This window comes from Amycolatopsis sp. NPDC102522 (genome assembly GCF_055584485.1).
In genome coordinates, this window is record NZ_JBVJLY010000026.1 from 57,672 (window position 1) to 115,342 (window position 57,671).

General features: G+C 68.1%; 46 protein-coding genes and 1 tRNA gene (1 of these 47 only partly in view). 19 read left to right on the forward strand and 28 right to left on the reverse strand.

The window, feature by feature from the left end; translation table 11 throughout:
• The 4 genes from ACZ6YV_RS38085 to ACZ6YV_RS38100 all read left to right on the forward strand — a co-directional run.
• A protein-coding gene (locus ACZ6YV_RS38085) for a sugar ABC transporter ATP-binding protein (protein WP_465514239.1) crosses the window boundary here: on the forward strand, nt 1-1,290 show its 3' portion. Its footprint begins 243 nt before the window's first position; the window shows 1,290 of its 1,533 coding nt (coding positions 244-1,533); its start codon lies beyond the left edge, outside the window; the stop codon is at nt 1,288-1,290.
• Nucleotides 1,287-2,330, forward strand: coding sequence for an ABC transporter permease (locus ACZ6YV_RS38090; protein ID WP_465514240.1), 1,044 nt, complete (start codon nt 1,287-1,289; stop codon nt 2,328-2,330). The genes ACZ6YV_RS38085 and ACZ6YV_RS38090 overlap by 4 nt, the downstream gene beginning before the upstream one ends.
• The gene (locus ACZ6YV_RS38095) at nt 2,327-2,974 is read left to right on the forward strand and encodes a FadR/GntR family transcriptional regulator (RefSeq protein WP_465514241.1); all 648 of its coding nucleotides are present in this window, start codon (nt 2,327-2,329) and stop codon (nt 2,972-2,974) included. The genes ACZ6YV_RS38090 and ACZ6YV_RS38095 overlap by 4 nt, the downstream gene beginning before the upstream one ends.
• A gap of 88 nt (nt 2,975-3,062) precedes the next feature.
• On the forward strand, nt 3,063-4,130 hold the full coding sequence (locus ACZ6YV_RS38100; protein WP_465514242.1) for a glycoside hydrolase family 88 protein: 1,068 nt from the start codon (nt 3,063-3,065) through the stop codon (nt 4,128-4,130).
• An 81-nt stretch (nt 4,131-4,211) separates the two neighbouring features.
• On the opposite strand, the gene ACZ6YV_RS38105 is transcribed toward ACZ6YV_RS38100, so the two are convergent.
• The 6 genes from ACZ6YV_RS38105 to ACZ6YV_RS38130 form a co-directional block, all read right to left on the reverse strand.
• Nucleotides 4,212-5,528 (reverse strand): DNA polymerase IV, encoded by a 1,317-nt coding sequence (locus ACZ6YV_RS38105; RefSeq protein WP_465514243.1) that lies wholly within the window; start codon nt 5,526-5,528, stop codon nt 4,212-4,214.
• A complete protein-coding gene (locus tag ACZ6YV_RS38110; protein WP_465514244.1) occupies nt 5,515-5,838 on the reverse strand; it encodes a transcriptional regulator in 324 nt (107 codons plus the stop codon). The genes ACZ6YV_RS38105 and ACZ6YV_RS38110 overlap by 14 nt, the downstream gene beginning before the upstream one ends.
• Nucleotides 5,835-6,464 (reverse strand): hypothetical protein, encoded by a 630-nt coding sequence (locus ACZ6YV_RS38115; protein ID WP_465514245.1) that lies wholly within the window; start codon nt 6,462-6,464, stop codon nt 5,835-5,837. The genes ACZ6YV_RS38110 and ACZ6YV_RS38115 overlap by 4 nt, the downstream gene beginning before the upstream one ends.
• Before the next feature lie 20 nt (nt 6,465-6,484).
• Nucleotides 6,485-7,216: an ABC transporter permease gene (locus tag ACZ6YV_RS38120; RefSeq protein ID WP_465514246.1), complete on the reverse strand. Its 732-nt coding sequence runs from the start codon at nt 7,214-7,216 to the stop codon at nt 6,485-6,487.
• Nucleotides 7,213-8,115 (reverse strand): ABC transporter ATP-binding protein, encoded by a 903-nt coding sequence (locus ACZ6YV_RS38125; protein ID WP_465514247.1) that lies wholly within the window; start codon nt 8,113-8,115, stop codon nt 7,213-7,215. The genes ACZ6YV_RS38120 and ACZ6YV_RS38125 overlap by 4 nt, the downstream gene beginning before the upstream one ends.
• Nucleotides 8,116-8,259: 144 nt before the next feature.
• Entirely contained in the window at nt 8,260-9,816 is a 1,557-nt protein-coding gene (locus tag ACZ6YV_RS38130) for an alpha/beta hydrolase (protein WP_465514248.1), read from the reverse strand.
• Nucleotides 9,817-10,107: 291 nt separating this feature from the next.
• Here ACZ6YV_RS38130 and ACZ6YV_RS38135 point away from each other — a divergent pair, with 291 nt between their 5' ends.
• Nucleotides 10,108-11,280: a macrolide family glycosyltransferase gene (locus ACZ6YV_RS38135; protein ID WP_465514249.1), complete on the forward strand. Its 1,173-nt coding sequence runs from the start codon at nt 10,108-10,110 to the stop codon at nt 11,278-11,280.
• A gap of 66 nt (nt 11,281-11,346) precedes the next feature.
• Here the strand turns inward: ACZ6YV_RS38135 and ACZ6YV_RS38140 are convergent, their stop codons facing one another.
• The 5 genes from ACZ6YV_RS38140 to ACZ6YV_RS38160 all read right to left on the reverse strand — a co-directional run bounded on the left by ACZ6YV_RS38140 (nt 11,347) and on the right by ACZ6YV_RS38160 (nt 17,087).
• The gene (locus ACZ6YV_RS38140) at nt 11,347-13,074 is read right to left on the reverse strand and encodes an aminotransferase class V-fold PLP-dependent enzyme (protein WP_465514250.1); all 1,728 of its coding nucleotides are present in this window, start codon (nt 13,072-13,074) and stop codon (nt 11,347-11,349) included.
• Nucleotides 13,071-13,838, reverse strand: a complete 768-nt coding sequence (locus tag ACZ6YV_RS38145) for an amino acid ABC transporter ATP-binding protein (protein WP_465514251.1) — start codon at nt 13,836-13,838, stop codon at nt 13,071-13,073. The genes ACZ6YV_RS38140 and ACZ6YV_RS38145 overlap by 4 nt, the downstream gene beginning before the upstream one ends.
• Nucleotides 13,831-14,745: an amino acid ABC transporter permease gene (locus tag ACZ6YV_RS38150; protein WP_465514252.1), complete on the reverse strand. Its 915-nt coding sequence runs from the start codon at nt 14,743-14,745 to the stop codon at nt 13,831-13,833. Before ACZ6YV_RS38150 ends, ACZ6YV_RS38145 begins: the two co-directional genes overlap by 8 nt.
• The gene (locus ACZ6YV_RS38155; protein WP_465514253.1) at nt 14,732-15,700 is read right to left on the reverse strand and encodes an ABC transporter substrate-binding protein; all 969 of its coding nucleotides are present in this window, start codon (nt 15,698-15,700) and stop codon (nt 14,732-14,734) included. The genes ACZ6YV_RS38150 and ACZ6YV_RS38155 overlap by 14 nt, the downstream gene beginning before the upstream one ends.
• A 169-nt stretch (nt 15,701-15,869) precedes the next feature.
• Nucleotides 15,870-17,087: a glycosyl hydrolase family 8 gene (locus ACZ6YV_RS38160; protein WP_465514254.1), complete on the reverse strand. Its 1,218-nt coding sequence runs from the start codon at nt 17,085-17,087 to the stop codon at nt 15,870-15,872.
• Nucleotides 17,088-17,228: 141 nt separating this feature from the next.
• On the opposite strand from ACZ6YV_RS38160, the gene ACZ6YV_RS38165 reads away from it, so the two are divergent.
• Nucleotides 17,229-17,630, forward strand: a complete 402-nt coding sequence (locus ACZ6YV_RS38165; RefSeq protein ID WP_465514255.1) for a PPOX class F420-dependent oxidoreductase — start codon at nt 17,229-17,231, stop codon at nt 17,628-17,630.
• Nucleotides 17,631-17,634: 4 nt separating this feature from the next.
• Here the strand turns inward: ACZ6YV_RS38165 and ACZ6YV_RS38170 are convergent, their stop codons facing one another.
• From ACZ6YV_RS38170 to ACZ6YV_RS38180, 3 genes are all read right to left on the reverse strand, one after another.
• Nucleotides 17,635-18,828, reverse strand: a complete 1,194-nt coding sequence (locus ACZ6YV_RS38170) for a GTPase (protein WP_465514256.1) — start codon at nt 18,826-18,828, stop codon at nt 17,635-17,637.
• Nucleotides 18,825-20,591 carry a dynamin family protein gene (locus ACZ6YV_RS38175; RefSeq protein ID WP_465514257.1) on the reverse strand — a complete coding sequence of 589 codons (1,767 nt, stop codon included), beginning with the start codon at nt 20,589-20,591 and terminating at the stop codon, nt 18,825-18,827. Before ACZ6YV_RS38175 ends, ACZ6YV_RS38170 begins: the two co-directional genes overlap by 4 nt.
• Before the next feature lie 126 nt (nt 20,592-20,717).
• Nucleotides 20,718-21,890 carry an IniB N-terminal domain-containing protein gene (locus ACZ6YV_RS38180; RefSeq protein ID WP_465514258.1) on the reverse strand — a complete coding sequence of 391 codons (1,173 nt, stop codon included), beginning with the start codon at nt 21,888-21,890 and terminating at the stop codon, nt 20,718-20,720.
• Nucleotides 21,891-22,186: 296 nt separating this feature from the next.
• Between ACZ6YV_RS38180 and ACZ6YV_RS38185 the strand changes: the two genes are divergently transcribed.
• Both ACZ6YV_RS38185 and ACZ6YV_RS38190 read left to right on the forward strand, forming a co-directional pair.
• Nucleotides 22,187-23,341, forward strand: a complete 1,155-nt coding sequence (locus ACZ6YV_RS38185; protein ID WP_465514259.1) for a molecular chaperone DnaK — start codon at nt 22,187-22,189, stop codon at nt 23,339-23,341.
• Nucleotides 23,338-25,698: a helix-turn-helix transcriptional regulator gene (locus tag ACZ6YV_RS38190; RefSeq protein ID WP_465514260.1), complete on the forward strand. Its 2,361-nt coding sequence runs from the start codon at nt 23,338-23,340 to the stop codon at nt 25,696-25,698. Before ACZ6YV_RS38185 ends, ACZ6YV_RS38190 begins: the two co-directional genes overlap by 4 nt.
• A gap of 14 nt (nt 25,699-25,712) precedes the next feature.
• On the opposite strand, the gene ACZ6YV_RS38195 is transcribed toward ACZ6YV_RS38190, so the two are convergent.
• The gene (locus tag ACZ6YV_RS38195) at nt 25,713-26,321 is read right to left on the reverse strand and encodes a TetR/AcrR family transcriptional regulator (protein WP_465514261.1); all 609 of its coding nucleotides are present in this window, start codon (nt 26,319-26,321) and stop codon (nt 25,713-25,715) included.
• Nucleotides 26,322-26,444: 123 nt separating this feature from the next.
• Between ACZ6YV_RS38195 and ACZ6YV_RS38200 the strand changes: the two genes are divergently transcribed.
• From ACZ6YV_RS38200 to ACZ6YV_RS38225, 6 genes are all read left to right on the forward strand, one after another.
• Entirely contained in the window at nt 26,445-26,996 is a 552-nt protein-coding gene (locus ACZ6YV_RS38200) for a hypothetical protein (protein ID WP_465514262.1), read from the forward strand.
• Between the two features lie 96 nt (nt 26,997-27,092).
• On the forward strand, nt 27,093-27,746 hold the full coding sequence (locus tag ACZ6YV_RS38205) for a HEAT repeat domain-containing protein (RefSeq protein ID WP_465514263.1): 654 nt from the start codon (nt 27,093-27,095) through the stop codon (nt 27,744-27,746).
• Entirely contained in the window at nt 27,733-28,740 is a 1,008-nt protein-coding gene (locus ACZ6YV_RS38210; protein WP_465514290.1) for a HEAT repeat domain-containing protein, read from the forward strand. Before ACZ6YV_RS38205 ends, ACZ6YV_RS38210 begins: the two co-directional genes overlap by 14 nt.
• A gap of 147 nt (nt 28,741-28,887) precedes the next feature.
• Nucleotides 28,888-30,069 carry an HNH endonuclease signature motif containing protein gene (locus ACZ6YV_RS38215; protein ID WP_465514264.1) on the forward strand — a complete coding sequence of 394 codons (1,182 nt, stop codon included), beginning with the start codon at nt 28,888-28,890 and terminating at the stop codon, nt 30,067-30,069.
• A gap of 396 nt (nt 30,070-30,465) precedes the next feature.
• Nucleotides 30,466-31,581: a M28 family metallopeptidase gene (locus ACZ6YV_RS38220; RefSeq protein WP_465514265.1), complete on the forward strand. Its 1,116-nt coding sequence runs from the start codon at nt 30,466-30,468 to the stop codon at nt 31,579-31,581.
• A gap of 7 nt (nt 31,582-31,588) precedes the next feature.
• A complete protein-coding gene (locus tag ACZ6YV_RS38225) occupies nt 31,589-32,179 on the forward strand; it encodes a maleylpyruvate isomerase mycothiol-dependent enzyme family protein (protein ID WP_465514266.1) in 591 nt (196 codons plus the stop codon).
• Here the strand turns inward: ACZ6YV_RS38225 and ACZ6YV_RS38230 are convergent.
• The 3 genes from ACZ6YV_RS38230 to ACZ6YV_RS38240 are packed head-to-tail and all read right to left on the reverse strand — an operon-like array spanning nt 32,176 to nt 34,766.
• On the reverse strand, nt 32,176-32,946 hold the full coding sequence (locus tag ACZ6YV_RS38230) for an ABC transporter ATP-binding protein (RefSeq protein ID WP_465514267.1): 771 nt from the start codon (nt 32,944-32,946) through the stop codon (nt 32,176-32,178). The genes ACZ6YV_RS38225 and ACZ6YV_RS38230 overlap by 4 nt on opposite strands.
• The gene (locus ACZ6YV_RS38235; RefSeq protein ID WP_465514268.1) at nt 32,943-33,944 is read right to left on the reverse strand and encodes an ABC transporter substrate-binding protein; all 1,002 of its coding nucleotides are present in this window, start codon (nt 33,942-33,944) and stop codon (nt 32,943-32,945) included. The genes ACZ6YV_RS38230 and ACZ6YV_RS38235 overlap by 4 nt, the downstream gene beginning before the upstream one ends.
• Nucleotides 33,945-33,956: 12 nt before the next feature.
• On the reverse strand, nt 33,957-34,766 hold the full coding sequence (locus tag ACZ6YV_RS38240) for an ABC transporter permease (protein ID WP_465514269.1): 810 nt from the start codon (nt 34,764-34,766) through the stop codon (nt 33,957-33,959).
• A 104-nt stretch (nt 34,767-34,870) separates the two neighbouring features.
• Between ACZ6YV_RS38240 and ACZ6YV_RS38245 the strand changes: the two genes are divergently transcribed.
• The 3 genes from ACZ6YV_RS38245 (at nt 34,871) to ACZ6YV_RS38255 (ending at nt 37,144) form a co-directional block, all read left to right on the forward strand.
• The gene (locus ACZ6YV_RS38245) at nt 34,871-35,911 is read left to right on the forward strand and encodes a LacI family DNA-binding transcriptional regulator (RefSeq protein ID WP_465514270.1); all 1,041 of its coding nucleotides are present in this window, start codon (nt 34,871-34,873) and stop codon (nt 35,909-35,911) included.
• 138 nt (nt 35,912-36,049) lie between these two features.
• Complete coding sequence (locus ACZ6YV_RS38250) at nt 36,050-36,304, forward strand: hypothetical protein (RefSeq protein WP_093932065.1); 255 nt, start codon at nt 36,050-36,052, stop codon at nt 36,302-36,304.
• Nucleotides 36,305-36,349: 45 nt separating this feature from the next.
• On the forward strand, nt 36,350-37,144 hold the full coding sequence (locus ACZ6YV_RS38255; RefSeq protein ID WP_465514271.1) for an LmeA family phospholipid-binding protein: 795 nt from the start codon (nt 36,350-36,352) through the stop codon (nt 37,142-37,144).
• Nucleotides 37,145-37,175: 31 nt separating this feature from the next.
• On the opposite strand, the gene ACZ6YV_RS38260 is transcribed toward ACZ6YV_RS38255, so the two are convergent.
• The 7 genes from ACZ6YV_RS38260 to ACZ6YV_RS38290 all read right to left on the reverse strand — a co-directional run bounded on the left by ACZ6YV_RS38260 (nt 37,176) and on the right by ACZ6YV_RS38290 (nt 46,074).
• A complete protein-coding gene (locus tag ACZ6YV_RS38260) occupies nt 37,176-38,273 on the reverse strand; it encodes a peptidase inhibitor family I36 protein (protein WP_465514272.1) in 1,098 nt (365 codons plus the stop codon).
• Nucleotides 38,274-38,406: 133 nt separating this feature from the next.
• Entirely contained in the window at nt 38,407-39,000 is a 594-nt protein-coding gene (locus ACZ6YV_RS38265) for a hypothetical protein (protein ID WP_465514273.1), read from the reverse strand.
• Entirely contained in the window at nt 38,997-40,610 is a 1,614-nt protein-coding gene (locus ACZ6YV_RS38270) for a substrate-binding domain-containing protein (protein WP_465514291.1), read from the reverse strand. Before ACZ6YV_RS38270 ends, ACZ6YV_RS38265 begins: the two co-directional genes overlap by 4 nt.
• A gap of 8 nt (nt 40,611-40,618) precedes the next feature.
• Entirely contained in the window at nt 40,619-41,773 is a 1,155-nt protein-coding gene (locus tag ACZ6YV_RS38275) for a toxic anion resistance protein (protein WP_465514274.1), read from the reverse strand.
• Complete coding sequence (locus ACZ6YV_RS38280) at nt 41,773-42,861, reverse strand: hypothetical protein (protein ID WP_465514275.1); 1,089 nt, start codon at nt 42,859-42,861, stop codon at nt 41,773-41,775. Before ACZ6YV_RS38280 ends, ACZ6YV_RS38275 begins: the two co-directional genes overlap by 1 nt.
• Nucleotides 42,862-43,000: 139 nt before the next feature.
• A complete protein-coding gene (locus ACZ6YV_RS38285; protein WP_465514276.1) occupies nt 43,001-44,422 on the reverse strand; it encodes an ATP-binding protein in 1,422 nt (473 codons plus the stop codon).
• Complete coding sequence (locus tag ACZ6YV_RS38290; protein WP_465514277.1) at nt 44,419-46,074, reverse strand: NAD(P)/FAD-dependent oxidoreductase; 1,656 nt, start codon at nt 46,072-46,074, stop codon at nt 44,419-44,421. Before ACZ6YV_RS38290 ends, ACZ6YV_RS38285 begins: the two co-directional genes overlap by 4 nt.
• Nucleotides 46,075-46,106: 32 nt before the next feature.
• On the opposite strand from ACZ6YV_RS38290, the gene ACZ6YV_RS38295 reads away from it, so the two are divergent.
• On the forward strand, nt 46,107-46,829 hold the full coding sequence (locus ACZ6YV_RS38295; protein WP_465514278.1) for a hypothetical protein: 723 nt from the start codon (nt 46,107-46,109) through the stop codon (nt 46,827-46,829).
• On the opposite strand, the gene ACZ6YV_RS38300 is transcribed toward ACZ6YV_RS38295, so the two are convergent.
• Together ACZ6YV_RS38300 and ACZ6YV_RS38305 are read right to left on the reverse strand one after the other, a co-directional pair.
• On the reverse strand, nt 46,816-47,370 hold the full coding sequence (locus tag ACZ6YV_RS38300) for an HdeD family acid-resistance protein (protein WP_465514279.1): 555 nt from the start codon (nt 47,368-47,370) through the stop codon (nt 46,816-46,818). The genes ACZ6YV_RS38295 and ACZ6YV_RS38300 overlap by 14 nt on opposite strands.
• Nucleotides 47,371-47,525: 155 nt before the next feature.
• Nucleotides 47,526-49,679 (reverse strand): RICIN domain-containing protein, encoded by a 2,154-nt coding sequence (locus tag ACZ6YV_RS38305; protein WP_465514280.1) that lies wholly within the window; start codon nt 49,677-49,679, stop codon nt 47,526-47,528.
• Between the two features lie 268 nt (nt 49,680-49,947).
• On the opposite strand from ACZ6YV_RS38305, the gene ACZ6YV_RS38310 reads away from it, so the two are divergent.
• A tRNA-Ala gene (locus ACZ6YV_RS38310) sits at nt 49,948-50,020 on the forward strand.
• 1,829 nt (nt 50,021-51,849) lie between these two features.
• On the opposite strand, the gene ACZ6YV_RS38315 is transcribed toward ACZ6YV_RS38310, so the two are convergent.
• Entirely contained in the window at nt 51,850-57,606 is a 5,757-nt protein-coding gene (locus tag ACZ6YV_RS38315; RefSeq protein ID WP_465514281.1) for an RHS repeat-associated core domain-containing protein, read from the reverse strand.
• Nucleotides 57,607-57,671 lie beyond the last annotated feature (65 nt).

The window sequence follows — 57,671 nt, forward strand, 5'->3', positions numbered from 1 at the left end:
ATGGCCGCCGGGGTCCGGGTGATCTACCAGGAGCCGGAGATCATCCCGCACGTTTCGGTGGCGGAGAACGTCTTCGTCGGCGAACTGCCCGCGCGGGGTCGGCTGGTCAACCGGCGGACCCTGCACCGGATGACGGTGGAGGCGTTGCGGGAGTACGGGTTCGAGGGCGTGCTGCAGCCCTCGACGCTCGGGAGCAAGCTGTCCGCCGCGCAACGGCAGCTGGTCGAGATCCTGCGGGTGCTCACCGCCGCGACGCCGCCGAAGGTGATCGCGTTCGACGAGCCGACGTCGTCGCTGTCCGAACACGAGGTCGACGCGTTGTTCGCGCTGATCCGGCGGCTGCGCGACAGCGGGGTGGCGGTCGTCTACGTCTCCCATCGGATGAAGGAGATCTTCCAGCTCGCGGACCGCGTGGCGGTGCTGCGCGACGGCAGGCTGATCGGCGTGGAGGACGCGGCGGCCACCGACGAAAGCCGGCTGGTGCGCATGATGATCGGCCGCGATCTGTCCACTTTGGAGCGCCGGACCGCGCAGGAGACCGGCCGGGTCGTGCTGCGGCTCGACCGGGTCACCACCGACGACGTCACGGACATCTCCCTGCGGGTCCACGCGGGGGAGGTCGTCTGCCTCGCCGGGCTGGTCGGCGCCGGGCGTTCGGAACTCGCGCACGCGATCGTCGGCGACCTGCCGGTGCGCTCCGGAACCGTCGAACTGGACGGGAAACCGTTGCGTGCCCGCACTCCCGGCGACGCGGTCAAGGCGGGGATCGGGTTCGCCCCGGAGGAACGCAAGACCGACGCACTACTGATGCAGCGGTCCGTGCGGGACAACGTCTCCATCGCGGTGCTGGACCGCCTGCGCCGGTTCCGGGTGGTGCGGCGGGCCAAGGAACGCGAACTCGTCGACGAGTACGTGCGCGAACTGCGGGTGCGGACACCGTCGATGGAGCAGGAGGTCCGCAAGCTCTCCGGCGGCAACCAGCAGAAGACCGTGCTGGCCCGCTGGCTCGCGCGGCGGCCGAAACTGCTGATCCTCGACGAGCCGACGCGCGGTGTCGACGTCGGCGCGAAGGCCGAGATCTACCGGATCATCGACGGCCTCGCCGCCGAAGGCATCGCGCTGCTGGTGATCTCGTCCGATCTGCCCGAGGTGCTGAGCCTCGCCGACCGGATCATCGTCCTGCGCGCGGGCCGGGTCGCCGGGGAGCTCGACCGCGACAGCGCCAGTGAGGAAGCAGTGCTGACCCTCGCCATCCCCGCCACCGAAGAAGACCAGGAGATCGCCTCGTGAGCACCCCCACGCGCACCGGATCCGAAGAACAGGCCGCCGCGGCCGGCGTGGAGACCGAGCGGGTCTCCCCCGCCCGGCGGGTGCTGACCGCGATCGGCGTGCAGAACTCGAGCCTGCTGCTCACCCTGATCGCGCTGGTCATCCTGATGAGCTCGCTGAACGAGAACTTCCTCCGCACCAACAACCTGCTGCTGATCGGCAGCGCGATCACCATCATGGGCCTGCTGTCGCTGGTGCAGACCCTGGTGATCATCCTCGGCGCGCTGGACATCTCGGTCGGCTCGATGGCCGGGCTCGCGTCGGTGGTTTCGGCGATGGTGTTCACCTCGACCGGGAGTTCCGCGGTCGGGACGCTGGCCGCGATCGGCGTCGGCGTGGTGTGCGGCCTGGTCAACGGCATGATCATCATCTTCGGCCGGGTCAACCCGGTGGTCGCGACGCTGGCGATGCTGGCGACGTACAAGGGCATCGCGCAGGTGATCTCGGACGGCAAGGCGCAGGGCTACACCGGCGCCGACGACCTGTTCATCTTCCTGGCCAAGGGATCCATCGCCGGGCTGCCGACGCTGGTGTGGGTGTTCCTGCTCGTCGCGGCGGCGCTGCACTTCCTGTTGCGCTACACCGACATCGGCCGCAACATCTACGCGATCGGCGGCAACGACACCGCCGCGCGGCTGGCCGGGATCAACATCAACCGCTACATCATCGGTGTGTACGCCCTGGTCGGGGTGGTCGCGGCGATCGCGGGGCTGCTGATCACCGCGCGCACCGGGTCCGGGCAGCCGACGTCCGGCTCCGAAGGGCTCGAACTGCTGGCCGTCACCGGCGCCGCGCTCGGCGGCACGATGCTCAAGGGCGGCAAGGGATCCATCATCAGCACCGTGCTGGCGGTGATCATCCTGGGCGTGCTCAACAACGGGATGTCCGGGCTCGGCGTCAACCCCTTCTGGCAGAACATGGCCACCGGGACACTGCTCGTCGTCGCCGTCGTGCTCCAGCAGGTCCGCGGCGGGGAACGCCGGGTCGGCCTGCCCGTATGACCCGACATGCCCGGATCGTCGACGAACTGGGCAGGCTGATCGTCGCCGGTGTCTTCGGGGCCGGGCAGCCGATCGTGCCGGAGGACCTCGGGCGCCGGTTCTCCGCGTCGCGCACGATGGTGCGGGAAGCGTTGCGGGTACTGGAATCCAAGGGCATGGTGACGGCGCGGCCGCGGGTCGGTACCTGGACGCGGCCGCCGGAACACTGGGACGCGATCGATCCGGACGTCATCGCCTGGCGGGTCGCCGGGCCCGATCGCTCCCGGCATCTGGCGGAACTGTTCGAACTGCGGCTGGCGATCGAACCGCAGGCGGCGAGAATGGCCGCGTGGCACCGTCGCCCGGACGAGCTCGCGGTCCTCGTCGCGGCGTACGGGCTGATGGCCGACGCTCCCGATCTTCGGGCGTTCCGGGAGGCCGACCGGGCTTTCCACGCGGCCCTGCTTCGCGCGTCCGGCAATCCTTTGATCGCGCAATTGCACGTCCCGGTCGTCGCGGCGCTCGAAGAGGTTCCCGGCGACGACGTGCTCGCGGCCCATGCGCTCGTGGTGGCGACGGTGCTCGGAAAGGACGCGGACGGCGCGGAGTCCGCGTCGCACCGGTTGCTGGAAACCGTTGTGCCGTACCGCTCACCGGCATCTTGACACCCTGAGTGGTACACACCATTCTCGATTCCGGGTTTCCGGGCACGGAAGCTCACCGCCGCCGCGAAGTGCTTGAGGAGGACGCTTCATGCGTTTCCCCGGAATTCGCCGGGTCACCTTGCTCGCTGCGGCGGCACTCGGCGCGAGTCTGGTGGCCGTGCCTTCGGCCGTCGCCGCCGAACAGTGCTCCGTGGCGAAGTCGATGATCGCGGCGGGCGACCACTGGGTCGCCCACGGGACGGACCTCGCGGCGAACTCTTGGCAGAACGGCACCTTCCACGTCGGGAACCTCGCGCTCGTGCGGACGACGGGCGTCTCGAACCACAAGACACTTCCGTGGGCGCAGGACAACAAGTACCTGCTGCAAAGCGATCCGGCGCGGCCGTTCTTCCCCGATTTCCAGGCCGTCGGCGAGGCGTACCTGGACCTGTACTCGTTCCATCCCGACGCGCCGGTGATCGCCGACGTCCGCAAGCGGGTCGCCGACGTGGTCGCCAGTGTCGAGCAGGGGCATACGGCGTACTGGAGCTATGTCGACGCGCTGAACATGGCGATGCCTTCGCTGGCGCGGATCGGGGTCGTGGACGACAGCGAGCCGACCCTGTCCGCGATGCAGAAACTGTTCCGCTCGGCGGAAAAGAAGCTGTTCGATGACGGCCTGGGGCTCTGGCGCCGCGACGCGGGCAGCGACGCCTACTGGTCGCGCGGCAACGGCTGGGCGCTCGCCGCCTTGGCGAAGGTGTTGCAGGTCCTGCCTTCCGGCGACCCGCGACGGCCGGAGTACACGCGGGTGTTCAAGAAGATGGCGAACACGCTGTGGTTCCTGCAGCGGCGGGACGGTTTCTGGAACACGGATCTGCTACGGCCGTGGAACCACGGCGGGCCGGAAAGCAGCGGGACGGCGCTGGTCACGTTCGGGCTCGCGTGGGGCGTCAACGCCGGGATCCTCGACGCGGGCAAGTACCGGCCCACCGTCGACAGGGCCTGGGAGGCGTTGTCCACCAAGGCTTTGCGGGCGGACGGCTTCCTCGGTTACGTGCAGCCTGTCGCTTCCGGCCCCGGGCCCGCCCGTGCCGGTGACACGGGCGCCTACGGCGTCGGGGCGTTCCTGATCGCGGGACAGCAAGTCGCCCGCCTCACCCCCGGCTGCTCCTGACGCGTTTCGTCCTCTGGATGCGGTCCTTGCGTGTGCAACTACCGCATTCAGAGGACGAAACGCGGGACGTCAAATGCGGGGTCAAGCGAGGCAGTCGGAGGGGTCGCCTCGGCGCAGGGCCGGGTCCTCCTGCGGGAAGGTGCGCGCCACACCCGGCCCGCTGGACCGCGTCTCGAACCGGACGGTCACCCGTCCGTGCCCGGCGCCCTGCACCCAGCCGCTTCCGTACTCGTCGTGCACCACGTCGTTCCCTGGCCGCCAAGTCGAGGAGACGACGACCTCCGGCGCGGGCGCCCGCTCGACCACGGGCACGTCGGACGCCGGGACGGAAAGCGTGAACAGCGGATCCTGATGCGGCACCGAAAGCCCGGAGAACGCGACCCCGGCCAGCCGCACCCCGCCGAACTCGGTCGGGTCGATCAGCAGCCGTTCCGCCATCGAGGCGAGCTGGTCGAATTCGTCGGTGGCCGAAACCATCGTCTCCGAACGTGTCACCGTGCTGAAGTCGGTGTGCCGCAGTTTCACCACCACCGTCCGCGCGACCCGGTCGGCGTTGACGAGCCGTTTGTGCGCGTGGACGGCGAGGTCGCGGACCTCGCGCCGCAGGCTCGGCAGGTCGATCAGGTCTCGGTCGAAGGTCGTCTCCGCGCTGACCTGCTTGAGCTCCGCGCGGTCGGACACCGGCCTGTCGTCGACGCCGGTCGCGAGGCGCCGCAGGTCCCGGCCGACCACACTGCCCAAAGTGGACACCGCGTCGGCGTCGGAGAGCGCGGTCAGCTGGCCCAGTGTCCGGACGCCGATCGCGCGCAGTTTCCCCTCCGCCACCGGGCCGATCCCCCACAGCACCCTGGTCGGCAGCGGCGCGAGGAAGTCGCGTTCGGTGCCCTGGTCGACGACGAGCAGCCCGTCCGGTTTCGCCAGATCCGACGCGACCTTCGCGACCTGCTTCCCCGACGCCGCCCCGATCGACGCCACCAGGCCGATCTCAGACCGGATGTGCTCACGCAGACGGGTACCGAACTCCCGCACCTGGTCCGACGAGGCCCCGGCCAGCGACGGCGGTTCCGCGAAGGCCTCGTCGAGCGAGATCCGTTCCAGCACGGGTGCGTACCCGGCGACGAGGTCGAAAACCTGAGTGCTCAGCAGTTCGTACAGTTTGAACCGTGGCGGCAGGATGACCCCGTTGGGCGGCAGCAACCGTCGCGCCTGCGACATCGGCATCGCCGATTTGATCCCGTGTTCGCGCGCCTGGTAGCTCGCCCCCGCGACCACGCCGCGCGGGCCCGCGCCGCCCACCAGGACGGGCCGGTGGGCCAGCGTCGGCCGGGTCAGCTGTTCACAGGAGGCGTAGAACGCGTCCATGTCGAGGTGGATGACCCACCGGTCATGCCCGCCCATCGCCCGGCACCTCGAGAAGACGGTGCAGGGCCTTCGTGTACTCCTCGAACGCGGCCCGGCCCCGCGTGGTCAGCTCGACCAGCGTCACCGGCGTGCGATGCTCGAAGGCCTTGATGATCTCGACGTAGCCGGCGTCCTCGAGTTTGCGCAGGTGGGTCGACAAGTTGCCCGGCGTCATGTCCAGCAGCTGCTGCAGCCGCGGGAAAGTGATGCGGTCCCCCGGCCCCAGGCTCGACAGCGCCACGGTGACCCGCAGCCTTGCCTGCGCGTGGATCACCGGATCGAGCTGGGGCAGCCCGTCTTCGCTCATCGCGACCGCACCAGGAACACCAGTGACGCCACCAGGAAACCGCCGCCGCCCGCGAGGCTCAACACGAGGAAGTTGTGCGGTCCCCCGGCCAGCACGCTCGCCGCGCCGCACGCGATGATCCACACGCCGAGGCCGTACTGCAGCTTGCTCTGCCACAGCATTCCGCCGGCGAGGTACATCAGGCCGGTCAGCATGAGCGAGGTCCCGGACCACAGCAACGGGATCAGGCCGACGTCGAGGCCGAGGCGGATCAGCGCGGTGTTCACCACCGTCAGCCCACCGAACGCGATCATCCAGCTCCAGCCGTACATCGCCCCGACGAGCCGGGACGGCCCGCGCACGCCGCGGCCGGCGCGGATGCCGTAGATCGCCGAATACGCCATGGCCCCGGCGAAACCGGCGATGGTGATCGCCGCGGCGACCCACATCGGCATCAGGGCGGTGGGCGGGGCGGAAACGTAGATGAGCCCGAAACCGAACAGCCACACCAGTCCCCAGACGGCGAGCAGCACGGCCGGATTCGGCCCGATCTCGCGCCGGGTCTTCTCCGACTGACTGGCGATGAGCGCGAGTGACTCCTCGGGCGTCATCGGCCTGGCGTCGTCGTCGTGCTCATCCTCCACCACCTCGGAAAACTAACACGCGCTCACAGTCTGGCCGTGTCGAGCCGGAACCGCGCCATCACCACGAGCGCGGGCACCACGAGCCACGCCGCGAGCACTCCGGCGGCGGTCAGCGTTCCCGAACCGCCGAGCACCGGCGCGCGGCCGATCTCGCCGAGCCAGTACGTCGGCATGAGGTGCCCGGCGGTGTTCATCCAGCCGGGCAGGATCTGCAGCGGGATCCACAGTCCGCCGAACATGCCCAGCGGCAGCATCAGCGCGCCGGTCACGGCCTGGACGGTGTCGCCCTTGCCGAACAGGCCGATCATCAGTCCCAGCACCGCGAAGGGCAGCGCCCCGAGCCACAGCGCGCCGAAGATCGTCAGCCACTGGCCGGTTTCGAGCCGGATGCCGCGGATCATCCCGGCCGCGAAGATCACCAGCAGCACGGGCAGCGCGACGAACAAGCCCGCCGACACCTTGACCATGAGATAGCCCGGGGCCCGCATCGGCGTCAGCCGCAAGGTGCGCTGCCAGCCGTCGGTGCGTTCGGTGGCGACGCGGGTGCCGGTGAACAGCGCGGCGGTCATGGCGCCGTACGCGGCCATGTTCACCATGGTCACCGTCGCGGTCGAGATCCCCGGAGCGATCTCTTGGGCGCCGAAGATGCCGCCGAACAACAGGAACATCGCGAGGGGCATGCCGATGGTGAACAGCGCGAACTGCGGGCTGCGGACGATGCGCTTGATCTCCAGCGCAAGGTAACTCAGGCTCATCTCAAGGCCCCTTCTTCCGTGTCGGCGGTCAGCGCGATGAAGGCTTCTTCCAGCCCGACGGCGGTGATTTCGATGTTCGCGGCAAGCGGGAACTCGCGCAGCAGACCGCGGATGGCGGCGTCGGAATCGGCGCAGCTCAGCTCCGCGTGCCCGGCACGCAAGACAGCTCGCGACACCCCGGGCAACGCGGCGAGCGCGGCTTCGGTCGCCTCCGGAACGACGGCGCGCAGCACCCGGCCCGCGACCGCGGCCCGGACCTCGCCGACCGGCCCGTCCGCGACGACCCCGCCGTGCCGCATGAGCACGACGCGATCCGCGTAGTCCTCCGCCTCGGCGAGGTAGTGCGTCGCGAAGAGGACCGTCCGGCCCGTCTCGGTGTACTCACGCATCGACGCCCAGAACCGGCGCCGCCCGTTGACGTCCATGGCCGCCGTCGGCTCGTCGAGTACCAGCAGATCCGGATCGCCGACCAGCGCGAGCGCGAACCGCACCCGCTGCTGCTCACCACCGGAGAGCTTCCCGCACCGGCGGTTCGCGTACTCGGTGACGCCGGCGCGCTTGAGCACCTCGCGGGTCGGCAACGGGTCCCGGTGCAGCGAGGCGAACAGGCCGACGAGTTCGGCGACCGTGGCGTCCCTGAGCAGCGTCCCGTTCTGCGCCATCGCGCCGACCATCCCCCGGTCCATCGCCTCGGCCGCGCTGAGCCCGGCGACCCGCACCTGACCCGCGTCCGGCCTGGTCAGGCCCAGCAGCATGTCGATCGTGGTGGACTTGCCCGCACCGTTCGGCCCGAGCAGCGCCATCACCTCCCCCGGTGCGACCCGCACGCTGACGTCGTCGACGGCCAGGACGTCGCCGAAGCGCTTCACCAGCCCTTCGAGGCTGAACGCGTCCGCCATGACTTTCCCCCTTCGAGCACTCTGAAACACAAAGCTCACTTCCACTTTGTAACACAAAGTCCCCTGCCATGGAAACCCCGGAGGTACGTGAAGGCCCCCTTCATTGCGCTAGGCGCAATGAAGGGGGCCTTCACGTACCTCTGATTAGGCGGGCACCCGGGAGAGTGCGGCGCCGGAGGTGGCCGGGGGTACCGGAGGAGGCACCGGGAGCGGCAGCGGCGCGCATTCGACGTCGGCCGTCCGCCCTGGCTTGCGTTCGGGCAGGGCCCCGGTCGCCAGGTAGTCGGCGATCCGATTGTCGACGCACGCGTTGCCGCGCGGGGTGATCGCGTGGCTCGTACCGCCCGGTTCACCGATCAGGCGAGCGCCGGGGAAGCGACTACGCACTTCGAGGCTGCCTTCGTACGGCGTCGCCGCGTCGAGCGTCTCGCCGATCATCAGCACGCTCGGTACCTTCTTGCCGTCGACCTTGACCGGCTTGCCCGGCTTCGCGGGCCAGTACAGGCAAGGCCCGTTGTACCAAGCGTTCTGCCAGGTGAAGTACGGCGCCTTCTGGTAGGTCCGCCAGTTGTCGTGCTTCCACTGCTGCCAGCTCTGCGGCCACTTCACGTCGGTGCACTGGACGGCGAGGTAGACGGCATAGCTGTTGTCGTCGCCGCGACCGCCGAAGGTCTCGAACAGCCCCTTCATCGTCTGCCAGTCACCCTTGTTGACGAACTTCGCGAGCGCGTCACCCAGCAGCGTCCAGCGCAGCTGGTAGTAGGAGGCCTGATTGAAGACGTCGAGGAACTCGTCCGGCCCGATGTAGCCACCCGCCGGGGTCGCTCGCAGCTTCTTCAGCTGCTCGTCGAAGACCTGCTTCACCGCGGCCTGTGTCTTGCCGAGGTGGTAGACGTCGTCGTGCGACGCGACCCAGCCGAGCCAGATGTTGAGGTTGACGTCGTAGGCGAGGTCCTGGTTCAGGTTGGCCTGGTACCAGACGTTGCGGGGGTCCACAGTGGAATCGAGGACCATCCGGCGGACGTGCTGCGGGAACAGCGTCCCGTAGACCTGGCCGAGGTAGGTGCCGTAGGAGTAGCCGTAGAAGTTCAGCTGCTCCGCGCCGAGCGCCTTGCGGATGCTGTCCATGTCCTGGACCGTGTCGGTCGTCTTGATGTTCTCCAGCAGCGCGCGGCTGTTCTTCTCCGCGCACGCCTCGGCGTAGGACTTCGAGCGCTGCAGCCAGGTCTTCTCCAGCTTCCGCGTCGTCGGCACGTATTCCGGCCGGTTGTAGTCCATGTAGTTCGGGATACAGGACAGCGCGGGCTTGCTGGAGCCGACGCCGCGCGGATCGAAACCGACCCAGTCGTAGGCGTCGCCCGCGTGGTTCGGAACGCGCGGCCCGCGGGTCGCGAGCAGCAGTCCGGAACCGCCGGGGCCACCGGGATTGGTGAGCATGACGCCCTGGTACTGCGCCTCGGGCGTCTTGTGCTTGACGCGGCTGAGCGCGAGCTGGATCTTCTCGCCGCGCGGCCGCGAGTAGTCCAGCGGGACCGACAGGTAGCCGCACTCGGCGCCGGCGGTGATCAACGCCGGGTCGGTGCACGCCCCCCAGGTGATGGTCTCGGCGGGTCGCGCCGCTTCCGCCGCACCGGCGGGCGCGGTCACCGCGACCGAGGCGAGCGTGGCGAGCGCCAGCGCGGTGATGAGCACACGTCTCAAGGTTTTTCCCTTTCCCTCCACAGGTGAAAGCCCCGAAACCCTATCCACGTCCATGACCTGCGAAAGCCTTCCGGCGAAGATCCCTACCAACGGCGGGTCCCGATCGCGGCAAACCGGGCAGCCGGTTAATCGGTTGGGAGGCCCCTCGGGGCGCGTTAGGATCCCGATCATGATCTATTACGTTCGTCTGCGCACCGCCTGAGACGGCGTGACCGCAGGGCCGCCCGCGACCGGGAGGCCCCCTTTTCTGCGCGCCGTCTGACGTCCCTTCACGGATCCGGACAGGACCTCATGCAGAACCAGCACATAGCCATGATCGGCTGCACCGCGCCGAGTCACATCTACCCTTCGCTGGCCGTCATCCGCGAGCTGGTCGCTCGCGGGCACCGGGTCAGTTACGTCGTGGGCGAGCCGCTCACCGGGTTGATCGAACCGACCGGGGCCGAGGTCGTCCCGCACCCCTCGATCCTCCCGCTCGGCGACCAGTCGGCGTGGCCGGAAGACCCGGCGTCACAGATGCGGGTCTTCCTCGACGAGGGCATCCAGGCGATGCCGGTGCTGACCGATTTCTACGACGAGAACCGCCCCGACCTGCTGCTGTACGACATCGGCGGGCTGCCGGCGCCTCTTCTCGCCAGGCGCTACGGCGTTCCGGCGGTGCAGCTTTCCCCGACGTATGTCGCTTGGGAAGGCTACGAAGAGGACATGGCGGAGATCCTGACCTCGCTCCGGTCCTCACCGACCGGCAAGGACTACTTCGCCACTTTCACCCAGTGGCTGAACGAGAACGGGATCGAAGCCGACGCCTGGGACTGGATCTCCCATCCGGAGCAGGTGCTCGCGCTGCTGCCGAGGGCGATGCAGCCCCACGTCGAGCGGGTGCCGTCGTCGGTCCGGTTCGTCGGCCCGGCGCTGGACCCGGACCGTCTCGCCGACCGGAGCTGGACCCCGCCTTCGAGCGGCAAGAAGGTCCTGCTGATGTCGCTCGGCACGGCGTTCACCGACCAGCTCGACCTGTTCCGCGCGTGCGTGGACGGGTTCCGCGACTCGGACTGGCACGTGGTGATCTCGATCGGCCAGACCGATCCGGCCGAACTCGGGCCGCTGCCCGAGCACATCGAGGCCCTTCCGTTCGTCCCGCAACTCGCGGTGCTGGAGGCCGCGTCGGCGTTCATCACGCACGCCGGCATGGGAGGCAGCACGGAATCGCTCTGGTACGGCGTGCCGACAGTCGCGATCCCGCTGGCCACCGACGGTTTCGGCAACGCCGCGAAACTCGCGGAACTGGGCGTCGGTGACGAACTCGCGGCCTCCGACGTGACGGCCTCGACGCTGCGGGCGGCTGTCGAACGGGTCGCCGGGTCGCCTTCCGTGGCGGCGCGGCTCGCCGAGGTTCAGGCCGAGACCCGGGGGAACGGCGGGATCGACCGGGCGGCGGACGCCGTGGAGTCCTTCCTCCAGTAGTAACCGATGTTATGAATGGGACTTTCATCGCAAATTTTGCGATGAAAGTCCCATTCATAACACGTGCTAGGTGCCCCGGATCTCGTTCAGGTAGTTGTAGATCGTGTACCGGGTGACGTCGAGTTCCCCGGCGAGGTGGTCCACCGAGTCCTTGATGAGGAAGAACCCCGCCTCGTCCAGTTCCCGGACCACGGCCGCCTTGTGCCGTTTCTTCATCAGGTCCACCGGGATCCCGGCCTTCGTCACCGCGCGCCCGATCAGGAACCGCTGCAGGCTGTCGACGTCCGGCGGGAACGTCTCGGGTTCGTGCCCGTTGGCCTTCGGCGCGCCGTCGGTCAGCCGGTTGACGCACAGGCAGCCGATCGCGACCCCGTCGGCGTCCCGCAGGAACAGTGTCGACGAGCGGATCGCGCGCCCGTCGGGGCCGTGGGTCTCGTAGTTCGTCAGGTCCTGGGTGGTCCCGCGACGGACCAGGCCCAGCAGCAGATCCGTCATCGGCCCGCCGACCGTCCGGCCGGTGAGGTCACCCGCGATGGCGACGATCGAGTCCGGCAGCCTGCTCAGATCGTGCAGCAGGACTTCGTTGCCCGGCCCCAGCATGGCCGCGAGCGCGTGCACCGCCGGGACCAGCGCCGTGAGCAAATCCCCCGAGACCGCCGACGGGACGACTGGCGCTTCGAAGACGCGAGCCGGTTTCGTCAAGCGCACCAACGCCGAGCGCACCAGTTCCGCCGTGCTCGCCGGGGTCGACGCGTGCGGGGACAGCCGGACGTGTTCCGGCCGCACGGTCGCGGCGATCCCGGCGTCCGCCAGCGCGGTCCCCACCTGTTCGGCGGCATGCCCCGGCAGGGTGAAGGCGAAGATCCCGGCCCGGCGCTCGACGGCCGAGACCACCTCTCCTCCCAGGGATTTCACGACTTCTTCGAGTTCGCCGACGCGTTCGGCGATCCGCCCGGCGATGGCCGCGACGCCCGCCTCCTCGACCAGTTCGAGGGCGGCCGCGAACGCGCCCGACGTGATCGGGCTCAGGTTCGAGATCGACCACGCGGCCGCGGTGTCGTCGGCCGGATGGATCTCGTCGTCGAACAAGCCCGGGTCACGGGCGCCGGTCCAGCCGGACAGGATCGGTTCCATCCGCTCCAGCGCACGGTCGGACAGGACGGCGAAACCGGTGCCCCAGCCCGCCCGCAGCCACTTCTGACCGCCGACGACGAGCACGTCCGCGACCTCCCACGGCGCCTCGGTCACGCTGAAGCCCTGGATCCCGTCGACGACGAGCAGCCTGTCCCCGGTCACTTCCCGGATCGCCGCCAGATCGGCGCGATACCCGGTGCGGAAATCGACCGCGCTCACGCTGACCAGCGAAGTCTCCGGCGTCAGCGCCGCTTTGACCGCGTCCGCTGTGACGTTCCCGAGCGGCAGCCGCCGCACGGTGAGCCGTCCCGCCTGTTCCGCCCGCGCCCACGGGTAGGTGTTGGCCGGGAACTCCGCCGCCGACACCAGCGCCTCACCGCCGGGAGCGTTGAACGCGGCCTGGAACAGCCCGAGACTGGTGTGCGGCAACAGCACCGTATGGTCGGTGTCGCTGCCGGAAAGCCGCGCGGCGGCGGCCTTGGCCCTGGTCTCCTGCCGCATCAGATCGTCCACAGTGGACGGACCGGCCTTGGTCGAGGCGTCGAGCAGGCTCGCCGTCGTGTCGAGCACGGCGTGCGACGGCGGGCCGAACCGGGCGAAGTCGAGGTACCCGGCCGGTTCGCCGAACTGCAGCAGGTACCGCGGGGAGATCCGCGTCATGCGAGGACCCGCGCCAGGAACTGCTTGGTCCGCTCGTGCTTCGGGGCGCTCAGGATCTCCCCCGGCGGCCCGGTCTCGACGACCGCGCCGTCGGCCATGAACACCACCTCGTCCGCGGCCTCGGCCGCGAACCCCATCTCATGCGTCACCACGACCATCGTCATCCCCTCCGCGGCCAACGTACCCATCACCGCCAGCACCTCGCCCACGAGTTCCGGGTCGAGCGCCGACGTCGGCTCGTCGAACAGCATCAGCTTCGGTTTCATCGCGAGCGACCGGGCGATCGCGACCCGCTGCTGCTGCCCGCCCGAAAGCTGCGCCGGATAGGCGTCGGCCCGGTGTGCGAGGCCGACCCTGTCCAGCAGTTCGAGCGCTTGGACACGCGCTTCCTCGGAGTTCAGCCCGAGCACCCGCACCGGGCCCTCGACGACGTTCTGCAACGCCGTCCGGTGGCCGAACAGGTTGAACCGCTGGAACACCATGCCGATGTCGCGCCGCTGCCGGGCGACCTCGCGTTCCTTCAGTTCGTACAGTTTGCCGTTGCGCAGCCGGAAGCCGATCGGCTCGCCGTCGACCCAGACCTGACCGGCGTCGATCGTCTCCAGGTGGTTGACGCAGCGCAGGAACGTGCTCTTCCCCGCCCCGGACGGGCCGAGCAGGCAGACCACCTGTCCTTTGTGGACTTCGAGGTCGATCCCGCTCAGCACCTCGGTGTGACCGTAGCTCTTGCGGACGCCGACGGCCTTCAACAGTGCCTCAGCCACGTTCACTCCTCACCAGCGGCGCCGTGCGCAAAGCCTTGGCGGCACGGGAGAACGGACTTCGCGACCTGTCCTCGGAATCGAAGGCGCGCTCCAGATAGTGCTGCCCGACCCCGGCGACGGTCACCACGACCATGTACCAGGCCGCGGCCGCCAGCAGTGTCTCCATCACCAGCAGGTTGTTGGACGAGATGTTGTTGGCGGCGTGGATCAGTTCGGTCACGCCGATCACCGAAGCCATCGACGTCCCCTTGAGCATGTTGATGAAGTCGTTGCCCGTCGGCGGGATGATCACCCGCATCGCCTGCGGCAGCACCACCCGGCGCAGCGTCGCGCCCGGCGACATGCCGATCGACTTCGCCGCCTCTGTCTGTCCGCTGTCGACGCTGTTCAGCCCGGCGCGGACGATCTCCGCCATGTACGCGCTTTCGTTGAGCGCCAAGCCGAGCAGCGCGGCGGTGAACGCGGTGATCAGCACGTTGGTCTGCTCGTGCAGCAGGTAGCCGCCGAACGGCAGCGGGATCGAGATGAACTCGAAGACCAGCGCCAAGTTGTACCAGATCAGGATCTGCAACAGCACCGGAAGTCCGCGGAACAGCCAGATGTAGCCAGCCGCGAACCAGCGCGCCACCGGATTCGCCGAACGGCGCATCAGCGCGATCACGATCCCGATGACGATCGCCGAACCCTGCGCGATCACCGCGAGCAGCACGGTGTTGAGCAGGCCGACGGCCATCACGCGGTACCACAGGAACTCCGGGACCGAGTCCCACTGGATCTGGGCGTTCCCGAGCGCGATCCCGAGCAGGATCAGCAGCACCAGGATGACGACGCCGCTGACCCAGCGGCCCCAGTGTTTCAGCCGGACGATCGGCAGCGGCTCGATTGTCGGCCGATCAGCTTCCGCCATTGAGCTTCGCCTCCTTGACCGCGCCCTGCTCGACGCCCCAAGCCTGGAGGATCTTGCCGTAGCCGCCGTCAGCGATCAGGGACTGCAACGCCTTCTGCAGCGACTCGGCGAGCGGCTTGTTCTCCTTGTTGACGCCGATCCCGTACGGCCCGCCGTTGATCGGCTCACCCGGAACGACCTCGAAGAACTTGCCCTCGCCCGCTGTGCGGGAGATGTAGACCGCACTGGGCAGGTCGTTGAGGATGGCGGCGACCCGCCCGGTGCGGAGCTGGTTCTGGTTCTGGGTGTCACTGTCGGTCGCGGTCACGGTCAGCGCGGGCTTGCCCGCCTGCGCGCATCTGCCGTTCTGCTCTTCGGCGAACTTCTGGTGGCTCGTGCCCTGCACGACCGCGACGTTCTTTCCGCACAGAGTGTCCGGGCCGGAGATCTGGTCGGGATTCCCCTTGCGGACCATGATCGTGATGCCGGAGGAGAAGTAGTCGACGAAATCGATCTGCGCCTGGCGGGTCTTGGTGTCGTTCATCGCGGCCATCGTGAGGTCGACGCGGCCGGACTGGAGACTCGTGATCAGCGAGCCGAACGCCATGTCCTGGTGGTGCACGGTGACGCCCAGCTTCTTGCCGAGGGCCTTGGCGAGGTCGACCTCGTAGCCGATCGGGGTCTTGCCGTCGGCGGCGTAGAAGTTGTTGGGCGCGGACTGCAGGTTCGAGGCCAGGTGCAGCATCCCGGCCTGCGCGTACTTCGCGGGCAGCGTGCCGGCGACGGCGGCGTCCTTCTGGACGGCCTCGATCAGCGCGGTCGTGTCCGGGATCGCGGACGGCGCCCCCGGTGCCGCGGGTTCCTGGCCGCCGGCCCCGTCGGGACCGCCTCCGCAGGCCGCGGTGAGAAGCGCGGCCAGGCCGGTGAGCACGGCCAAGCGCCAGGTTCGGGTCAGGGTGTGCGGCGTCGACGGCATGACGGGACCTCCACGGTGCCTTGGGTGGTCGCCGACGCTACAACTGACAGTTGAAGAGGTCAACTGCCAGTTGAATTCTTGTCCGGTGGATGTCATGAAAGGGTCGTTCAGGACAAAATTTGTCCTGAACGACCCTTTCATGACACTTCAGTGACCGGCTGCCGCCAGGTCAGACCGCGATGTAATTCCCCGAGAGGATGAGCAGGACCTGCACGGTGATGCCGGTGCCGTAGTAGTCGGTGGCGTTCGGCGTCCAGGTGGTGACGCGGGTCCACAGCTTGTCCAGCCAGGCCTGGCTGCCCGGGTCGTTCATCGCCGCGATGGCGAACGACGCGGTGAAGCAGGGGTGCTGACCCGACTCACCCGAGATCTTGGAGCCCGACAGCGTGTAGCCGGTGGTGATCTTGGCCGGGTCGCCGCCGGTCGTCTGCTGGATCCAGGTGTTCATCTTCCGCACCTGACCCTGCGCCGGACTGCCCGACACGGTGACGCCGTCGACGCCGAGGCGCCACGGGTCACGGCAGGCGTTGTAGCTGTACTTGTCGTCCTTGCCTTCGAGGAAGTCCGCCGGAGCGGGCTTCGGCGTGGAGTTGGTGTTGACGACGAAGTCCGGGATCAGCCCGGTCTTCGGCGCGTACTGCTGCTGGAGCTGGGTGACGGCCTGCTCCTGCCGGGTGCGGACCTGCCCCCAGAAGGAGTCGCCGGTGACCTTCTCGAACGCGCGGAGGTGACCCGGCATCCAGTCGGAGGACCGCGAGCTGTTGATGTACTTGCCCTCGTCGGCCCAGTCCGCGAGCCGCATGAACTTGGTGCTGGAGTTGACCTCGCTGCGCTTGATCGCCTTGATGATCCGCAGCGCCTCGGACTTGTAGTTCACCGAACCGGAGCTGCCCCAGACCTTGTCGGCGATGAGCAGGCCGTAGGCGATTTCGAGGTCGCCGTCGGTCGCCGAGTCGACGCCGTTGACGCTCTTGCAGCTCCCGTCCTGCTCGGCGGCGTGCAGGTCCTTGTCGATCGACGAAGGGTGCGCCTTCACGAACTTCAAGATGCCGTCGAAGATGGTGCGGGCCTGCGAGTCCTTGTCGCCCATCATGGCGGCGATGGTCATGCCGTAGCCCTGGCCCTCGGCCACGAAGGCGTGGTCGGCGTCCGGCGCCTTGACCGCGTAAGTGCCTGTCCCGCACTTGGTGGTCAGGAAGTTCTTCTTCCAGAAGTCGTAGTACTTGGCGAGCGCCGCGTCCTGCGTCGCCTGCGAAACCGACGGGCGCAGAACGCCCGGCAGGTAAGGGGTTCCTTGAGCGGTGGCCGCGATGGCGGGGGCGGTCGTGGCGACCAGCCCGGCGGTCAGCGCGGCCGCGGCCAGCACTGTCCGAACGGTCTTTCTCATGGCTCCTCCGGAAACGTCGTTGGTGGCGGCGGCGCGTTTCGAGAGTGACAGCCGGATCGGCCAAAAACAAGAGAGTTAAGAAAGTTTCCTTACTATTACCTCAAATGACGCTTTCGTGAACGGTGCCCTAGCGTTGCCGTCATGGAGATCGATCTGAGCGCGCGCGGCGAGTCATTCCGGGATTTCTGGACCGAGCGGCACCTCGCCACCCTGACCACCGTCCGCCCCGACGGGACCCCGCACGTCGTCGCGGTCGGGGTCACGGTGGACTTCGAAGCCGGGATCGCCCGCGTGATCACGTTCCGTTCGTCCAAGAAGGCCCGCATGATCAAGGAAGCGGACGAAAAGGGCATTCCGGTCGCCGCTTGCCAGATCGACGGGCCTCGGTGGTCCACTTTGGAGGGACGTGCGGTGCTGCGCGAAGACCCGGAGTCGGTACAGGACGCCGAAAACCGCTACGCCGCGCGCTACCGGCAGCCCAAGCCGAACCCGGAGCGCGTGGTCATCGAGATCACCGTGACCAGGGTTCTCGGGAACGCCTGAGCCGTCAAGCCACGAACAGGCTGAGCAGTCCTTCCACCGAACGGACGATCACCCGCGCGGCGGCGCGTTCGGCGTGCGCGGCGTCGGGTCGTTCCGCCTCGTGCCGCCAGCGAACGAGCGCGCTTTCGGCGCCCGCGTGGATCTCGGCCGGGTCTGCGTCGGGTTCGAGGCCGAGCCGCTCGGTGGGCGCGAGTCCCTGCGCGCCGAGTAACCGCGCGGCCTCCTCGGACAGCGCCGTACGGCCGCCGCGGATGCCGGCGATGAGCCGCAGTTCCCGGAAGTCGTGCGCGGCCGCGGCGAAGCGCTCCACCCGGGCGGCCAGCCGGTCACCGTGCGGGAGCGGTTCGGCGGCGAGCAGGCCTTCCAGCCGCAGCACCGCTGTGCGCGCCTTCAGCGCTTCGGCCCTGGCGACGAAACATCCCGCGAGCGTGTCCCGCAGGTCGCCGAGACCGCTGCGGTGCACCAGTTCCGCCGAAAGCTTCAGCCTGCTCTCGCAGCCGGTGCGGATCAGGGTGATCGCCAGCCGGACGCCGTAGAGCCCGAACCGCGAAACCAGGTGTTTCCTCGACTCCGGCGAGACACTCACCGGGAACGGATCGTCCACGAAGGAATCCACGGACAGAAGGTGGCGCTCCAGTTCTGGGCGGGAGACCGAAGCCAGCGCGCGCAGCACCTCGAACTCGTCGTCCCGCAGCGCGCGTCCCGCGTACCCCAGTTGCCCGGCCACCGCGATGACTCCCTGGAACCTCGCGCAATCCGGGTCTTCGCGCCAAGCCCGCCGCGCCAGCTGCTTCGCGGTGAGCAAGGCGTCGATCCGGCCGGCGCCAACCTCGTCGGCTCGGCCGAGCACCAAAACCGAGTTCACCGCGGTCTGCCGCGCGAACGCCGACCCGCCCACCTGCCGGGTACCGGCCAGCTCGTCGGGTTCGAGATGACGGACCAGCCGCACCGTCGCGTCGACGTGCTCGGCGGGCGCCGGGGTGTCGAACAGATCGATCTCACGCAGTGCCCGCGTCGGCCATTCCGACAGCGCGGAGACCAAAGTGGACTTCCCGGTCCCCGGCGTGCCGACGAACCCGACCCGCAACGGTTCTTCCAGTCGTTCCAGGCATTCCCGCAGCATCGCGATCGCGTGCGGGCGATCCCGGTAATGCGCCGCGGCCTCGTTCAGCAGCTCCTGGGCATCGAGGGCGGTCACGCGGAGAGCTCCCGGCGCGGCGTGGCGCCGCTGCCGAGCGCCCCCGCCTTCCGGTGCAGGGCGGCCAGCCGGTCGATCTCCTTCTTGACCCGCTGGGTGCGACGGTCCCGTTCCGCGGATCCGGCGATGATCAGCTCCCGTTGGCGGGTCAGCTCTTCGGCGAGTTCGTCCGACAGCGCGACGAAATGATCGCGCAGGCGCCGCTGGACCTGACGGATCTCGTCCTTGATCTCCTTGCTGAACCGGATGAATACGTCGTCGACGTGACGCTGCGCCGCGGCCTTCGCCAAGGCCTGGCGCCGCTGAAGCCGCATCCCGCCTTCGTCGCGCACGCTCTTGGTGGCGAACGCGACACCGGCGCCGAGGGACACCGGGTTGATCAGCGGCAGTCCGGCGAGACTGGTGACCAGGCCGAACATCAGCACACCGCCGTAGGAACCACGCAGTCCGGTGAAGAGCTTCTGCCCGATCTTGAACCGCTCGATCTTGGGGGTGCCGACCTCGGGGATCGACTCCACTCCGGATCCGGTCAGCGGCAGCTCCGGGGCCTGGCCGAAACGCGGCCCGAAGCTCGTGGCGACCGCGTGCGCGATCCAGGTCGACCGGTCGGACACCCAGTTGTAGTTCGTCTCGACGGCCTCGGCGAGGTTCTCTTCCAGCCAGGTCTGGAAATCCGGCCAGATCTGCACCGGGTCGCCTTCGTCGAAGGTGCGGTCGATATGCCGCACGATCACCCGCGTCCGCTCGCGCAGGTCGTATTCGGCGTCGGAGACCAGATCGGTGATCTCGTCCGACAACATGTTCTGCCAGCGGACGTTCTGCCGCCGCAGCTCCTCGGTGCGCCGTTGTGCCTGGTGCAGCAGGGTGACCTGGTCGATCCCGTTGTCCTGCGAGACGGAGTCGAGCCGCGTCTGCAACGTCTCGACCAGTTCGACGGCCGCCGCGCGGACGCTCACCGCGGCGGCGAGCGCCCGGGTGCGTTCGAGCGGGCGCGCGGCCTGTTCCCCCACCCAGTTCAGGAGTTCCGGGAACCCGGACCGTCCGTTGAGGCCGGCGTCACCGGCCTTCGCGGCGGCCTGCCGCACCGTCGCGGACACGGGGAAGACGTCGGCGACGACACCGGTCTCCGAGAGCGCGGCGCGGTTGCGGGCGGCGAGTTCCCGCCAGTCCGGGCTGACGTCGATCTTGGTCAGCGCCAGCACCAGTGCCGGGCACCAGGTGCGGATGTGGCGCGCCAGCGCGAGTTCGGCGGGCTGGAGTTCCTGCGTCGCGTCGGAGACGAGGATCACCGCGTGCGCGTCGGCGAGGACGTCGAGGGTGGCCGCCGTCCGCGGCGATCGCGGATCCCCTATCGCCGGGGTGTCCACCAGCACCAGTCCTGTGCCGAGGAGTTCGCGCGGCAGGCCGACTTCGACCCGGCGCAGTGAACCGGGCGGCCGGACTTCGAGTTCTTTTGCCAGGTCTCCGACCGGCACACTTTCCCGGCCGTGCCCGACCAGGGTGGCGGCGGGATCGGCGGCGTACCCGATCTCCGTGGGGACGGCGGGGGTGCTCGCGTCCCCGACCGCGCAGACCGGGGCGTTCAGCAGCGCGTTGAGCAGGTAACCCTTGCCCTGCTTGGGAAAACCGACCACCGCGATCCGGGTGCCCGGTGCCTGCCGGTCACGTCTGCGCCGGAGGCGTTCGGCCAGGTCGGCGCGACCGTGGGCGGCACAGGCGTCCAAGGTCTCGTTGAGCACGTCGAGCCAGGCGGGGGCTGTCACGGGGATGCAGTGTTCCCTTAACCAAGCGCGGAATCAATGTGGCATGGGCCAACATGCCGCGAGGGCCCCGCGACCTGGTGCGATCGCGGGGCCCGTGCACACAGCAAGAGATGAAAGTTATTCAGCTCAGCCGATGTGGATGTCGTTGCCCGAGCCGATGTCGCCCGCGCCGACGTTGATGTCGCCGATGTGGCCGACGTTGTGGCCGATGTTGTTGCCGACCTCGGAGACCACGTCGTGGACGTCGGAGACGCCCGCGTGGTTCGCGACGTTGGCGACCTCGTTGGCCACGTTGCCCGCGACGTTGCCGGTCACGTCGCCGTGGTTGCCGAGGTTGTTGGCGATGTCGCCGTGGTTGCCGAGGTTGTTGGCGACGTCGTGCACCTTGGTGGTGACGTCGGCGACACCGGTCTGGCCGATGACGCTGGTCAGGTCACCCACGGTCGACAGGAAGTCCGGGGCACCGCCCGCGACACCGTCGACACGCGGCAGGTCGCTGTTCAGGTCGCCGACGGCCGGGACCGAGTCGACGGCCGGGAGACCGTCGGTGTCCACGGCCGGGACGGCGTGGGACAGGTCGGTCGCGGTGTCGACGGCACCGGTGGCGACGTCACCGGCCTGGGCCACGGAACCGGCGTCGAGGCCACGCGAAAGGTCGTCGGTCAGCCCGAAGCTGCCGACGGTGTTCTGCGCGAGGGCGGTCACGCCGGCGGCGGCGTTCGACACGTCGGTCACGTCGGAGACGGCCGGGACGGCGGGCAGGCCCGGGACGTCGACCGGCAGGTCGCCCACGGCGGGCACGGCCGGGACGGCGGGAAGGCCACCCAGCTCCGGCAGGCCGCCGAGCTCCGGCAGACCACCCAGTTCCGGCAGACCCGGCACGGCCGGGACACCCGGGAGACCGGCGCCGGGGAGGCTCGGGACCGCGGGGAGGGCAGGGAGGCCGTCGACACCGGGGACGGCGACCGGGAAGCCGGCGGTCAGCGCGGTGAGCTGGTCGATCGCGCCCTGGACGCCGTCGGCGCACTCGCCGTCGGTGCCGTTGACGACGTTCGTGACGCCGCCGAAGCCCGCCAGGTTGTCGGCGGTGGCCGCGGCGGTTCCGGTGAGGTCGGTGGCGGTGTCGACCGGGACGAAGTCGAGGACCAGCGGGACGACCTCGTGCACGTCGGCGGCGTTGATGTCACCGAGGCCGGCGTCGGCCAGGATCTGCTGCGGGTCGTTGGCGAACGCCGCACGGGCGGCGGTGTCGTTCAGCAGGTTCAGCGTGAAGTCGTGCAGGGTCTGGACGGAACCCATGAAAGGACTCTCCCGGGGGTCTAGGTCGGTGGGGATGGCCCAGCGGCCGGAGGGCACGGCTGAGCGCAGGTCACCGAAGTTAGTGACCCGGTACCTCTGAGCACATCGGGGATCACTCCTGGTCGTCTCCCACTCAGCCAATAGGGGATCGGTATGACATCGTTAGGGCGTTAGGGGCTTAACCGAGACGCATCCCGTTGGGTTTAATGCCAACCCTCACCCGGATGGGTCAAGCCATTCAGGTGAGTGGCCCTATTTGGTCCTTAGGGGCTGGTCATAGCGAAGGAGGATGCTCGTTGCCCTACGTCCTCGGCATCGATATCGCCTCAACCCGCACCACCGCCGCCACCTGCGTGAACTCCGGCGACGGCTGGGGCGTGCCCGAGCCGTCGTGGCTCGGCGCGCGCGGTCCGTCGGCGGCGTCCGCGGTGTTCCTCGACGACGACGGCTACCTGCTCACCGGGGACGCCGCCGTCGAAGCGGGCCGGTCCGCGCCCGCCCGGCTGCTGACCGGGTTCCACGAGCGGGTCGGCGACGACGTCCCCGTGATCGTCGGCGACGAGCGATTCCCGGCCGAATCCCTCAGCGCGGTCCTCGTGGACGCCGCGGTGGATCAAGCGGCCGAGCGCTTCGGCGAAAAACCGCGGCACATCGTGCTCACGCACCCTGTCGGCTGGGGCTCGTTCCGCCGTGACCTGTTGCGCCGGGCGCTGGCCGAAGCCGGATTCCCCCGCGCCGCACTGGTACCGGCGCCCATCGCCGCCCTGCACGCCTACCTCGCCCCGCAAGGCGACGTCACCGCCGGTATCTGCGAATTCGGCCCGGACGGCGCGGTGGTCACGATCGCCGCGGCCGGCGTCAACGGCTGGCAGCCGGTCAAAACGGTGGAAGGCGTCGAGCCCGGCGAGGCGGTCAGCAAGGTCTTCGAACTCGCGCACGGCGCCGGGATCCCGCCGCAGGCGCTGGCGGGCATCGTGCTCTGCGGCGAGGCACCACCGGTTTCCGGCCGCACTCCGTGCCCCGTCTTCGCTTCGAGCGACCCGGTGCTGACCGTGGCGACCGGGGCGGCCAACATCGCCGCACGACGTGACGTTCCTCAACCCGGCGGCCCGGGATCGAAAGCCTTGGCCGCGGTGGAGACCGTGGAAACCACCCTGCTCCCCCGGGTCGACACCCCGGAAGAGCTCACCGAGCGGCCCGAACGGCCGCCGGTCGACATCACCCCGTTCCCCTTGCCAGAACGCACCGGGGCGGCGAAACTGCTCAGCCGACGCAAGCCTCTCGTCGCCGGAGCCGCCGTCGTGGTGCTGGCCGCCAGCACCCTGCTGCTCACCCTGACCACTCGAGAAGCCACCGCGGACAAGGGTCCCGAAGCCCCTCCCACCACTTCGAGCTCGTGCGCGCCGCCCAACCCCGGCGCCACCCCGTCCAACCCCGAAGGTCGCTGTTGAACGCACTGCTCGACAAGCCCGGCATCATCCATCCGGGTGCCCGACGCCTGCTCGACGAGGTGACCACCGCCCCGGAACTCCCGGTGCGGGTCACCGTCGTCGCCCCCGGCGGGCACGGCAAGACCCATCTGCTCGGCCAGCTCGGACGCCACTACGCGGATGCCGGGGTCGAGGCGCTGCTGGTCGACGACGCCGACCAGCTCGGCGACGACGAGATCGCGAAGATCAAGGCGCAGGCGGAAGAAACGACCGCGCCCGTCATCCTGGCCTTCCGGCCGACCGCACGGACCACCACGCTGCGCGCGCTCGCCGACTCCTTCGGCAGGTCGGTGTCCTTGGGCACTTTCGGCGTCGACGACGTCCGCCGGCTCGTCGAGCACGCCGGCGGCGACGCGGCCACGGCCGAAGACGTCCACGTCAGAACCGGTGGCGTGCCGGGATTCGTGCTCCGCGCGGTCACCGGTCAGCTCGCGGACTTCCGCGGCGAACTGGAGCAGTTGGACGACGACGTGCACCGCTACCTGATCGCGGCGGAGGCGGGCGCGGGCCGGAATCTCGATCTCCTGGCGGCGCTGCTCAACCGCGATCACGAAGGCCTGCCCGAGGTTTTCGACGGTGCCAGGGCGACCGGGCTCCTCGGCGAGGACGACGTCCTGCTGCCGATCGCCGCCGAGGCCGTCCGCGCCTGGGGATCACCCGGACGGCGGCTGACCGTGCTGCAGCGGCTGCTGGAACTCCAGTTGCGGGACGGTCTTCCGGTCCTGGATCTCGCTCGTTCCCTGCTGGGAACGGGAAGTTCGGGCGCGAGCGCGGCGGCGGCCTTCGAAGCGGCCGCGCGTGAGGCGATGCCCGACGACACGAAACTCGCGGCGCGGTTCTACGAAGCCGCGTCCGAAGCCGGTGGGCGCGGTGCGGCGCTCACCGTCGGCTGGGCGCACGCGGCGGCGCTGGCCGGGGACCTCGACACCGCGCTCCGGCTCGGCGACGGCATGCTCGGCAGCACCGACGATCCTGATGCCGCCGACGCCAGAGCAGCGGGCGCCGAAGTGGCCGCGACCGTGCTGGCGCACCGAGGCGAACTGGCGCACAGCGCGGAGCTGTACCAATGGTCCGGCCGGGCCGGGTCGAAGGCGTTCGCCGCGATCGCCTTGCTGGGTACCGGAAAACTCGAAGCCGCCCGTGGCGTGCTGGAGACCCCCGAGGTCCCGACGCTGTTCGCGGGCGCCGCGTCACGGACGGCGCGAGCGATCACCGGATCGGTGTCCGGCTGCGGCGCCGAAACCCTGTCGGCCCTGCTGGGCGCGTCTTCGATGCTGGAATCGGCAGGCGCCCCCGCACCGCTCCCGGACAGCCCGGCCGCCCTCGCGGCGCTGGTGGGCCTGCATTCCGGCGAACTCGCGCTGGCCGAGTCGGTGCTGACCCGCGCGGTGAGCGGGCGGATCGGCGGCGACCTGCTCGCGAAACGGCACCGGCTGCTGCTCGGCTGGGTCGCGATGACCGCGGGCGACCTCAAGACGGCCGCGGCGGCGTTGATGCCCCCGGACGGTCTCGAAGCGCGCGACGAACTCTTCGCCGCCACCCTTCAACTGGGCCTGGCAAGACGGGCGAGCGATCTTCCCGGCCTGCAACGCTCCTGGGACCGGGCGTACCAGGCGTCGATGCGGCAGCAGCCGGATCTGTATTCGTTGCTGCCGCTGGGAGAACTCGCGATCGCGGCCGCGCGGGGCGGCGCGAGCGCCAAACTGGCCGGACAGCTGGAGCGGGCGCACGCCGTGCTCGACGCGCTCGGCAACCCTCCACTGTGGACAGCCACGCTGCGCTGGCACGAACTGCACGCCGCCATCACCGTCGAGGATCACACTTCGGCGGAGGACCATCTGGCCGCGCTGAACGCTTTCGCGCCGTGCGGACGCTATCCGGCGGCGCTCGCCGCGGCCGCGGCCGGCTGGCTCGCGGTGCTGACCGGGAGCTTCGATCCCGAAGCGATCACCGCGTCCGCGTCGGAACTGCACGAACTCGGGCTCTGCTGGGACGCGTCCCGGCTGGCCGGGCAGGCGGCGATCCGGACCTCGGACCGGAAGGCGATGGTCCACCTGCTCGAAGCGGCCCGGCAGTTCCAGGGGCGCGCTCCGGAACCTGCCGCGGCGACCGGATTGGGCGCGTTGAGCGAACGGGAACTCGAGGTCGCCCGGCTGGTCGTTGACGGGCTGACCTACAAGCAGGCCGGGAGCAAACTGTTCATCTCGGGGAAGACCGTGGAGCACCACATGGCCCGGATCCGGGGGAAACTCGGCGCCGGGGACCGACGGGAGTTGCTGGCCATGCTGCGGGAGCTGCTTCCCGCTGCTGAAGCCTGATCCGAGTCGAGAGGTCAGGCTTGCGCCGTGTCCGTCGGGGCCCCGGAAGCGACGTGAAGCCGTAGTAGGTCCTCGACCCCCTGGCGGAAGGTTTCACAGATCGGTTCGGGGTCGGACAGGCAGCCGGTGGCCATCGCTCCGTCTCGCATCAGGACGAAGCGCCGGGCGGCGAGTCCGGCCGGTGCTTCCCCGAGGCCGGCCAGCACCTCGGTGATGGTGCGCGAGAACCATTCGCGATGGGCGAGGACGGCTTTGTGCACGGGGTGGGCCGGGTCCGGGTACTCCGCCGCTGCATTGAGGAACGCGCAACCGCGGAAGCCGGGAGACCGGATGCCCTCCGCGATGCTCTCGGCAATCGCACGGAGAGTTTCGGGCGCCGGCAGCTCCTTGGCCAGGATGACCTCCACCTGGCCGCGGATGGCCTGGTCGGCCTCCTCCAGGTAGTAGACGATCAGGTCGTCCTTGCCGGGGAAATGCCGGTACAGGGTCGCCCGGGTCACCTTCGCCTCGACCACGATCCTGTCGATGCCGACGGAGTGGATGCCCTCCGTATAGAAGAGCCGGGTCGCCGTGGCGAGCAGCTTGGACCGTGCTTCTGAGGCTTGGCCGCGGACATTGGTCATTACCGGCATCTTACGGGATAGAACGTTCGGTCTTGACGTGATCACACCACGCTGCCAAGTTAGGTAGACCGAACGTTCTCCTCTCTTTGGAGATCCGGCCCTACCGACACTCAAGGAGTTCTCGTGAGTACCCGCACCGACGCCGCACCCGCCGCCCTCGCACCCGCTCTGCGGCGCTTGTACTTCACCCGTTTCGGCTTCGCCCTCGTGTGGGCCGGGCTGCTGTTCACCAGCGCGTCCAAGCTCGGGCCGATCAGTGTCGCGCTGCTCGTGCTGTACCCGCTGTTCGACGTCGCCGCCGCCGTCATCGACGTTCGCTCGTCGCAGGACACGAAGCCCGCGCTGGGCCTGTACGTGAACATCGCGATCAGCGGAATCGCGGGAATCGGCCTCGCCATCGCCGCCACCTCCGGCATCCCGGCGGTACTGCGGGTGTGGGGAGCTTGGGCGGTCGTGTCGGGCCTCGTCCAACTCGCCGTCGGAATCGGCCGCCGCAAACTGGGCGGTCAGTGGGCGATGATCGTCAGCGGGGCCATCTCCACCGTCGCCGGAACGTCCTTCGTCCTGCAGGCCACGCAGCCGGACGCGTCGCTGGTAAACCTGGCCGGCTACGCCGTCCTCGGCGGCGTGTTCTTCCTCGTCTCAGCGATACGCCTCGGCCGCTCGGCCCGATAACCGGCGATTCGTTCTTGACCTTGACATAGTGACAAGGCCTTCACTGGTGGGCAGGAGGTGATCCCCATCAACACGACACAGAGGACTTCACCGGACATGCGCCTGCTTGGCGCGTTGGGCTCCGAGAGCTCGTCGGCACGGCTCCAAGCGGCTCTGGCGGCCGGGACGTACCCGGACGTCGGGTTCGTCGACGCGCTCGTGGCGCGGTGCTCGATCGAGCCGGACTTCTTCGTGCGGGACATGCTGACCTGGGCGTTGACCCGCTTGCCGTCGGAGAGCACGGTGCCCGCGCTTCTGACGGAGCTCGGTTCCAAGGTCGCCCAGGCCCGCAGTCAGGCGTTGCACACGCTGTCCAAGATCAGGGACAGCACCACTTGGCCCGCGATCACCCTGTCGCTGCTGCACGACGCCGACGACGAGGTCGCGCGCAGTGCGTGGCGGGCCGCCGTCGTCCTCGTCCCCGACGGGGAGCGGAATCGGCTGGCCGGCGACCTCGCCGCTCAGCTCGGCCGCGGCGACCGGAAAATGCGGCTGAGTCTCAGCAGGGCACTCGTCGCACTCCGGGACGAGATCGAGCCCGCTCTGCGAGTGGGTTTCGCGAGTGCCGACCCCGAGGTGCGCGCGCACGCCCGCGCCACGGAGCGGCTCCTGCGCGACCCGGACGCCGATTTCGACCCTGCCGTCGACGAGGCGAAACGGATCGCCGCGCTCGGCCCGGAACGAGCCGGGGAACATGATGCTGATCGGTGAGGTGGCGCGCCGCTCGGGGGTGAGCAGCCGGATGCTCCGGCACTACGACTCCCTCGGGCTGGTGCGGCCGACGGGCCGGACCGTCGGCGGCTACCGCGAGTACTCCGACGAGGACATCCGCCGGATCTTCCACGTGGAGAGCCTGCGGACCCTCGGTTTGTCGCTGCGCCAGATCGGCCGCGCCCTGGAGGACCCCGCCTTCGAGCCGTCCGATCTGGTCGGCGACCTCATCCGGCGGACCGAGGAGCGCCTGCAACGAGAACAGGAGCTGCTCGATCGGCTGCGTGCGGTCGATGCCTCGGCCCCCTTCGGCTGGGAGGGGGTCCTGCGCATCGTCGAACTCCTGCACGGGCTCAACTCGCCCCACGCCGCGCGACGGCAGCAGACCGTCCTGGCCCCGGCCGAAGACGTGCCGTTGCCCACCGAGCTACTGGCCGGGGCGGTTCTCGCCGAAGCCGATCCGAACGTCGCCGGAGCCTTGCGGTGGGCTCTCGCGAGGGCGGGCGGTGACGGTGTGGCGAGCCTGGCGTCCGGCGCGCGTTCGGAGAACGTCGACATCCGGCGGCGCGCGGTCCACGCGCTCGCCGAGATGCCCGGTGACGAGGCGACCGCGGCACTGACGGAGGCGCTCGGCGACCCGGACGCGACGGTCCGCGGCCGTGCCGCGCTGGCCGTGGGTTCGCGTGGCCGGACCGCGGCCGTGCCGTCGCTCGTCCGCATGGTGGTCGAGGGCACGACCGACGTCGAGGCGGCCGAGGTCCTCGGAACCCTGGCACGGGACGCCGGGTGTGCGGACCGGATCATGAGCGAGCTGACCGGCGAGCTCGCCGCACCCGCCGCGGACCCCGCGACGCGAATGCGCCTCACCCAGGCCTTGGCCGAGATGCCGCCCGCTCTCGCGCAGAATGTCCTGCGAGACCTTGCCGAAGACGACGATCGTGCCGTCGCCCTCCTCGCTTCAGCCCTCATAGGGGTGCTCGGAAGTCGCGAGTGAGGTGATCCGCGGCAGCCGGTGGCGGGGTCCGGCCATCGCCCCGCAAAACCGACCGGCATATGTCGTGACAGGTAACCTCACGATCTTTTGCAAATCCGGCCGCGATTTTGATGGTCTTCGAATTTGTCTTTGCGTATCGTCGTGGCCATGACCACAACTCTCGCTTTTAATCCGAAAGCCGCTCGCTTTCTTGACACCGCGTTCGACGAAGAGATTCTGCTTCGTCAGGCGCAGGCGCGTCAGGTGCGCGCGTTAGCCGAATTCGCCGCTGTCGGTGGTTCGCGAAGATCGGCGACCGAGGAGGTCGCCTTGCGCTTCTCGGTCACCCGCAATCACGCGAGCCTGCTCGTCGAAACCTCCTGCGCTCTGGTCGCCCGCCTGCCGTTCACGCTGGCGGCACTGGATCGTGGCGATATCGACCTGTACAAGGCTTCCAAGGTCATGCAACTGACCCGGGAAGTGTCGGACGAGGTGGCGGCCCAGGTCGACGCCTGGCTGGACGGGCGTCTCGCCGATCGCGATCCCGGCGCGATCCGGGGTTCGGTGAGCTACGCCGTGCAGAAGTTCGACCCCGACGGATATCGCGAACGGGCCGCCAAGAAACGCGCTCTGCGGCATATCTCGTTGGAACACAAGGACGAGACCATGTCCACGCTCTCCGGCCATCTCCCCACGGAGGTCGCCGGTTCCATCTACGCCTCAATGAGCCGGGCCGCCCGAACCCGGCGGAACAAGGACAAATACCGGACCCTCGACCAGCATCGCGCCGATATCTTCGCCGAACGCCTGCTGGCCGAAGACGGTCACGGGAAGCCCCGGGCACACATCCATGTCTACGTCGACTACTTGACGCTCATCGGCGCGCGCAAGGACCCGGCGACGCTCGCCGGCTACGGGCCCATCCCCGATTGGCTGGCCCGCGAGATCGCGTCCGACCCCGATTCGACCTGGTCGCGGCTGATCACCAACCCCGCGACCGGCCAATTGCTCGAAGCCGGCGCCGACAAATATCGGGCACCGGCCTCGTTGGCACGGTTGATCATGGCCAGGGACCGCGAATGCACCCAGCCGGGCTGCCACGTGCCCGCGGAGTTCTCCGAGATCGACCACATCGTCCCCCGGGCCCGCGACGGCAAGACCGACCACCACAACTGCCACATGCACTGCAAGAGCCACAACCTGCTTCGCGAGGAACCCGGCTGGTCGGCCGAACCCACCGGCAACGGCGGCATGATCATCACCACGCCGAGCGGCGATACCTACGAGACAGCACCAGAGCCGTTCCACGATCCCCGCACGGAACCCGAGGACGAGACACCCTCGTCCTGAGCACGGGAACCGGCAGCCACGGTGCACGCCCGCCCGCTCATCCTTTCGCGGGTAGACGCCCGACGGCGGGGCGCGTAGGAACGAAGAATGGCTAAGGAAAGGTCCAGACGAGTTTTCCTGTCCACGTCCGCCGCACTTTCATCGACAGCACTGTCGGCAGTCGCTTTCGCTGGAGTCCCGGCCGGTGCCGAAGAACTGGGCGATCGCGGCCCCGGAGAAACCCTCTCACCACAACGACCCGACGCAGAACTACGGACGATTCTGCGGGAAATAGACGAACACCGCATCGAGGCCACCGTACGCCGGCTCGCCGCCTTCGGGACGAGGCATACGTTGTCGTCACAGACCGATCCCGTCCGGGGAATCGGCGCAGCCCGCGACTGGATCTTCGCGGAGATGAGGAGGTCCGCGGAAAAGTCGGCCGGCCGGATGAACGTCGAGTTGCAGTCGTACGTGCAGCCGCCCGCACCGCCCCGGATCCCCGTCGCCACCACGATCACCAACGTCGTCGCCACCCTGCGCGGATCCACCACGCCCGAACGGGTCTACGTCGTGTCAGGCCACTACGACTCGCGCTGTTCGGATCCACTCGACGCGACAAAGGACGCTCCGGGCGCCGACGACGACGCCTCCGGAGTGGCCGTCGTGATGGAACTCGCCCGGGTGCTGGCCACTCGCCGCCCGGCCGCGACCATCGTGTTCGCGGCGGTCGCGGGCGAAGAACAAGGCCTGTTCGGCGCGCGGCACATGGCCACGCAGTACAAGGCAGCGGGCACGAACGTCCAGGCGATGTTCACCAACGACATCGTCGGGTCGAGCAGGGCGGACGACGGGACCCGTGACCCGCGCACGATCCGGTTGTTCGCCGAGGGTGTGCCGACGTCGGAAACCCCGGCACAGGCCGACATCCGGCGCGCGGTCGGCGGCGAGAACGATTCGCCTTCCCGCCAGTTGGCCCGGTTCGTGCGGTCGGTCGCGGAGAACGACGCGACAGGCATGTCCGTGCGGGTGATCTACCGGCGCGACCGCTATCTCCGCGGCGGCGACCACATCCCGTTCCTGGAGCAGGGGTATCCGGCCGCACGGTTCACCGAACCGCACGAGGACTACGCGCACCAGCACCAGGACGTCCGGGTGGAGAACGGCAAGCAGTTCGGCGACCTGCCGGAGTTCTGCGACTTCCCGTTCATCGCCAGGGTCGCACGGGTGAACGCCGCCGCACTGTGGTCGCTGGCGACCGCACCCGGCGCGCCCGAAGACGTCCGGATCCGCACGAATCAGCTGACGAACGCCACGGATCTGGTGTGGCGGCACGGAACCGACCCGGATCTCGCCGGCTACGAAGTAGTCTGGCGGGAGACGACGGAGGCCGAATGGACACACGCGATCAGAGTCGGAGACACGACCGAGGCTAAAGTGGATCTGTCGAAGGACAACGTGTTCTTCGGTGTCCGCGCGGTCGGGAAGAGCGGCCGCCGCGGTCCGGTCGCGTTTCCGACACCTTTGAGCTGATGCCACGATGACAGTCACACCCGGCGACCTCGACGCGGCGATGGCGAGTGTCGTCGACGGACTACGTCAGGCGTCGGGTCGTGACTGGTCTGCGGCACCGGGCACCGGCGAACTGAACGCCTGGCGAACGGCCGAGCACCTCGGCGACTGCCTCATCTCCTACGCGGGACTGCTGATCGCGCGGCCGTCGACGCCGCGTTTCGTCTGCTTCGAATCCGTCGCCGATCAAGCGGCGACGCCGTCGGAACTTCTGGAGTTCATCACGGTCGGCAGCGGCATCCTGAGCGCGATCCTCCGCACGGCGGCCCCGGACGTGCGCGCCTTCCACCCGAGCGGATACGCCGACATCGAGGGCTTCGCCGGGATGGGCTGTGTTGAGGCTCTGGTCCACGGCGAGGACATGGCCAGGGGGCTCGGCGTCACCCTCGGTCCGCCGCGCGACGTCTGTTCGCGAGTGCTCGCGCGGATGTTCCCGGAGGTCGACGCCGACGATGTCGACCCCTGGGCGGCGTTGCTGTGGGCGACGGACCGGACGGAACTTCCCGGACGGCCCTCCCGCACCGGCTGGCAGTGGCGGGGCGCACCACTCGAGGGCTAGCCGAGCAGCCGCCGGATGTGCGCGGTGGCAGCGCTGAATTCAGGCCGCGCGAGCGTCTCCGAATACTCCCGTTCCTCCGGCAAGTCCACTGGGATCAGCTCCCGCACCGACCCCGGCCTGGCGGTCATCACCACCACCCGGTTCGACAGGTAGACCGCTTCGGCGATGGAGTGCGTGACGAGCAGGACGGTGGTGCCCGTTTCACCCCAGATCCGCCGCAGTTCGACGTTCATCTGCTCGCGGGTGAGCGCGTCCAGTGCGCCGAACGGCTCGTCCATCAGCAGCACCCGCGGCCGGTGCAGCAGCGCGCGGCACAACGCGGCCCGCTGCTGCATCCCTCCCGAGAGTTCGTGGGGCAGAGCGTCCTCGAAGCCGGCGAGTCCGGTCATGGCGATGAGTTCGTCGGCCCGGCGGGCCGCCTCGGCGCCGTCCATCCCGCGCATCTCCGCCTGCAGCAGGATGTTGCGTCGGACCGAACGCCACTCCAGCAGTGCCGCGCGCTGGAAGACGTAACCGATGTCGTGCCGCGGCCCGGTGACCGGTTCGCCGAGCAGCTTCACCGCGCCCGAAGACGGTTTGAGCAGACCGGAAACGAGCTTCAGCAGCGTCGACTTCCCGCAGCCCGAAGGCCCCACGATCGAGACGAACTCGCCGGGCTCGATCGCCAGCGAAACCCCGCTGATCGCCGTGACGTCGATTTTCTTGGACCGGAAGCGCACGGCGGCGGAGTCGAGTTCGACCGCGGCCGTCCTGAGTGTCACAGTCATCCCTTGGGTACCACGCTTTCTTCCCAGTACACGCCCGGTTCCCGCGCCTTGGAGATCACGCCGGTCCGCAGGAACGTGTCGATCGTCGCCTTCCAGGCCGCGGCCGAGTTCACGCCCGGCCCGGAACCCTTGGTCGCGTCGGTGTGCAACAACGTCACCGTGGTCTTGAACTGCTCCAGCAGCACGGCGGGCGACGGCAGCTGCTGCGAAGCCCCCTTCATCGTGTCGACGGCGGCCTGCGGATCTTTCTCCGCGGCCGACCAGGCCTCCGCCGTGGCGGCGACCATGCGCTTCACCAGGTCCGGATCCTTGGTGAGGGTGCTCCCCGAGGTGACCAGGCCGTTGCTGTAGTAGTTCAGCCCGAATTCGGAGAACCGCAGATAGGAGACTGGTTTCCCGGCCTTCTCCTGAATCGTCGGCCCCTGGTCGGAGGCGAAGCCGAGCAGGACGTCGACGCGGCCAGCGAGGACCGCGGCCATCTTGCCCGCCGGGTCGATGTTCTGGATCTCGACGTCGGTCTCGGCCATCCCGTTCTGCTTGAGGAAGGCGGGGAACGTCTTCGTCAGCGCGTCACCGGCGGTGGTGGCGACCTTGCGTCCCTTGAGGTCCTGCGGCTTGGTGATGTTCTCGTCCTGGAAGAACTGGACCGACGCGGGAGTGGTCTGCAGGAACACGCCGACGCTCTTCACCGCCACGCCCTGTTCGACGGCGACGGCCAGCGCGGACGTGTCGGCCCAGCCGAAGTCCGTCTGGCCGGCGGCGGTCGCCTGCACGGTCTTGCCGGAGCCTTGTCCGGCCTGGATCTTCAGGTCGATCCCGTGTTTGGCGAAGATCCCTTGTTTGACGCCGTAGTAGAAGGGCGCGTGTTCGCCGTACGGGTACCAGTTGAGGGTCAGGGTCACCGCCTTGGTGTCCGAACCGGTTCCGCTTCCCCCACCGCAGGCGGCGATCACCAGGGTCGCGGCGAGCAGGATGGCGAGTATCGCTGGTTTCCTCATCGCAACCCCTTGCTAGATGGTGGTGACGGCCTCGGCCCGGCGGCTCGCGTGCCACGGCAGCACGAGGCGTTCGGCGATTTCGAGCAGGACGAACAGGACGACGCCGACGACGGACATCACGATCAGCCCGGCGAACAGCATCGGGGTGTCGAGATTTCCGTTGGCCTGCAGGATCAGGTAGCCGAGTCCTTCGTTGGCGCCGACGAACTCGCCGACCACCGCACCGGTGACGGCCAGCGTCACGGCGACCTTGAGCCCCGCGAACAGCTGCGGCAGCGAGGCGGGGAACCGGATCTTCCAGAAAGTCTTGAGCGGACCGCCGCCCATCACCGACGCGAGTTGCAGCATCTCCGGGTCGACCGATTTCAGCCCGGTGACCATCGAGATCACCACCGGGAAGAACGCGATCAGCACGGCGATGAGGACTTTCGGCTCGAGGCCGAAACCGAGCCACACCACGAACAGTGGCGCGATCGCGATCTTGGGGATGACCTGCGCGAACAGCAGTACCGGGTAGACCGTCCGCTCCACGGTGGCCGACGACACCAGCGCCACCGCGGTGAGCACGCCGACGAGCGCGGCGAGCACGAAGCCCAGCACAGTCTCGTAGGTGGTGACCCAGGTGTGCTGCCACAGATACGGCCACTGCCCGATCAGGACGTCCATCGTGGCCGCGGGCGAAGGCACCAGGTACGGCTCGATGAGTCCGGTGGTGGCCGTCACCAGCTGCCAGAGGAGCACCAAGACGGCGAGCAGGGCCACCGGCCGCCATGTCCGTTCGAGCAGGCCTTCGGCCGCCTTGTCCCGGCGAGTGATCTTCATCGAACCTCCCGCACCGACCCCCAGGGACGAAAACGCTTTCTGAAAGCGCTTTCTGGCGTACCGTAGAATCCGCAGGCCACAGGGGTCAAGGGGGAGGAGCACGAATGGTCCAACAGGCCCAGAGCACCCTCGGCGACGTCGCGAAGGCGGCCGGGGTCTCGCTCGCGACCGCGTCCAGGGTGCTCAACGGCACCGCGAGCGTCGGCCCTGCCCTGCGCGACAGGGTGGAGCGGGCGGCCGAACGGCTGGCCTACTCCCCCAACGCGCACGCGCAGGCGCTGGCCCGTTCGACCAGCCGGACGGTCGGGGTGATCTGCCACGACGTCGGCGACCCGTACTTCGCCGGCATCGCGCGCGGGGTGATGCGCGCGGCGAACCGTCACGATCTCCAGGTCGTCCTCGGCAGCACGTTCCGCGACCCGGACCGCGAGGTCGCCTACACCTCGATGATGCGCGGACACCGCGTGCGGGCGATGTTGCTGATCGGCTCCGGCTTCGAGGACCAGGAGCGTCAGGAAGGCCTTCGCCAGGAGCTGGACCGCTACCGCGCCACCGGCGGACGGGTCGCGGTGATCAGCAGGCACCGCGGTCTGCGGGCCGACGCGGTCCTGCCGGAGAACAGGGAAGGCGCCGCCGACCTGGCGAGGGCCCTGCTCGGGCTCGGGCACCGCCGGTTCGCCGTGCTGTCCGGTCCCCCGCTGCTCACCACGGTCGTCGACCGCGTCGGCGGCTTCCTCGAAGCCCTCGCTGACGCGGGTGTCACGGTGGAGCGCGAAGACATCGTCGAGGCACCCTTCACCCGCGACGGCGGCTACGAAGCAGCTCAGCGACTCATCGGTCGAGGCCTGCGCGCCACGTGCGTCTTCGCCTCGACCGACGTCATGGCCGCGGGTGCGCTCGCCGCCCTGCGCGACCACGGTATCGGCGTACCCGGCGACGTCTCGCTCGCCGGGTTCGACGACATCCCGACGATCCGTGACCTGACCCCGCCGCTGACCACGGTCGCGCTGCCGTTGGAGGACCTCGGCGAACGGGTACTGGAGCTGGCGATGCTGCCGGACCGCGCCGGCCGCGCCCGGATCGAGCGAGTCCGCGGCCACGTCGTCCTGCGCGAAAGCACCGCACGCCTGCCAGACGGTTCCTGACGGTCACCGGTGCACTGCGAGGAGTACGTGGGTACGGCCGATCGGCGCAACTTGGCCGTTGAAACGTTTGTCACGACGGAATCCGGGAACTTTCGCGGCATGTCCAGATGGCGAACCACCAGTAGGAGCAACACGGCCGTGCGGGTCATCACCGGCATCGGCGCGCTGTTCGCTTTCATCGAGCTGCTGTACATGGTCATGGTGCTCGCGGGAGCCAACGCGGGCAACGGTTTCTTCATCTTCATCCAAGCGCTGGCCAAGCCGCTGGCGTTGTTCTGGCCGGGACTCTTCCCGGTGAGTGACCCGAATCTCGCGGTCATCCTCGACTACGGCCTGGCCGCGGCGTTCTGGGTGATCCTGGCGGGCGTGATCGCCCGTTTCGCGGCCCGCTGACCCCCTGCGGCGGCATTCGGCGTCCCGTTCGGCGACACTGGACGGATGAGCGACGGCAGATGGTTCGAGCTGAACCCCCTTCCCGAGCTGTTCGGCCTGGCCGCCGCCGGGCGGGCGCTGTTGCCGAATGTGCCCGTGACCCCGGCCGCGGTGCTGAAGACCGTGACCGAACAGCTGGTCGGGCGGCGGCTGACCACCAAAGTGGACGGGCAGGACGTCGGGCTCACCCTGACCGGGCTCGACTACCAGGCCGACAGCCTCAGCCTGGCCGCCACCGGCCGGATCGGTGACGTCCGCATCGTCGTCGAGGACGTCGATTGGCCGGAAACCCCGCTGAGGCGCATCACCGTCCTGGCGTCGAACGTCCGGCTCCGCTCGCTCCCGTCCCCGTCCGCCATCCCCGAACAGGTGAAGATGGCGATCCGGGTGTCCCCCGAAGTTCTTCAGGCGCGCGTGGCCGAAGTCCGGCCGGGCATCATCGTGACCCCCGGCGAGGACGGCCATTTCCACATCCGCTGGGAAAAGCGGCCCCGCTGGGGACATCTGGCGCTGGAGCCCACTGTGGAGGACGACGCCGTCGTGCTCCGGCCGATGTCCGTCCACATCGGACGCCGACGGTTCGGGCCCCCGGCGAGACTCAAGCCGATCGTGCTGCCCCTGCCGGAACTCCCGCGGGGGATCCGGCTCACCGCGGTCGAGGCGCACGACGGGCACTTCGTCCTGCACGCGCTGGCGGAGGAATGGCCGGAAAAGCTGTCCACCATCCCGCTCGGCGACCTCCTGGGCTGGGTGACGACCGCGGTGACCACGCTGACCCTGCCGCGGCTCGGCGGCCGATAGCCACGCGCGTGACCATCGGCCGCCGACCGGATCAGCTGTGCAGACGTCCCTCCGCGACACGCACCGGAGGCACGACAGGCGCAGCCGCGACGCTTTCAGCCTGCGCAGCGGCGGAGGACCGCACGAGCCCTGCCGACTTCCCGCACACCTTCTTCTTCTCGTCCGACGTCATCTTCTTGCCGACCGTCCGGGTCTGGCCGACGACACCCGGGGCCGGGCCTTCACCGCTGAAGTTCCAGACGTACCACTGGTTGTGGCCCCACCTGCGCTTGTCGTACCACATGTCATAGGAGCCGTCGGCCACCCGCATCACCGGTGAGCGGTCCAGGCCCGCCCAGTAGCCGGGGTTCACCTCGATCCGGGTCTCGACGTTTTCGCTGGTCTCCCAGCCCCATTCCTGGCCCCACGTGCGTTTGTAGGCGACCGACCAGTCGACGAGGAACTCGAAGCCCGCGCTCACGCTGATCTCGTTCGACACCGTGTTCTTCCCGCTGCGGGTGTCGCGTCTGCCGATCACCTGGGTGATCTTGTTGGCGCTGCAGTTGTAGACCGTGTCGACGCGGCCCCAGCTGCCGTAGAAGTCCTGGCCACGCTGGTCGACGTGGGCGTTGCAGTTCTTGGTGGCGCGGCCGCAGTCCTTGAGCAATTCGGCACGGGACGGCCCGCGCGAGTACACCACGGAACTGCCGCGGTCGTTCATGTTCGACCCGTAGTTGCCGCTGTCGTTGGCGTACCACTCCTGGGAGCCGCCCTGGTATTCGGCGTGCTCGTACATCGTGATGTAGCAGTTCTGGAAGGTCTGGAAGGAGGAGATCTTGTCGTTCCAGTCACCGAGGAAGCCGATGGTCTGGTTGGTGCTTTCGACGCACGGCGATCCGGTGATCGCGACGCTCGCGCCACCGAAGTTCGCGTTTTCGTACAGCACGCTGATCACCGTGGCGGAGGCGCCGACCTTGCCGGACGAGGCCGCGGCGAGGGACTCTCCGACGCTGTCGAAGCACCGGATCACCTGGGTCGCCGTATCGGCGACGCAATGGTCGCCGCGCTGCTCGGCGTTCGCCGGGACACCACCGGCGAGACACACCATGACCGCGGCCAGCACAGCCGCCCCGAGTCTGAGTTTGCGCACGTCTGAACTCCCTGGGAGAGACGGATACCGACCACGACCGGATCGGCGTCCTCCAGTTCAGCGCGGGAACTCCGGCTTGCCCATGCAGAACGACCGGCAGACTTCTTCTCGCTTACCGCTGATCGGGACCGTCTCAGGCCTCGCCTCGCTCGCGCAGGTATCGCGAGTGGTCAGCCTGCTGATGGACGTCGCCGGCGTAGAACCGTTCCGCGATGCGGTGCGCTTCGGTCTCCAGCAGTTCCAATTGCGCGAGGAGTTCCTCGGACGCGCTCGGCTCACCACCGGCCCGTCGTTTGGCGGCGAACCACCACGGCAGGTTGAGGTAGGTCTCCACGGAAAGCGGCAGGTCGGTTCGCGCCAACCGGGTGACGGCATGCTGGACGTCGGGGTTGGCCGTCCACCGCTCCGGCCGCGACAACAGGTCGTCGAGAATCCCGGCGATCCGCCGGATACCGTCCACAGAGGACTCCGGCATCCGCTGCGCCTGCGCGGTCACCTTGCCCACCAGCGCCTCGAGGTCCGCGCGCAGCTGCCCGGCCTCGGCGACGACGTCCACCGGTACCAACCGGACCAGCTCGGGCGGCGCGAACAAGGCGAACACCGCGTACAACCCGGCGATCACCACCGGCCACAGCCCGCCGACGACGCCGGTCAGGTACAGCGCGAGCCCGATCAGCCCGCCGACGCAGCCGGCGAGGTTCTTCGTGGAGCCGAGATACTTGATCATTGGTAGCCGCGGATTTCCTGGAACACCTTGGGCAGCACGTCGCCTCGCGCGTCGAACACGTTGCCGCCGCTGCGTTTCGCGACCTCGCCGAGTTCGGCGGAATCGCCCTCGCCGAAGATCACGGTGAACACGGGGATCTGCCGCATCACCTCCGGCAGCGACGGGAACTTCCGCTGGAAGTCCTGGAAGGTGGAACCGCTCGCGTTCTCCCCGTCGGTCATCAGCACGATCGAAGTGAACCGGTCCGGATCGCGCGCGACCAACGGGCCCATGATGTCGTACGCGCGCTGCAGACTGTCGTAGATCGCCGTGCCGCCGTTCGCGTCGAGGTCTTCGGCGAAGTGCTTGATCTTGTCCAGAGCGGGCTGCGGATCGCCTTCCGGCACCACGAACGTCTCCGGGCTGCCGGGCACGGTGTCGAACGGCAGCATCGTGACCTCTTCGCGGCTGCGGAACCGGCGGTAGCGGCCGGTCAAGGAGCCGTCGGCGCCGGTCAGCCCGATCAGCGCGGTGCGCAGCGATTCGATCCTGTCGCCCGCCATGGAACCGGAGGTGTCGAGCACGTACAGCGTCCGCGACGGACGCCGGATCTTGTCGAAGTAGGCGCCCAGCAACGCGTCCACGGCCTGCTGTGTCGCGGGAAACGGCAGCTCCACCAGGTCTTTCTGGGCGAACTGCTGTCCCAATTGGACACCCGGGACGACCGGACGACGTTGCGTGGTCTCCATGATCTTGCGCTGTGTGTCCGGCGTGCGCAGCCGCTCGGCCAGCTTGCGGTGCGCGTCCCGCGCGTCGGAATTCGCGCTCTGCAGCAACGTCAGCGGATAGTCCGCGGTGACGACACCGTCGGAGGGGTACACCAGCGTCAGCGGTTCGGGAAGCTTCCCGCTCGCGTTCATCGACAGCAGGACAGACTCGTAGTTGATCAGCCCGTCGACCTTCTTGCCGGGATCCTGACCGCTCGCCCGCCGCTGGTAGGCGTCGGAAAGCCAGCCGGACGAGCCCGCCGACAGCGCCTGCGCGCTGAAGAACTCGGTCAGTTTCGGGGTGACGGAAGCGATCTGCTGCGCGTCGATGGCGTTGCCCGCGCCCGCGAGCGCCGACGCGACCCCGACGAGTGCCGAGAAGCCGGAGTTCGACGCCGACGGATCGGTCATGCCGTAGGTGAACGCCTTCTTCCCGGCCTGCTCGGCGATCTCGCCCCAGCCGACCGGCCGCCCGGTCCAGCCGAGCCGCTGCGCCGCCGACGTGGACAGTCCGAGCACCACCGGCGAGCTCATGATCTTCACCTGTTCGCCCAGCCGTTTCGCCGCCTCCGGAACCGCCGCGGGGTAGCGGTTCGACGAGAACCAGACGGCGTCGTACTGGCCGTCCACCTTCCCTCCTCCGAGCGACTCGGTGCCTTCCAGCGTCCCGGTGAACTGGAACTTGACCTTGACCCCGATCGCGGCAGCCTCCTGCTCCAGCAGCGGCTGCATATCCGCCAGCTCGCTGCCCGCGAGCACCCGCAAGGTCCCCGGCTCGGCCTCCCCCAGGCCCCGCGTCCCGCCTTCGCTCGAACCGCAGGAAACCAGTGACAGCGCGCAAACCGCCGCCAGCGTGGCGATCATCCAACGTTTCACGATGCCCCCTCGGCCGTCGCCGTCTCGTGAGACCGGCGCAGATGGTCTTCGGCCCGCCGGATCTCCCCGGACAACGCCTCCACGGTCGCCGCCATCGTCGAGACGGCTCCCGCCTTGAACTCGTCGATCGCGTCGATGCTGCGATAGATCCGGTCGAACGACTCGCGGATCGTCGCCACCGCCACCGCCGGATCGCTGCCCGCGCGCTGGATCTCGGCGCTGCGCAGTTCCAGGATCTCGGCGTTCGCCCTGATCAGCCCGTCGGTGGTCGCCTGCACGGCCCGGACCTCGTCGAGGACGTCGCGCTGCCCGGCGAGCGCGCCGCTCACCAGCAGCGCGACCCGCAACGCCGCGACCGTGGTCGACACCGCCCGCTCGATCCCGCGGATAAGTTCGTCGTTGTTGCGCCGCACCAGGTCCAGCGCCAGGTAGCCCTGCGCGCTCACCGCGAGCTGGGTCAGCAGGTCCTGATGCCGCTGCCGGATCGGATGCAGCGCGTCGGCCCGCAGGGACTTGGCCCGCGCGGGATCGGTGAAGTCGAAGATCCCCGCCTGGCGGTCGACAGCCGTGTCGACGGCCTCGGCGAACGCAGCCGCTTCCGACAGTTTGCCGAGCGTCGCCCACAGCCGTTCCCGCTCGCCCTTGAGCGCCGCGTTGTCGCGCCGCAGGACGTCCTGCCGTGCTCGCAGGTCCAGGACCAGCGCGTTCACTGGCTCGTTGGCCGCGCGGTAGCGGTCCAGCGCCTTCTTCGCACTGCCCGCGACCGGGATCAACCCCATCAGCTTGCGGCCGGTGATCGGCAGTTTCGCCGGGTCGATCTCCGCGACGGTCCGCCGGAGCCCGGCCAGGCTCACGGTCGCCTGTTGTTGTGGTGACTCGATTTCCGCCAGCGCCCTGGTCGAACGGTCCAGCAGCGCCCCCGCGACGGTCGCCGCCGCGCGCATGTCCGACTCGCCGACCGCGAGCAGTTCGTCCAGCACGCGGGTGAACTCCGGCGATCGGACGTCGAGCGCTTCGAGCCGTTCGGCGAACTTCTCCGCGCGCCGCGCGACCTCGGCGTGGACCTCCGGCCCGAGAGTGACCAGGCCGGCCGCCCGCTCGGCCGGGATCGCCTCCACCGGTTCGGGTGGAGTGAGCGTGAAATCGTCCATCAGTACTGCTTCTTGACCGCGTCGAGCAGACGCTCCAGCGTCTCGTACGACGGCGGCTCGACGGCGTCCACCAGATCGGCGGGCACCGGCGCCTTGGCCGCGGCGACGACGTCGGCGAACAGGCGCGGGTCTCCGGTGCGGAAACCGAACGTGGCGGCCAGTTTCCCCAGCTCCGGGTCGGTCGCCAGCAGCCTGCCCACTTGGTCGCCGTTCGGCTTCAGCGGGACGAGCGTGTGCTTGGAGTACACCGTCGGCGCCGTGTAGAGCAGGCGCATGTCCGGCCGGATCGAGCCGTCGGCGCGGACCAGCCTGTCGACGAACTGCGACTCGTAGATCAGCGCCATCGGCGTCTTGCCCATCCCGGCGGCGAGGTAGTCCTCGAACGGGCCTTCGGTGCTGTTCTGCGTGTAGCCCTGGTCGATGAACAGCTTCGACACCCCCGGCAGCACCTTCGCCTCGGCCTCGGGCGTGCTGACCACGTTGTTCCCGTTGGCGACGAAGGAAACGATCGACAGGTACATCGCCGCCGAGTTCGATTCACGCGGGTCCGTGGTCGTGACCAGCACGTTCTTGCGAGCCGGGAAGGCGGTGTTGCCGGGGAGCTGGTCCCAGCGCGTGCCCTTCTGCGCGAGTTCCAGGTACTTCGCGATGTCGAGCACCTGGTAGTCCCCGGCGCCCTTGCGCACGATCCCGTTGGCGCTCAGGAGGTTCACGATCGGCTCGAAGGTCGCGACCGCCATCGGCGACTGGAACGGGGTGTGCACGCCGGTCACCTTGTGGTCGCGCTGGATCCGCTGCGCGGCGGGTGACGAGGACGGGAACGCGAACTCGTACGCGCCGAGGTCCATGCTCGCGATCTGCCGCGACCCGGCGGTGTCCACCTCGACCTTCAGGCCGTGCTTGGCGAACGCGTCCGCCACCCGCTTGTCGGAGAAGAAGGCCAGCTTCTCCGACCCGATGACGCCGCGCACCGTGGTCAGATCCGTTCCCCGCGCGGTGTTCTCGTCACCGCCCCGGCCCCAGACGATCACGGCGACCACGGCCAGCAGCAGCACCACTGCCAGACCGATCGACAGACGGCGTTTCACCGGCCCACCCCCTCGTTCACCGGCTTGATCCTTCAGCCCGTTCGACTCTTTTGACGCGCGGGCGAGCCATTTCGAAGTGAACGATCGATGAACGAAAGGAGTCGTCAGTTTCTGACGAAACGTTGGGATAGAAGGAAAATCAGATCACGGACTGCTCCGAGACCGGCAGGCACACGGTGAACCGCGTGTCGCCCGGCGCCGAGTCGACCCGGAGGTCGCCCTGATGCCGTTCGACGACGATGCGCCAGGAGATGTCGAGGCCGAGCCCGGTCCCCTGCCCCACCGGTTTCGTGGTGAAGAACGGCTCGAAGATCCGCTGCCGCACCTCCGCCGAGATCCCCGGCCCGGTGTCGCCGATCTCGACGTGCACGTGATCGTCCACTCTGGACGTCCGCAAAGTCAGCGTGCCCTCGGATCCCATGGCGCCCAGCGCGTTGTCGATGACGTTCGTCCACACCTGGTTCAGCTCGCCCGCGTACGCCGGGATGCTCGGCACCGTGTGGTCGTACTCCTTCACGACGCGGATGCCCGGCGCGATCTTGCCCGCCAGCATGACGAGGGTGGAGTCGAGCCCTTCGTGGACGTCGATCCACTGGTGCGGCGCGCGGTCCATCTGGGAGTACTGCTTGGCCTTGCCGACCAGCACCGAGATGCGGGTCGTCGAATCCTCGATCTCGCCCATCAGCATCTCGGTCTCGAGCGCGTACGCGAGCCAGCGGACGGCGCCGTCGATGAAGGTCTCCCCGACCGAGTCGAGCAGCCTGTCCAGGTCGGGCACGGTCAGCCCGGCGCGGACGTAGATGTCAGCGAGGTCCCAGCCCTGGTCGATGCCGTGGTCGTCGAACCAGTCGCCGATCTCGTCCTCGCGGTCGGCCTGCTGCATCGCGGTCAGCTTCGGCGCCGAGGAGACCTGCTTGACCAGCTGTTCCTGGATCTCCAGCAACTGCTCCAGCAGCGTCGGGTCGACGTTCTTCTTCGCCAGCATCGCGAGTTTGTGCCGCATCCCGGCGACCCGCTCCCGCAGCGACGCCGTCGCGCGGACGGCGGCGGCGGCCGGGTTGTTGAGTTCGTGGGTCAGCCCGGCGGAAAGCTCCCCGAGCGCGAGCAGCCGCCGCCGCGAGCCGATCACGGTGTCGCTGTTGCGCCAGCCGAGGTACATGCCCTCCAGCAGATGCGTCGCCATCGGGAACCAGCGGCGGAACTCGGTGGCGAACTCGGCCGCGGGCAGCGTCAGGAAGGTGAGGTCGCTGACGGCGTGCACCGAAGCGCCGTAGGTGTGTTCGGTCTCCTGGTGCACGAAGAACTGCGTCGCACCGCAGTACGCGCCGCGCTGGTCAGACCGGGTCGTCTCGACCTCGGTGCCGCCGACGAGCCGCGTCATCCGCAGCGCGCCGGACAGCAGGAGGTAAAAGCAGGTGGCCGGCTCGCCCTCGCGCATGACCGTGGTGCCGCCGGTGTACCGCTCCAGGACGGCGTGCTCGTCGATCCAGTCCAGCTGTTCTTCGCTGAGGTGCTCGAAGAGGAAGAGCCCTCGCATTTCTTCCCTGGGTAGAACGCTCACTGCTCCTCCAGATAACGGTGAACCAGGGTGACGGCCATCGCGCCTTCGCCGACGGCCGACGCGACGCGCTTCACCGACGCGGCCCGGACGTCGCCCGCGACGAACACGCCGGGGATGGACGACTCCAGGTAGTGCGGGTCGCGATCCAGCGTCCAGCCCGGCGGTGGGCCGCCATCGGTGAGCAGATCCGGGCCGGTCCGCACGAAACCGTGGTCGTCGCGCTGGATCTCCGTGCCGAGCCAGTCGGTGCGCGGCGCCGCGCCGATGAAGATGAACAGGTGGCCGGTGGGCACGGTCTCGGTCGCGCCGCCGTTCTCGCACAGGGTCAGCTGTTCGAGGTGATCGTCGCCGTGTGCCTCGACCACCGTGGTGCGGGTGCGGACGTGGATGTTCCCGATCGCGGCGATCTGTTCGATCAGGTAGTGCGACATCGACGCTTCGAGCGACTGGCCGCGGACGAGGATGGTGACGTCGGCGGCGTGCTTGGAGAAGAACACCGCCGCCTGGCCCGCCGAGTTCGCGCCGCCGACGATGTAGACGTGCTCGCCCTTGCACTCGGGCGCCTCGGTGGCGGCCGAGCCGTAGTACACGCCGCTGCCGGCGAGCTCGGCGACGCCGGGAGCCTCCAGTGCGCGGTAGTTGACGCCGCTGGCGAGCACCACGGAATGCGCGGAGATCTCGGTCCCGTCGCCGAACAGGACCACTCGTGCGGAACCGCGCGCCTCCAGGCCCACGACGTCGCGGGCGGTGAGCACCTCGGCGCCGAACTTGAGTGCCTGCCGCCGCGCGCGGTCGGTGAGCTGCGCGCCGGAAACACCGTCCGGGAAGCCGAGGTAGTTCTCGATGCGGGAGCTGGTGCCTGCCTGCCCGCCGGTGGCCTTGCGCTCGACGATCACCGTCCGCAGCCCCTCGGACGCGCCGTACACGGCCGCCCCGAGCCCGGCGGGCCCGCCGCCGATGACGATCAGGTCGTAGAACTCCTGCGCGGGGCGCGTGGACAGCCCGACGGCGTCGGCGAGTTCGGGTCCGGACGGCTGGCGCAGCACCGTGCCATCCGGCGTGACCAGCACCGGGATGTCCTGGGGCGCCGCGTCCGCCGCGTCGAGGATGCGGCGGCCCTCGTCGTCGTCGACGGAGTACCAGCGGTACGGCACGGCGTTGCGCGCCAGGAAGTCACGCAGGTGGAACGACGGCGACGAGTACCGGTGGCCGATGAGCTTGATCTCGTCGACCGGCCGCTCCCCCACCGCGCGCCAGGTCTCCACCAGCGCGTCGATGACCGGGTAGAGCTTCTCCTCCGGCGGGTCCCACGGCTTGAGGAGGTAGTGGTCGACGTCGACGACGTTGATCGCCTGGATCGCGGCGTCGGTGTCGGCGTAGGCGGTCAGCAGCGCGCGGCGGGCGTTCGGGAACAGGTCCATCGCCTTCTCGAGGAAGACGATGCCGTCCATCTGCGGCATCCGGTAGTCGGCGAGGATCGCGGCCACGGCGTCCCCGCGCAGCTTGATCTCGCGCAGGGCTTCGAGGGCGTCGGCACCGGAATCGGCCCGGATGATCCGATAGTCCTTCCCATACCGTTTGCGCAGGTCGCGGGCGACCGAACGGGACACGGCGGGATCGTCGTCGACGGTCAACAGGATCGGCTGGCTCACCGGTTCAGCCTAATCCCTATTACGTTCGGGTCGTGCTGACCGAAGCCGAAGAAGTGATCCACGCCCGTGCCGTCGTCGCTTGTGAAGCGGCCACGGCGGCGGGGCTCCCCGGCCGTTTCGAAGCCTGGCGCGAAGACGGGCTGTTCGTGGTGCTGGCCACGGCTCCGGAGCTGCGGTTCCTGCGCACGATCTCCGGCGTCACCGAGGAGAACCTGCCGTCGGCCATCCGGCTCGCCGGCGCTTCGTGCTGGGACGGAGACCGGCCGACACTCGTACTGCCACCGGGCTTGAACCCGTCCGATCTCGTGCCCGACAGCGTCCGCCCGATCGCGGTCCTCCCGCTTACCGAACTCGCGACAACGGACGCGAACGTCGATGACTCACCCGACATCGACGTGTTCCTCCGCGTCCTGCTCGACGGGTACGAGAGCGGCGGCGCCGTGACGGAGTTCATCGCCGCCGAGCACTCCGATCTGCGGATCCGGCGGTCGCTGCTGGTCGAGGACGGCGTGCCGATCTCCGCCGCGGCTCTGAGTTCGCATGGGCCCGGCGTCCTCCTGGGCGGATCTGCCACACCGCGGGCCCACCGCGGCAAGGGCGCGCAGGCACGGCTGCTGACGCATGGTCTCGCCGCGGCGGCCCGCGAAGGGCACCGCTTCGCCGTCGCGACGGCGGTGGAAGGCTCGCCGAGCCTGTCGAACCTGCGCCGCGCCGGGGCCCGGGTCCACTTGCAACAGGCTTTCAGGCTTGAGTGAGCTTCCGAAGCCGGAAGGCCAGGACGAGCAGCATCACGCCGTACAGCAGGGCGTAGATCCCGACCAGCAGCGCGATCCCGTAGGCGCCCGCGATCGGGTTGATCACGATCACGATGCCCGCGATCAGCGAGAGCGCGCCCGCCGCGATGAGGAAGGCCTCACCCTCGATCTGTTTGCGCAGCCGGATCGCGGCGACGATCTCGACGATGCCGGTGAAGATCGCCCAGAACCCGACGAGGAAGGCCAGCACCAGCACCGTGATCCCCGGCCAGAGCAGCACCAGGACACCGGCGGCGATACCGAGTACGCCAAGGACTCCGTAGGCGGCGCGATGGGCGGCGTCGCCCGGCCGGAAGGCCTGCATCAGGCCGCCGACGCCGTCGATGATCGCGTAAATGCCGTAAATGATCGCGAGGGCCAGGACGGTGGCGCCGGGCCAGATGAGCGCGAGTATGCCGAACAGGATGGCGAAAGCGCCGCGGACGGCGGCCAGCGGCCAGGCAAGGCGGGGTTCGACGACGGTGAGACCGACGAGAGGCATTCTCCGGCTCCCTCTCTACGCGGACGGGGAACCCAGTATCGAAGCGCCGGAGGAAGAGCGCGCGGTACACCACCCATTCGGGCGGGGGCTCTTCGCGGTGGGTGATAAAGGCCGGTGCGCGCCGCGACCGCCATCACGGCGCGCACCGGGGTCCATCAGGGATAGGCGACCAGATTCGCCACGTTCGAACCCGAGTTCGCCGGTCCGCCGCGGTCGTTGACGACCCGGGCGATGGTCCCGTTCCCGCCGAGGGAGACCGCGACCATGCTGCGGAACTTCACGTTCGGGTTGTTCGGCGCTTCGATCGCGCGATCCGCGACCACGCTCGGATTCACGTTGAAGAAGCAGTAACTGCCGAGCCCGTACGCCTCGTGGTTCGTCACCGAGTTCGCCACCTTGTAGGCCGCGTAACCCCGCGTCGATCCGTTCATCCAGGCGGCCTGATTCGGTGGGTCGTAAGGCATTTCGTTCTGGTAGAAGTACGTCCGGCCGCGGTTTCCGTTCCAGAGCGTCTGGTACTTCTGGTAGTGCTCGACGAACAGGCCGTACATCGTGACGTCGTCGCCGTTCACGATCAGGCCGGTGTCGGCGGTGTTGGTGTTCCACCCGACGCCGCTGCCGTGGTCGGCGCGCCAGATCCACAGGTGGTCGCCGATGACGTCGTCGCTGTTGACCACAAGGCTGTTCGTGGCCTTGCCGACGCCCGCCCCGCCGATGCGGAAGAACACGTCGTGCAGCGAAGTCGGGTTGGCCGCGTGATCCTGCGCGGAGTTGGCCGGGCCGACCTCCATCAACGTGTTCGAACTCGTGGTGCCCGCGTCGATCAGCACACCGGCGACCTTGACGCCGTCGACGTCGGCCACCGTCATCGCGCTGATGCCGTTGTCCGGGATGAGCGTCGCCAGGCCAAGGCCGAGGACGACAGTGTCCGGGCGCGTCACGCGCAGCGTCTCGTTGAGGTGGTAGACGCCCGGGGTGATCAGGAGGTCCTTGCCTTCGGCGAGGGCCGCGTTGATCTGCGACGCCGTCGTACCGGGCTTCGCGATGAAGAACCGGCTGATTGGCAGCGACGACCCCGGCTGGTTGGCGCCCCACGTGATGCCCGAGGCGTTGGTGCGCGTGGAGGGCACGAACACCTGGTACGCGCCCGCGTTGTCGACGTAGAGGTACGGCTTCTCCCGCACGACCGGCGTCGTGTTCACCGTGGTGTAGGGCGGATTCGGGAAACTGGTCGAGGGCGCGCCGTTGACTCCGGCGAACACCATGTTCCAGTTGGAGCCGCTCCAGCTGCCGAACTGCGAGTTGCGCGAGATCCACTGCTGCTGCGAGCCGGACCGGACCTGGCCGTCGACCTTGACGTCGGACATCCAGCCGCCACTGGACCAGCCGCCGTCGTCGAGCTGCAGGTTGCCGCGGACGTGCATGCGACGGTAGGGCGCGGCCTGCGAAACGGCCCAGCGATCGGTGCCGCCGTTGGGGTTCACGGACAGGTTTTCCGCGCCACGCCAGAAGTTCTGCGTCGCGTTGCCCTGGAACCAGTCGGCCTCCGCGTGCACCGCGCCGTTGATCGTCACGTTGTCCGGCGAGAGGCCGAGCCCGAGCACCTGCGTGTAGAACCCGACGTTGACGTCGACGTTGTACGAACCCGGTTTGAACAGCAGCGCCTTTCGGTTCGAGCCGAACTGGCTGGTCTCCTGCTGCGAAAACACGCTGTTGACCTGGGTCTGGATCGCCGACTGCGCCATGCCTGGGTCGAAGACGAGCACGTTCGGCCCGAGGTCGGGGTTGGCGGTGCCGGTGACCGGTGTGAGCCGGAAGGACTGGGCGCCGGAACCGTTGCAGGAGTACTGCTGCAGTTGGGTGCTGTCCTGCGTCGAAAGGCCCGGGAGATCGAGGCACCTGCCGCTGTTGCGGCTCACGAAGTGGTACGCCCCACCGCTTTCCTCGACCGGCTGCCACTGCTGGTTGTTCCCGCCGCCGTAGGCCCACAGGTGGATGAGCCCGCCGTCTGCCGTCGACACTTCGGCGACGTCCCACACCTGCGCGGGGTTGTTGCGCGTGTTGACCCGGAAGTAGCCGCCCGAGGTCGGCTGGAACTGCCACTGCTGGGAAAAGGTCTGGTTGCAGGCGTACTGCTGGACGACCGTCCCGTTGGCCGACCCGGCGGCACGCGCGTCCACGCATTTCCCGCTGGTGGCCGTCACCGTGTACCAGGTATCGGGAACTATGGCCGCCTGTGCCGCCGGAGCCACCACGATCAGTGCTCCGACCAGGGAAAACAGGGCTATCAGGGCTGTTCTGGCCCTCATGAGGACCTCCTCCGCGTCATTGGGCAGGGCGAGCTGAGGCGGAGCCCAGTGGAGACGCGGCGTAGCGGGCGGGGACCTCGGCGTCACGATGGTCGAAAACGTAACGGCGGTCACACACGGAGTCAATACACGTCTAAAAATAAGTCTCAAAGATGCAGGTCAGTGCCGGTTCCGACGATCGGGACCGCATAGCGTGACCCCCGCGTGAACAGCCCTCGCGGGCGGTGTAATGTATGGACACACGAGATGCGGAGTACAAATCCGCTCCGGGGCTATGGCGCAGCTGGTAGCGCACCTCACTGGCAGTGAGGGGGTCAGGGGTTCGAGTCCCCTTAGCTCCACAATGACGAAACACCGCCCACCTGGCAACTTTGCCGAGGTAGGGCGGTTTTTTCGTTTTACCTCACTTTGAGAATTGACACGCCGAACTTCAGTTACTGTTCAGTAGCTGGAGCAAGTCTGGAGCACGCCCTCCCACCCACGTCAACTGGGGTCACATCTTCTGCTCCAGCTGTGTAACCCGACTGGGTAGTTCTCCTCAGGAGCGCCCGCAGTGTGCGGCTCCACCCCACGTCGATGAACTGCAGATTCCCTCGGATTAAAAGTCCACAAGTCAGCCATGTCACCTACTGGCGTTCAGTATCAAATACTGCCGGTTCGTGCAGGTCAACGCCAGTCTTTGCCGGGGACGAGTGCCGCCCTGTACCAACCTGTATCAGGCTCTACTTCAGCAACGGAGCCCAATCGGAGACGGCGCAGGCCTGCGAAGCGTTCGACACGCGGCCGCGATCACGTTGCTGATATCCGTGCTCGCTTTCGATTCGAGGTCGCGGCTTCCTGGAAGGTCTCGGGCCCTTACACCGCCGCCGTTGTCGACGCCGACCCAACGCGAACCGCACCGGGGCCAGCATCGGTTTTCACCCTGCCCCCGCCCTCCAGAACGCAGTCGAGACCGCCGGGCCTCAGCCACAGAGGCAGCACTGCGCCCAGCCGCTGGGCTTGCGCAATCGGAAACGGCGCAGCTGGGTCGACCTAGCTTTACAGTCATCAGCTAGCTTTCCTGGTTGAGCATCTTGCGCCCGACTATCGTCGCGAGCGAGGACTGACAGGATCAGGCGCGCCACGGGTCCACCTCACGAAGAACAGGCCCCAACAGTTCTCGAAGCTCAGCGCCGGGTTGACCGGGATCCGGGATCATCTCGACACCGCTCACGGTGATCAGGCCGCGGACCTCCTCTGGCCCCCGCCTGAACTCCTCTTCGAGCCAACCAACCACCGATCTGCAGACTGCGGGGTGAGAGGTGCGATGCTCCACCAACCATCGGACAACGTCGGCCATCACGAGTGCGGCAGCACCTCACCCTCATTGTCAATGAGATGCTCCTCAAGAACAGGGACCAATTGCCGATTGCTATCGATGAGTGCACCGATGGCCGCAATGGTGTAGGCGCTCATCGGCCACCTTGCAGGACCGACGTGAGTTCATCGGCAAGAATCTGCGCGACAACCCGATCGCAATAGTCCGCGTTCTGGTTGCGGCGCAGCCTGCTATTGAGTCCTCGAAGTGCCTTCGACCCTTGATCGTATGCATGCGCCCGCCTGTCGGTATACCAGTGGCGATCTCGATGTCCGGCTCGTCGCCGTCAGTGCCCCTTTTCCAGAGCCCGGCAGCAGCGTTCTCCGCGCGACCCGTCCAGGTAGCCCATGATTATCGCGACCGCCTTCTTCACTCATTTGACGAAAGATGCTAACGACGGGCACCTACCACGCGGAAAGACTCATAACCGCACCTCTCGTGGGTCGACGCGCTCCGCATCCCACACCACTCCGTCACCGTCGAGCACCCAAATCGGCGACTCGACACCCTGCGCCGCGATCTCGGCCACATGAACAACGAGGTCTGGCCATCGACACTCGAAAGGACAAGCGGCAACTTGCTGCATGTCAGGAATCTGGACGCCGTGAGCGGCCCTGAAAGGACCTTCGCGCACCTCCCACTCCGTCCCAACAGGAACCCGATCGAACAACGTGAAGAGGCGCCCGTCTACACCAGCAAACTGGACCGCAGCACCACCTAGATCATCTGAGGCGGTTTCCGCACCCAATTCGACAAGGGCGCGCTCCACGCACCGAAAGAGCCCGGGGTCGAGAGCAATTAGAAATCCGCCTCTCACCCAAACTCCCGCACATATGCGACTAGCTCTTCAGGTGTTCGCAAAATCGCAATACCCTCTCTTGCTGCGTTGCTCCAGGCGGCGTCGCTAATCCCTGGAGCATATCCGATCGTCATCCTACCCGTAGTGGCCTGCGTCTTGGAAATCTGTCCAGTTAGGCCACGAGCATTGCCGCTCTTGACTTGCACGACGAGGTTGCCAAGGTCTATGTCGATCTCGCGCTTCAGGCCGTTCGACATGACTGCCTGTGTGTTGACGCCTATCACTCTGCCGGGCATCGCCGCCTCAACCGCGTTCGCCACGCTGGCGACATGGGGGTCGGCCGAGGCGAAGGTCCGCGCAGCGTTTGCAGATGCGCCACTTGCGCCAACAGCTGCCTTTCCACCCGCTGCCGCTGCCGCGCCGGCGCCTGCTGCGACTGGTACAGCTCCACCAGCGCCGACTGTTGCAGCTTTGGAGGCGGTGAGTCCCACGCCGAGTTCCCAGGCTGCTTTACCGAGTCTGCCCCAGGGGAAGAAGAACGCGGCGGCTTGAAGGTTTTCCTCCCAACTTAGTGGAGCAGGGTCGCAGGCGCGAACATCAGGGAATTCCGAGCAGAACGCAAACTCGAACTGGGCAAAGTCCGCCGGACGCTGCGCGACCGGAAGGTGTTTCCAGCTGATGTACCGGGTCTGCCAGGTGGCTCGGCGCTGCTTCGACGACATCTTCGGCGTGTCATTGCCGAAGGAACTCGGATACGCATGACGCGTGTCCTTGGGCGATGGCGGCGGAGCTACCGGCGGCGTCCACGCTCCACTGCCCCCACCACAGTTGCCGGTGTACATGCAGTCACAGTTCGCGCGGCACGGTTCCGTGCCACTCGGGTCGCTCAGGTTGACCGGCGAGTTGTTGGCGTAGTTGTAGCCGTTGATCTGCTGCGGATCGGTCGGCCGCATGATCGGGTCCAAAGAGACGAACCGGCCCAGGTCAGCGTCATAGTCACGAGCGCCGAGATGAACCAGGCCGGTTGAGGCGTCGTTGGTGCCGCCGACGAAACCGCGTTCGCCCGGCATCACGACACCCGGACCGCGCTGGACCCCGAACGGTGTTTGGCGCCGCTGCTTGACCGTGAGGTCGTTCGCGTTGATCGCGACCTGCGTGGTCCCCTGGTGGTCGCCGGCGAGCCAGCTCAGCACACCGCCGGTGCGCATCGCGACGGCCAAGCCACCGTGGGTGTAGTACCGGGTCGTGGTCGCGTTGCCGCTCGCCTTGTCGAGCCGCACCTCCTGCTGCCCGAGATAGAGGGTGGTCCCGGTCGGGTCGCGGCGCATGAGCCGTTCACCATCGGCGTCGTAGAGGAAACTCGTCGCCGCAGCGCCGTCGGTGACCTTCTCCAGCCTGTTCTCGACGTTCCAGTCGAGGCTCTGCTGGCCGGTGACGCCGGGGCGGGTCTTGGTGTTGCCGATCTCGTCGTAGGTGTACTGAGCCGTCTTAGTCCCGGTTGGTCCTTCTGAGGCGACCGAGTTCAGGATGTGTGGTTTCGGTGTCCCCGGTGCGGCGTAGGTGTACTTGCGGGTGACGTTCCCGCTGGGCGAGTGTTGGGTGTCTCCGGTGCGGCTGCCTGATTTGTCGTACGTGAAGGACTGCCAGTACGGGGCAGGCCCGGTAAGGCTGGCGCTAGCTGGGGCTTGCCCGCAGTCTCCGTTCGGTGTCCATGCCTCGGTGAGGCGTTGGAGGTAGTCGTAGCCGAAGCACTGTTTGTCGGCAGGCTGCCCGATCGGGGCATTGGTGATCGAGGTCAGGTTGCCCGCGGGGTTGTAGTCATAGCGGGTGTCAGTCTGCATCGGCTGCGGCAGTTCGGCATCGACGATGGTGCGGTCGAGACGCCGGGTGTTGCTGTCGTAGTAGTAGGACAGCCAGGCCCGTTTGCCGTTGCTGCTGGCGCTGCTCTTGCCGCCGAGGTAGAGACGTTGCGGTTCGCCGTAGCGGGTGTACTCGGTCGCCGAGACGTAGTCCTGATACTCGGCGTCGCCCCAACTGCCCTCGGTGCTGACCGGGTTGCCGAGGTCGTCGTACACGAGGAGCATACTTTCGACCGGTAGATCGCCGGCCTGAGGAATGCTGACACCGCCGAGGCTGTCATCGGGGTTGTACTGGAGAGACGACTGGTAGGTGCCTGCGAGTTTCGGTCCTTCGATCGGCGGGATGATGATCGTTTGCGTCGTCGGCTGGTACAGCGGTCCGTAGACGTTGACCTTCTTGACATAGGCGTTGCCGTCGACCCAGCGCGTTGACGACGCGAGCTGCCCGATGCCCTTGTACGCGGTGTCGTAGACCCACTCACTGAGCTTCGTTCCGTCGAGGTTGTCCTTGAAGACGCCGGTCTTGCGACCGAGCTTGTCGTAGCGGACGGCGAGGGTGGTGTTGCGGGCGTCGGTGCTGCTGGTCTGCTGGTTCAGCTTGTTGTAGGCGTAAGTGGTGGCCCCGCGGTCGGGGTCGTCGGAGCGGATCAGCGAACCGTGGATGTCGTAGGTATAGGACCAGCGGTTGCCACTTGAGTCGGTGAGCGTGGCGAGCCGATCCGCGACGGTGTAGTCGTACTTGGTTTCGTCATAGTTGTCGCCGGTCGGCTGCGCGCCGTGGTACTGGCGAAGGCTGCTGGTGCGGCCGCGGGCGTCAGTGATCGTTGTGGTCGCGACACCGCCTGCGGGTGGTGTGACGCTGACCGAGTCCCCGCCGTAGCTCGTGCTAGTCCGCCATTCCTTGGTCCCGCCCCGATAGGTAGAGGCGATGACACGGCCCGCGCCGTCATGCTCTAGCTGCGTCAGCCCGGGAACCTTGACTTCGCTGGCCTCCCAGAGTGAGGTGTCGACCGGCTTGTCGTTGTAGAACGCCTGGGTGGTCTTGTAAGCACGGCCCTGCGAGTCATACCGGGTGTCGGTGAGGAGCCTGCCGCCACCGGGAGCCGGCGCCTGAACTTGCCGCGTTCGGTAGAAGCTGTCGAGGATCGTCGTCGAGGTAGCGTAGTTGCCGTTGGGGCCGATCTGGGTCGTCGTGACCGAGCTGGGCGCGTCATTGCGAACGTCATATACGAAACGCGCGTTGCCTTGAGGCTTCTCTGAGCGCGGCCGGTTTGGCTGCCAGATCTCGGTCTTCCGCCCGAGCGCGTCGTAGGTGATTTCCGCGACCCGGTTATTGGCGTCGGTGATGAGCCGCGGAACGCCCCAAGCGGGTTCGAAAACGGTGGTCGTCTTGTGACCGAGGGCATTGGCCGCGACCAACTGGGTGACGGGGCCACCGGTCGTGGGCGTGTAGACGGCGGTCGAGGTGTTGCCGTCCGCGTCGGTGGTCTCGAGTGCACGTCCATGGACGTCGCGTTTGTACTTGGTGACTGTGCGGTAGACCGGCGTGAAGCCGTTATACCCGTTGACCTCTTCAGTCAGCGTGACATCCCCGACGGTCGGCGAGGCTCCGTTCGCGAGACCGTCGTACGACGTTCGGATATCGGAGATGGTGTCGCGCGGATACTGAGGCAGGAAGCCGCAGGCGCCCGCGCGTGTTTCGACTCGTGAGGGGTAGTTCAGCAGCCATCGTTCGGTGTTCTGTGCGTAGGTCGTGGTCGTGCAGCGTTCGTCACCTGTCACGTTGGCGTCGCCGAGGTCGTGGACCTTCGTCGGGAGGCCGTTGGAGTCGTAGTCGGTGGTGGTTTTCGTGACTCGCCAGCCGCCCGCTGCGAGCGCGGTGAACGCGCGTTGGGTACCGGCGTGGACGATGTAGGCCTTGAAAGCGCCCCGAGTCGCCGTGGGTCCTTCCCATCTGGGCTCGGTGATCGTTTTGCTGACTACCGCCCCGGCCTCGCCGTTCTTGGTGACGGTTTCCAGTTCCAGTCCCTGGAGCCAGTCTTCGTCGACGTGGACGCCGCCCTCGCTGTCTTTGGCGTCGGCTGTGCGTGTGCCGTTGTTGGGAAGTTTGTCCCCGTGCATACCGCGGAAGTAGCGGCTTTCGGTGTAGCTGATCGGTCCGCTGGGATCGTCGGGCTTGCCGGTGCGGACGATGACCTTGCCGAAACCGCGGAACTCGTTCCAGGTCTTGTCTTTCTCGGCGGTGAACTCGGAGGTGGTGAAGTGCCAGGCCGCACCTTCGGGGTAGGCGTAGCTGGTGGCCTGTTCAGAGCTCGAGCCGAGGCGGTCGGACTGAACGATGGAGTCGACGACGTGCTTGTGGAAGTAGTCGGTCCGCTCAGCGAAGTCCTTTTTGGTCCAGGTAACCGGATAGCAGCGTCTGGTGTTGTTCTCCGGCTTGTCCGGCAGAGAGGTCGCGGTGCAGTCAGGCTGGGCGTAGTTGACGGTGGTGACACCACCGGCCTCGGAGACGATGGCGGAGAGCCGGTAGCGGTTCAGAGGTCCTACACCATCTTCTTTCACGACCCGGTTCGGCAGTTTCTTGCCTTCAAACGTGACTTTGGGTTGTGCGATGGGTGTGCCGACGTGGCCTGTATGGGCGATGGACTTGAGCCATAGAGCGGCCTTGTTACCGTCGTCGGGGTTGGGGAACAGGTGCTCGAGCGTCCAGCTGTCGACGTCGTTGTAGCCATTGCCCGCGCGTACTTGGGTGGTGATCTTCGCGAGGCGTTTGGTCGACCAGAATGTGGGGGTGTAGTGGTCTTTGCATGTCGCGTTGTCGCATCGGTCCGACAGGGCGACGTCGGGAAAGTTCTCGGGCTTCTCGAGGACGCACAGGCTACCGGGAACGCAACGTTCCGCGGTCGTGAAGCTCACCTTCCCCGCCGCGGGAGCGGGATCACCTTCACGGAGGCCGTACTGGATCTCTTTGAGTGTGCCGCCGCGGACGTATGAGACGGCTGCGTCTTTGAGGTTCTGCCCGTAGTTGTTGGTCTCGATGTCGTAGCTGTAAAGGATCAGGTTGCCGTGCCGGTCGACGACTTTGTCGAGGTTCCAGCGGTAGGCCTGGGTGCAAGCGGAGTTGGCGAACGTGTTGTCCGCCGCATGACAGGGTTCGCCGGCGTCATCACCGAAGACGGGCACGGTCCAGGTCGACTTGGACGCCGGCGCGGATCCGAAGAAGTACTGGGTACCGTCGACTGTGGTGATCTTCCAGTACTCGCCGTCACGGGCTCCGTTGGCGGCACCGGTCAGATGCTCGATACGAGCGCCGTTGTCGCTCTTCTGCCGCCACATCTTCTTGTCAGTGTCATGGATCAGCATCCCGCCGATCCCGTTGTAGACAGCGGTGGCGTTGTCGCTCTTCCAGCACAGATCGCCGACCTTGGGCGGCGTGGTCCCGCCTTCCTTGTCGTCCTGGCACCCGCCGTAGGTGCGTTCGACGAACCCTGGATTGAGGTCCCAGCCGTCACCCACCCACGACGCTTGGTTGTTGGTGGCACTGGTACGTCCATCGACCGTCGAAGACGCGTATGACAGAGCCAGGCTGGGTGTCAGGTTCCCCGGCACCGGGGGCACACGCAACGGGTACGACCAAGCGAAGTCCCCGGTCTGCTCCGAGACGTCCCAGGTCGCTGTGGGCGACAGGGACGTCGCCCTGTTGGTGCCGACGCCGTCGGGGGTCGTGGACCCGGTCGGCTGGTCTCCGGTGAGCGCGGCACGACTCGCGTCGTCGATGGCCCGACCGGCCATCGTCTGTTGTGTGACCGGAATCGGGTCGATGTTCGGTGAGTCGACGCTCCAGCCATTGGCCGCGTTCGCGATCTGCGTAGTGCTGACGCCGGTCACGACCAGCGAGCAGATCAGCGCCACGGTCAGAGCTCTCGAGCTACGGCGGTGTGCGGAGGGCTTGTGTCGCATCGGTTCTCCAGGCTGGA

What these genes read in the sequence shown, in the direction of transcription:
- ACZ6YV_RS38095 (WP_465514241.1), top strand. Translation starts at nt 2,327, where the DNA reads ATGACCCGACATGCCCGGATCGTCGACGAACTGGGCAGGCTGATCGTC.
- ACZ6YV_RS38100 (WP_465514242.1), top strand. Translation starts at nt 3,063, where the DNA reads ATGCGTTTCCCCGGAATTCGCCGGGTCACCTTGCTCGCTGCGGCGGCA.
- ACZ6YV_RS38105 (WP_465514243.1), bottom strand. Translation starts at nt 5,528, where the DNA reads ATGGGCGGGCATGACCGGTGGGTCATCCACCTCGACATGGACGCGTTC.
- ACZ6YV_RS38110 (WP_465514244.1), bottom strand. Translation starts at nt 5,838, where the DNA reads ATGAGCGAAGACGGGCTGCCCCAGCTCGATCCGGTGATCCACGCGCAG.
- ACZ6YV_RS38120 (WP_465514246.1), bottom strand. Translation starts at nt 7,216, where the DNA reads ATGAGCCTGAGTTACCTTGCGCTGGAGATCAAGCGCATCGTCCGCAGC.
- ACZ6YV_RS38125 (WP_465514247.1), bottom strand. Translation starts at nt 8,115, where the DNA reads ATGGCGGACGCGTTCAGCCTCGAAGGGCTGGTGAAGCGCTTCGGCGAC.
- ACZ6YV_RS38135 (WP_465514249.1), top strand. Translation starts at nt 10,108, where the DNA reads ATGCAGAACCAGCACATAGCCATGATCGGCTGCACCGCGCCGAGTCAC.
- ACZ6YV_RS38140 (WP_465514250.1), bottom strand. Translation starts at nt 13,074, where the DNA reads ATGACGCGGATCTCCCCGCGGTACCTGCTGCAGTTCGGCGAACCGGCC.
- ACZ6YV_RS38150 (WP_465514252.1), bottom strand. Translation starts at nt 14,745, where the DNA reads ATGGCGGAAGCTGATCGGCCGACAATCGAGCCGCTGCCGATCGTCCGG.
- ACZ6YV_RS38155 (WP_465514253.1), bottom strand. Translation starts at nt 15,700, where the DNA reads ATGCCGTCGACGCCGCACACCCTGACCCGAACCTGGCGCTTGGCCGTG.
- ACZ6YV_RS38160 (WP_465514254.1), bottom strand. Translation starts at nt 17,087, where the DNA reads ATGAGAAAGACCGTTCGGACAGTGCTGGCCGCGGCCGCGCTGACCGCC.
- ACZ6YV_RS38165 (WP_465514255.1), top strand. Translation starts at nt 17,229, where the DNA reads ATGGAGATCGATCTGAGCGCGCGCGGCGAGTCATTCCGGGATTTCTGG.
- ACZ6YV_RS38180 (WP_465514258.1), bottom strand. Translation starts at nt 21,890, where the DNA reads ATGGGTTCCGTCCAGACCCTGCACGACTTCACGCTGAACCTGCTGAAC.
- ACZ6YV_RS38195 (WP_465514261.1), bottom strand. Translation starts at nt 26,321, where the DNA reads ATGACCAATGTCCGCGGCCAAGCCTCAGAAGCACGGTCCAAGCTGCTC.
- ACZ6YV_RS38205 (WP_465514263.1), top strand. Translation starts at nt 27,093, where the DNA reads ATGCGCCTGCTTGGCGCGTTGGGCTCCGAGAGCTCGTCGGCACGGCTC.
- ACZ6YV_RS38210 (WP_465514290.1), top strand. Translation starts at nt 27,733, where the DNA reads ATGCTGATCGGTGAGGTGGCGCGCCGCTCGGGGGTGAGCAGCCGGATG.
- ACZ6YV_RS38215 (WP_465514264.1), top strand. Translation starts at nt 28,888, where the DNA reads ATGACCACAACTCTCGCTTTTAATCCGAAAGCCGCTCGCTTTCTTGAC.
- ACZ6YV_RS38220 (WP_465514265.1), top strand. Translation starts at nt 30,466, where the DNA reads ATGAGGAGGTCCGCGGAAAAGTCGGCCGGCCGGATGAACGTCGAGTTG.
- ACZ6YV_RS38225 (WP_465514266.1), top strand. Translation starts at nt 31,589, where the DNA reads ATGACAGTCACACCCGGCGACCTCGACGCGGCGATGGCGAGTGTCGTC.
- ACZ6YV_RS38230 (WP_465514267.1), bottom strand. Translation starts at nt 32,946, where the DNA reads ATGACTGTGACACTCAGGACGGCCGCGGTCGAACTCGACTCCGCCGCC.
- ACZ6YV_RS38235 (WP_465514268.1), bottom strand. Translation starts at nt 33,944, where the DNA reads ATGAGGAAACCAGCGATACTCGCCATCCTGCTCGCCGCGACCCTGGTG.
- ACZ6YV_RS38240 (WP_465514269.1), bottom strand. Translation starts at nt 34,766, where the DNA reads ATGAAGATCACTCGCCGGGACAAGGCGGCCGAAGGCCTGCTCGAACGG.
- ACZ6YV_RS38245 (WP_465514270.1), top strand. Translation starts at nt 34,871, where the DNA reads ATGGTCCAACAGGCCCAGAGCACCCTCGGCGACGTCGCGAAGGCGGCC.
- ACZ6YV_RS38255 (WP_465514271.1), top strand. Translation starts at nt 36,350, where the DNA reads ATGAGCGACGGCAGATGGTTCGAGCTGAACCCCCTTCCCGAGCTGTTC.
- ACZ6YV_RS38265 (WP_465514273.1), bottom strand. Translation starts at nt 39,000, where the DNA reads ATGATCAAGTATCTCGGCTCCACGAAGAACCTCGCCGGCTGCGTCGGC.
- ACZ6YV_RS38270 (WP_465514291.1), bottom strand. Translation starts at nt 40,610, where the DNA reads ATGATCGCCACGCTGGCGGCGGTTTGCGCGCTGTCACTGGTTTCCTGC.
- ACZ6YV_RS38275 (WP_465514274.1), bottom strand. Translation starts at nt 41,773, where the DNA reads ATGGACGATTTCACGCTCACTCCACCCGAACCGGTGGAGGCGATCCCG.
- ACZ6YV_RS38300 (WP_465514279.1), bottom strand. Translation starts at nt 47,370, where the DNA reads ATGCCTCTCGTCGGTCTCACCGTCGTCGAACCCCGCCTTGCCTGGCCG.
- ACZ6YV_RS38305 (WP_465514280.1), bottom strand. Translation starts at nt 49,679, where the DNA reads ATGAGGGCCAGAACAGCCCTGATAGCCCTGTTTTCCCTGGTCGGAGCA.